The 57671-nt window shown below is 69.0% G+C and carries 46 protein-coding genes and 6 pseudogenes (2 of these 52 only partly in view); 20 read left to right on the forward strand and 32 right to left on the reverse strand.

The genetic code is table 11. From position 1 onward, the window contains the following. The 4 genes from OG927_RS32755 to OG927_RS32770 all read right to left on the reverse strand — a co-directional run. Positions 1-259 carry the 5' portion of a DUF3291 domain-containing protein gene (locus OG927_RS32755; RefSeq protein ID WP_056789046.1) on the reverse strand. 212 nt of this gene lie to the left of the window's left edge, so only the first 259 of its 471 coding nucleotides appear in the window; its start codon is at positions 257-259; its stop codon lies off the left edge, out of view. A 48-nt stretch (positions 260-307) separates the two neighbouring features. Continuing rightward, complete coding sequence (locus OG927_RS32760) at positions 308-988, reverse strand: helix-turn-helix transcriptional regulator (RefSeq protein ID WP_330321265.1); 681 nt, start codon at positions 986-988, stop codon at positions 308-310. A gap of 482 nt (positions 989-1470) precedes the next feature. Beyond that, the gene (locus OG927_RS32765; RefSeq protein WP_056792895.1) at positions 1471-1908 is read right to left on the reverse strand and encodes a VOC family protein; all 438 of its coding nucleotides are present in this window, start codon (positions 1906-1908) and stop codon (positions 1471-1473) included. 302 nt (positions 1909-2210) lie between these two features. After that, entirely contained in the window at positions 2211-2771 is a 561-nt protein-coding gene (locus tag OG927_RS32770; RefSeq protein ID WP_209471577.1) for a TetR/AcrR family transcriptional regulator, read from the reverse strand. A 114-nt stretch (positions 2772-2885) separates the two neighbouring features. On the opposite strand from OG927_RS32770, the gene OG927_RS32775 reads away from it, so the two are divergent. The 4 genes from OG927_RS32775 (at position 2886) to OG927_RS32790 (ending at position 6732) form a co-directional block, all read left to right on the forward strand. After that, entirely contained in the window at positions 2886-3578 is a 693-nt protein-coding gene (locus tag OG927_RS32775; RefSeq protein ID WP_056792866.1) for an SDR family oxidoreductase, read from the forward strand. Between the two features lie 57 nt (positions 3579-3635). Continuing rightward, positions 3636-4691 (forward strand): aldo/keto reductase, encoded by a 1056-nt coding sequence (locus OG927_RS32780; RefSeq protein WP_330321266.1) that lies wholly within the window; start codon positions 3636-3638, stop codon positions 4689-4691. 144 nt (positions 4692-4835) lie between these two features. Next, positions 4836-5861 carry an NADP-dependent oxidoreductase gene (locus OG927_RS32785; protein ID WP_330321267.1) on the forward strand — a complete coding sequence of 342 codons (1026 nt, stop codon included), beginning with the start codon at positions 4836-4838 and terminating at the stop codon, positions 5859-5861. Continuing rightward, positions 5854-6732 (forward strand): alpha/beta fold hydrolase, encoded by an 879-nt coding sequence (locus tag OG927_RS32790; protein ID WP_330321268.1) that lies wholly within the window; start codon positions 5854-5856, stop codon positions 6730-6732. The genes OG927_RS32785 and OG927_RS32790 overlap by 8 nt, the downstream gene beginning before the upstream one ends. A gap of 224 nt (positions 6733-6956) precedes the next feature. Here OG927_RS32790 and OG927_RS32795 read toward each other — a convergent pair whose 3' ends face one another. Next, positions 6957-7622 (reverse strand): TetR/AcrR family transcriptional regulator, encoded by a 666-nt coding sequence (locus OG927_RS32795; RefSeq protein ID WP_056792896.1) that lies wholly within the window; start codon positions 7620-7622, stop codon positions 6957-6959. Positions 7623-7728: 106 nt separating this feature from the next. Between OG927_RS32795 and OG927_RS32800 the strand changes: the two genes are divergently transcribed. Continuing rightward, complete coding sequence (locus OG927_RS32800) at positions 7729-8676, forward strand: SDR family NAD(P)-dependent oxidoreductase (RefSeq protein ID WP_124280125.1); 948 nt, start codon at positions 7729-7731, stop codon at positions 8674-8676. On the opposite strand, the gene OG927_RS32805 is transcribed toward OG927_RS32800, so the two are convergent. The 5 genes from OG927_RS32805 to OG927_RS32825 form a co-directional block, all read right to left on the reverse strand. Next, a complete protein-coding gene (locus tag OG927_RS32805; protein ID WP_392928173.1) occupies positions 8628-8840 on the reverse strand; it encodes a VOC family protein in 213 nt (70 codons plus the stop codon). The genes OG927_RS32800 and OG927_RS32805 overlap by 49 nt on opposite strands. A gap of 96 nt (positions 8841-8936) precedes the next feature. Further along, the gene (locus OG927_RS32810; RefSeq protein WP_124280124.1) at positions 8937-9224 is read right to left on the reverse strand and encodes a hypothetical protein; all 288 of its coding nucleotides are present in this window, start codon (positions 9222-9224) and stop codon (positions 8937-8939) included. Positions 9225-9256: 32 nt separating this feature from the next. Then, positions 9257-9391 (reverse strand): hypothetical protein, encoded by a 135-nt coding sequence (locus OG927_RS32815; RefSeq protein WP_277426285.1) that lies wholly within the window; start codon positions 9389-9391, stop codon positions 9257-9259. Positions 9392-9444: 53 nt separating this feature from the next. Further along, positions 9445-9903, reverse strand: coding sequence for a hypothetical protein (locus OG927_RS32820; protein ID WP_124280123.1), 459 nt, complete (start codon positions 9901-9903; stop codon positions 9445-9447). 4 nt (positions 9904-9907) lie between these two features. Then, positions 9908-10471, reverse strand: a complete 564-nt coding sequence (locus tag OG927_RS32825; protein ID WP_056792873.1) for a hypothetical protein — start codon at positions 10469-10471, stop codon at positions 9908-9910. 397 nt (positions 10472-10868) lie between these two features. On the opposite strand from OG927_RS32825, the gene OG927_RS32830 reads away from it, so the two are divergent. Next, on the forward strand, positions 10869-11420 hold the full coding sequence (locus OG927_RS32830; RefSeq protein ID WP_056792874.1) for a carboxymuconolactone decarboxylase family protein: 552 nt from the start codon (positions 10869-10871) through the stop codon (positions 11418-11420). A 2-nt stretch (positions 11421-11422) separates the two neighbouring features. Here the strand turns inward: OG927_RS32830 and OG927_RS32835 are convergent, their stop codons facing one another. Further along, on the reverse strand, positions 11423-11713 hold the full coding sequence (locus OG927_RS32835) for a hypothetical protein (protein ID WP_164494070.1): 291 nt from the start codon (positions 11711-11713) through the stop codon (positions 11423-11425). Positions 11714-12044: 331 nt separating this feature from the next. On the opposite strand from OG927_RS32835, the gene OG927_RS36070 reads away from it, so the two are divergent. After that, positions 12045-12365 carry a maleylpyruvate isomerase N-terminal domain-containing protein gene (locus OG927_RS36070; protein ID WP_124280122.1) on the forward strand — a complete coding sequence of 107 codons (321 nt, stop codon included), beginning with the start codon at positions 12045-12047 and terminating at the stop codon, positions 12363-12365. Here OG927_RS36070 and OG927_RS32840 read toward each other — a convergent pair. Together OG927_RS32840 and OG927_RS32845 are read right to left on the reverse strand one after the other, a co-directional pair. Further along, positions 12360-13118: a helix-turn-helix transcriptional regulator gene (locus tag OG927_RS32840; protein WP_164494069.1), complete on the reverse strand. Its 759-nt coding sequence runs from the start codon at positions 13116-13118 to the stop codon at positions 12360-12362. The genes OG927_RS36070 and OG927_RS32840 overlap by 6 nt on opposite strands. 647 nt (positions 13119-13765) lie before the next feature. Further along, a pseudogene (locus OG927_RS32845) lies at positions 13766-13911 on the reverse strand (IS5/IS1182 family transposase); the annotation flags it as partial. A 512-nt stretch (positions 13912-14423) separates the two neighbouring features. On the opposite strand from OG927_RS32845, the gene OG927_RS32850 reads away from it, so the two are divergent. The 5 genes and pseudogenes from OG927_RS32850 to OG927_RS32870 all read left to right on the forward strand — a co-directional run. After that, the gene (locus OG927_RS32850; RefSeq protein WP_056792877.1) at positions 14424-14843 is read left to right on the forward strand and encodes a DUF732 domain-containing protein; all 420 of its coding nucleotides are present in this window, start codon (positions 14424-14426) and stop codon (positions 14841-14843) included. A gap of 1172 nt (positions 14844-16015) precedes the next feature. Then, positions 16016-16075 (forward strand): annotated as a pseudogene (locus OG927_RS36075) (hypothetical protein); the annotation flags it as partial. Between the two features lie 90 nt (positions 16076-16165). Next, positions 16166-16891 carry a GNAT family N-acetyltransferase gene (locus tag OG927_RS32860; RefSeq protein ID WP_209471822.1) on the forward strand — a complete coding sequence of 242 codons (726 nt, stop codon included), beginning with the start codon at positions 16166-16168 and terminating at the stop codon, positions 16889-16891. A gap of 602 nt (positions 16892-17493) precedes the next feature. After that, the gene (locus tag OG927_RS32865) at positions 17494-19878 is read left to right on the forward strand and encodes a glycoside hydrolase family 9 protein (RefSeq protein ID WP_274923049.1); all 2385 of its coding nucleotides are present in this window, start codon (positions 17494-17496) and stop codon (positions 19876-19878) included. A 565-nt stretch (positions 19879-20443) separates the two neighbouring features. Next, positions 20444-20768, forward strand: a pseudogene (locus OG927_RS32870) (IS5-like element IS4811 family transposase); the annotation flags it as partial. A gap of 163 nt (positions 20769-20931) precedes the next feature. Here the strand turns inward: OG927_RS32870 and OG927_RS32875 are convergent. The 3 genes from OG927_RS32875 to OG927_RS32885 all read right to left on the reverse strand — a co-directional run bounded on the left by OG927_RS32875 (position 20932) and on the right by OG927_RS32885 (position 24122). After that, positions 20932-21534: a GNAT family N-acetyltransferase gene (locus tag OG927_RS32875; RefSeq protein WP_241191635.1), complete on the reverse strand. Its 603-nt coding sequence runs from the start codon at positions 21532-21534 to the stop codon at positions 20932-20934. A gap of 115 nt (positions 21535-21649) precedes the next feature. Beyond that, positions 21650-22270: a TetR/AcrR family transcriptional regulator gene (locus OG927_RS32880; RefSeq protein ID WP_056792880.1), complete on the reverse strand. Its 621-nt coding sequence runs from the start codon at positions 22268-22270 to the stop codon at positions 21650-21652. 34 nt (positions 22271-22304) lie between these two features. After that, positions 22305-24122, reverse strand: a complete 1818-nt coding sequence (locus OG927_RS32885; RefSeq protein WP_124280119.1) for an AMP-dependent synthetase/ligase — start codon at positions 24120-24122, stop codon at positions 22305-22307. Between the two features lie 888 nt (positions 24123-25010). On the opposite strand from OG927_RS32885, the gene OG927_RS32890 reads away from it, so the two are divergent. The 4 genes from OG927_RS32890 to OG927_RS32905 all read left to right on the forward strand — a co-directional run bounded on the left by OG927_RS32890 (position 25011) and on the right by OG927_RS32905 (position 30640). Beyond that, positions 25011-26246 (forward strand): oxygenase MpaB family protein, encoded by a 1236-nt coding sequence (locus OG927_RS32890; RefSeq protein WP_124280118.1) that lies wholly within the window; start codon positions 25011-25013, stop codon positions 26244-26246. A gap of 150 nt (positions 26247-26396) precedes the next feature. After that, positions 26397-27620, forward strand: coding sequence for an oxygenase MpaB family protein (locus OG927_RS32895; protein ID WP_330321269.1), 1224 nt, complete (start codon positions 26397-26399; stop codon positions 27618-27620). A gap of 218 nt (positions 27621-27838) precedes the next feature. Beyond that, a complete protein-coding gene (locus OG927_RS32900; protein WP_330321270.1) occupies positions 27839-30148 on the forward strand; it encodes a molybdopterin cofactor-binding domain-containing protein in 2310 nt (769 codons plus the stop codon). A gap of 15 nt (positions 30149-30163) precedes the next feature. Then, a complete protein-coding gene (locus tag OG927_RS32905) occupies positions 30164-30640 on the forward strand; it encodes a (2Fe-2S)-binding protein (RefSeq protein WP_056792884.1) in 477 nt (158 codons plus the stop codon). Positions 30641-30884: 244 nt separating this feature from the next. Here the strand turns inward: OG927_RS32905 and OG927_RS32910 are convergent. The 3 genes and pseudogenes from OG927_RS32910 to OG927_RS32920 all read right to left on the reverse strand — a co-directional run bounded on the left by OG927_RS32910 (position 30885) and on the right by OG927_RS32920 (position 33751). Continuing rightward, positions 30885-31650 (reverse strand): annotated as a pseudogene (locus OG927_RS32910) (EamA family transporter). Positions 31651-32215: 565 nt separating this feature from the next. Then, positions 32216-33154, reverse strand: coding sequence for a hypothetical protein (locus OG927_RS32915; protein WP_330321271.1), 939 nt, complete (start codon positions 33152-33154; stop codon positions 32216-32218). A 102-nt stretch (positions 33155-33256) separates the two neighbouring features. Then, positions 33257-33751 (reverse strand): hypothetical protein, encoded by a 495-nt coding sequence (locus OG927_RS32920; protein WP_330321272.1) that lies wholly within the window; start codon positions 33749-33751, stop codon positions 33257-33259. Positions 33752-34209: 458 nt separating this feature from the next. On the opposite strand from OG927_RS32920, the gene OG927_RS32925 reads away from it, so the two are divergent. Together OG927_RS32925 and OG927_RS32930 are read left to right on the forward strand one after the other, a co-directional pair. Then, positions 34210-36768 carry a hypothetical protein gene (locus OG927_RS32925; RefSeq protein WP_330321273.1) on the forward strand — a complete coding sequence of 853 codons (2559 nt, stop codon included), beginning with the start codon at positions 34210-34212 and terminating at the stop codon, positions 36766-36768. Then, positions 36765-39323, forward strand: a complete 2559-nt coding sequence (locus OG927_RS32930; RefSeq protein WP_330321274.1) for a WD40 repeat domain-containing protein — start codon at positions 36765-36767, stop codon at positions 39321-39323. The genes OG927_RS32925 and OG927_RS32930 overlap by 4 nt, the downstream gene beginning before the upstream one ends. A gap of 301 nt (positions 39324-39624) precedes the next feature. Here OG927_RS32930 and OG927_RS32940 read toward each other — a convergent pair whose 3' ends face one another. The 3 genes from OG927_RS32940 to OG927_RS32950 form a co-directional block, all read right to left on the reverse strand. Beyond that, positions 39625-40869, reverse strand: coding sequence for a serine hydrolase domain-containing protein (locus OG927_RS32940; RefSeq protein WP_330321275.1), 1245 nt, complete (start codon positions 40867-40869; stop codon positions 39625-39627). A 490-nt stretch (positions 40870-41359) separates the two neighbouring features. Next, positions 41360-41947 (reverse strand): SMI1/KNR4 family protein, encoded by a 588-nt coding sequence (locus OG927_RS32945; RefSeq protein ID WP_330321276.1) that lies wholly within the window; start codon positions 41945-41947, stop codon positions 41360-41362. Positions 41948-41989: 42 nt separating this feature from the next. Next, positions 41990-42637 carry a transposase gene (locus tag OG927_RS32950; protein WP_056792890.1) on the reverse strand — a complete coding sequence of 216 codons (648 nt, stop codon included), beginning with the start codon at positions 42635-42637 and terminating at the stop codon, positions 41990-41992. A 222-nt stretch (positions 42638-42859) separates the two neighbouring features. Between OG927_RS32950 and OG927_RS32955 the strand changes: the two genes are divergently transcribed. Continuing rightward, a complete protein-coding gene (locus tag OG927_RS32955; protein WP_330321277.1) occupies positions 42860-44815 on the forward strand; it encodes a DUF6461 domain-containing protein in 1956 nt (651 codons plus the stop codon). Positions 44816-45063: 248 nt separating this feature from the next. Here OG927_RS32955 and OG927_RS32960 read toward each other — a convergent pair whose 3' ends face one another. Next, on the reverse strand, positions 45064-45627 hold the full coding sequence (locus OG927_RS32960; protein ID WP_330321278.1) for a dihydrofolate reductase family protein: 564 nt from the start codon (positions 45625-45627) through the stop codon (positions 45064-45066). A 408-nt stretch (positions 45628-46035) separates the two neighbouring features. Between OG927_RS32960 and OG927_RS36080 the strand changes: the two are divergent. Then, positions 46036-46527, forward strand: a pseudogene (locus tag OG927_RS36080) (transposase); the annotation flags it as partial. A gap of 19 nt (positions 46528-46546) precedes the next feature. Here OG927_RS36080 and OG927_RS32965 read toward each other — a convergent pair. From OG927_RS32965 to rfbB, 9 genes and pseudogenes are all read right to left on the reverse strand, one after another. Continuing rightward, on the reverse strand, positions 46547-47344 hold the full coding sequence (locus OG927_RS32965) for a DUF3048 domain-containing protein (RefSeq protein ID WP_330321279.1): 798 nt from the start codon (positions 47342-47344) through the stop codon (positions 46547-46549). Between the two features lie 413 nt (positions 47345-47757). Further along, positions 47758-47997, reverse strand: coding sequence for a DUF6924 domain-containing protein (locus tag OG927_RS32970; protein WP_330321280.1), 240 nt, complete (start codon positions 47995-47997; stop codon positions 47758-47760). Between the two features lie 196 nt (positions 47998-48193). Then, on the reverse strand, positions 48194-49306 hold the full coding sequence (locus tag OG927_RS32975) for a DegT/DnrJ/EryC1/StrS family aminotransferase (protein ID WP_330321281.1): 1113 nt from the start codon (positions 49304-49306) through the stop codon (positions 48194-48196). A gap of 276 nt (positions 49307-49582) precedes the next feature. Beyond that, entirely contained in the window at positions 49583-50035 is a 453-nt protein-coding gene (locus tag OG927_RS32980) for a nuclear transport factor 2 family protein (RefSeq protein WP_056790133.1), read from the reverse strand. A gap of 233 nt (positions 50036-50268) precedes the next feature. Next, positions 50269-51441 carry a macrolide family glycosyltransferase gene (locus OG927_RS32985; RefSeq protein WP_056790137.1) on the reverse strand — a complete coding sequence of 391 codons (1173 nt, stop codon included), beginning with the start codon at positions 51439-51441 and terminating at the stop codon, positions 50269-50271. Positions 51442-51500: 59 nt separating this feature from the next. Further along, complete coding sequence (locus OG927_RS32990; protein WP_330319483.1) at positions 51501-52118, reverse strand: dTDP-4-dehydrorhamnose 3,5-epimerase family protein; 618 nt, start codon at positions 52116-52118, stop codon at positions 51501-51503. 400 nt (positions 52119-52518) lie between these two features. Continuing rightward, a pseudogene (rfbA, locus tag OG927_RS36200) lies at positions 52519-53925 on the reverse strand (glucose-1-phosphate thymidylyltransferase RfbA); the annotation flags it as partial. A 968-nt stretch (positions 53926-54893) separates the two neighbouring features. Further along, entirely contained in the window at positions 54894-56330 is a 1437-nt protein-coding gene (locus tag OG927_RS33000; RefSeq protein WP_209471559.1) for an MFS transporter, read from the reverse strand. 474 nt (positions 56331-56804) lie between these two features. Next, positions 56805-57671, reverse strand: the 3' portion of a protein-coding gene (gene rfbB, locus OG927_RS33005; protein WP_056790150.1) for a dTDP-glucose 4,6-dehydratase. It continues 96 nt past the right edge of the window; the window shows 867 of its 963 coding nt (coding positions 97-963); its start codon lies beyond the right edge, outside the window; its stop codon occupies positions 56805-56807.

Genomic DNA, 57671 nt, shown 5'->3' on the forward strand with positions numbered 1-57671 from the left:
TGCGGTAGGTGTAGTCCCTCAGTGCCTCGACCGATTCCCAGACCGAGCAGTTGATCAGGAACAGGTCGTCTTCGTTCTTGGGGCGCAGACCCGTCGAGTCGGCACCGTCATCGTCAACCATGCGCCAGACGAAACCGGGTGCCCGATCGGCGAGCGCGTTGATCTCCGGGAGATGTGCGACGAAGTCGGCCAGTTGAGGGCTGCCGAGCGGGGCGAGGATGCGCCCGACGTTGACCTGGGCGAGGTGGAAGTCGTTCACGGGGCAAGCATGCCTGGGTGAACCTTCTAAAGTCAACGTTTGCTGTTTTTAGAGTTCCTCCGCTGCGGCATCGGTTGCATCGGCCACTTCGAGGGAGACGCAGCACCCTTGCGGAAGTGGGTCCATCGAGGCCTTCCAGTCCTGACCGCACGTCAACCCCGCCAGGAGACCCTCGATTCCGGCCAGATTCATTCCGCAGACCAGGGCGGGGAACTGCTCTGCCAGCGCATGGAACGGGCAGTTGTTCAGCCGCAGTGTCCTGCCGTCCCAGAACGGCTCATGGCCGCGTGCGCGCAGGACCTCGAACGGTTCGGCCTCACCGTCCACGGTGCCACCCTCGGCCTCCCCGGCCGCCCTTGCCGCCGCCTGCAGTTCCCCGTCGAGCCCGGCCCGCTCCACCACCTCTGCCAGCAGGTGGCCCGCTGCGTCGTAGGCGCGAGGTGGCACGGAGACCGCAACCTCGTTCCGGGCCCGCCGGTACATCTTCGCCGGCCGCCCGGCCCCCGGACCGCTGCGCCCCGAAAGCCGCCGGAAGTCCACTTCGAGCAGCCCGGCCTCGACCAGCTTGTCCAAGTGGAACGCGGCCAGTGAACGGGAGATTCCTACGGCCTCGGCCGCCGCGTCCCGCCCCACATCGCCCGGAGTTCCGGCCACGTACCGATACAGTCCACGCCGCACTGGTTCACCCAGCACGACCAACGCCTCGAGGGCGGCATCCTCGCTACTCACGGAGCGATTCTATAACCAACGGTGATTGACATCTTGGCCGTCAGCGCGTCGGCGCAGCTTTCACGTGTTCAGCGGGGTTGGCGACGCGGGGGAGTGCAGGGCGGCCGGCAACCGATCATGAGGCCACGCCGATGTCATCCGTATCTCCGTACCAGCCGACGACCTCGGACCGCGGGTTCCGATGCCCACTCCGTGGAGTGGGCGCCCCATTCGATCGTGTGCGAGGGTCCGTTGAGGTAGTCGGCGTACCCTTGCACCTTTTCAGGGCGGGCGGTGGGCGCGTCGGTGTTTCGGCTGCCGCGTCGGGTGGGCGCAGTACGCACTCTCCTCCGGAGAGCTTCACCGGCGGTGGTGGCGGGGGAGCGGCGACCTCAGCAAGCCTCATTCCGGCTGGGAAGCGGGGAATAGGCGTTTTCTGATCTGTTCACCACGAGTCGGAAAGCCGCCTCGGGAACCGCGAGGCTCATTGCCCCGATCAGCCGTCAGTTCTTCTTCAGCTCCTCGGCGAGCATCACAAGGATGCCGCTGGGGCCGCGCACGTACGTGAGCTTGTAGACGTCCTCATAGGTCGCCACACCGCGAAGCGGACGGCATCCGTGCTTTGCGGCCGTCTCGAGGGCTTTGTCGATGTCGTCGACTGAGAAAGCGATGCGATGCATGCCGATCTCGTTGGGACGAGTGGGCTTCGTCTCGATCGCCTCGGGGTGGATGTATTCGAAGAGCTCGAGGCGACCGTGGCCGTCCGGAGTCTGGAGCATCGCGATGTTGGCGTGATTTCCGTCGAGGCCGACGGCGGTGTCGGTCCACTCGCCACTGACCGTGTCACGGCCGACGACAGTGAGTCCGAGGTCGGTGAAGAACGAGATCGCCGCTTCGAGGTCACGAACGGCGATGCCGACGTTCTCAAGTTTGATGGCCATGCGTCGCATGTTACCGAGCCCGGCCGAGCGGGTGCTTCCGCAAGGAACCAGCTGAGTACCCGGGCGCCGTCGATGGCTGCCGTGCCCCGTCCACCGGGCGTCCTGAGCTCCTCCAGGTTCTGTGGTGCCCCTTCGGTCACGAGATGGCACACCCGAAGATCGCGCACTTTGAGCGGTCTTCCGCCGCCGTCACCCGCGTTACCGACATCCTCGACGCGCCACCCGGTTCCTCACCCTCCGCTGGTCACAGACGCTCCCTCGCTTACAAGTGCGTCCGATGTGCATCGATGCCGTGCTCCTCGTCAGTCGGCCTCCGTCAAGGCGGCGTGCGCGGCGGCGAGGATCTCCCCGGAGAGCGGAGAGCCCTTGGTGGCCCGGGACAGGACCAGTGCGCCGAACAGGGTGCAGAGGCGGACGATGCCGTCCTGGTCGTCGGTGGTGAGGAAGTGGGTGAAGTCGGCCACGCCTTCGGTGTAGACGCGACGGGCCTCGCGCCCCTCGCCGTCGCGCGCGATGTCTGTGGCGAGTGCGGCGACCGGGCAGCCGTCCGCCGGGTCGTCGCGGTGCTCGACGGAGAGGTATGTATCGATCAGCGCCTGCTGGGCGGCCTCGCGCTGCCCGTCGTGCCGTTCGAGCCCGACGCTGTGGTGTCGGGCGAGCTCGGTGAAGGCGTGGGCGGTGGCCTCGTCGACGAGTGCTTCCTTGGAGGCGAACTGCTTGTAGAAGGCGCCGTGGGTCATGCCGGCCGCCTTCATCAGGTCGGCGACGCTGACCTGTGTGCCCTGCTCCCGGAACAGCCGGGATGCGGTGTCCACCACCCGCCTGCGATTTTCCTCCGCCTGTGCCTGCGATACGCGGCCCATGACCACCTCCCATTTGGATGTCGACTGGCATCTATCATAGACCCGTGTTTAGATTGGTTGCGTAATCTAATTCGTCGCGGGTCGCCGATGGTGCCCGCCGGGTCAGGAGAAGTCATGGAATTGCAGAACACGGTCGCGGTCGTCACCGGCGCCAACCGGGGCTTCGGGCGGCACTTGGCCGCCCAGCTCGTCGAGCGCGGCGCGAAGGTGTATGGCGCCGCCCGCCGCCCCGAGACGGTCGACGTGCCGGGCGTCATCCCGCTGCGGCTGGACGTCACGGACGAGGCGTCGGTACGGGAGGCCGCCCGCATCGCGTCCGACGTGACCCTGCTGATCAACAACGCGGGCATCTCCACAGGCGCGACCCTGATCGGAGGCGACACGGACGAGGTGCGCCGGGAGATGGAGACCAACTTCTTCGGCCCGCTCGCCGCGACCCGCGCATTCGCCCCTGTCATCGAGGGCAACGGTGGCGGCACCGTACTCAACGTCCTGTCCGCCCTGTCCTGGTTCCATCCGGCCGCCCTCGGCTCCTATGCCGCGTCCAAGGCCGCCGCATGGGCGTTGACCGGGGCCACGCGCGAGGAACTGGCGCCGCGAGGCATCGCCGTCTCGGCGCTGCATGTCGGCTACATGGACACCGACATGGCCGCCGGCGTCCCCGCCGACCAGAAGGTCGCCGCCGCCGACGTAGCGGCCCAGGCGCTCGACGGCATCGAGACCGGCCTGCCCGAGATCCTCGCCGACGAGACCAGCCGGTACGTCAAGCAGAGCCTGTCCGCCACGCCCCAGCCGACCGCGGGCTGACGCTCACCCCTCCACCCCGGCGCGACCGCCTTCCCGCCCCTCATGCAAGGACATCTCATGCGCTATACGACCTTCGGACATCGGACCGGACTTCGCGTGTCCGAGTACGCGCTGGGCACCGCGAACTTCGGCACCGGTTGGGGCGCCGGCGCCGAGCCGGACGAGGCGCGCCGGATCTTCGACCGGTTCGCCGAGGCGGGCGGCACCTTCGTCGACACTGCGGACGGCTACCAGTTCGGCGAGTCGGAGGAATTGACCGGAAAGCTGCTCTCCGCCGATCGCGACCACTTCGTCCTGGCCACGAAGTTCGCCCTCGGTGCCGCCCCGCAGCCGGACATATCCAAGACCGGCAACAGCCGCAAGAACATGGTCGCCTCGCTGGAGGCCAGCTTGAAGCGCCTGGGCACCGACTACATCGACCTGCTGTGGGTGCACTTCCCCGACGAGCTCACTCCGATGGAGGAGCTCCTGCGCGGACTCGACGATCTGGTGAGCGCCGGCAAGATCCACCATGCCGCGCTGTCCAACTTCCCCGCCTGGCGCACCTCGCGCGCGGTGACCCTCGCAGACCTGAAGGGCTGGGCCCCGATCGTGGGCATCCAGCACGAGTACAGCCTCGTCGAACGTACCGCCGACCGCGAACTCCTGCCCATGGCCGAGAGCCTCGGCCTGGGCGCCGCCCTGTGGTCCCCGCTCGGCGGCGGACTTCTCACCGGCAAATACCGCAGTTCCGCCGAAGGGCGCCTGAGCGACCTTGGCATGGTCATCCACACCGAGAGCACCGGCCAGAAGACCGCCGTCGTCGACACCGTCCTGGCCGTCGCCGAGGAGACCGGCGTGACGCCCGCCCAGGTGGCGGTGGCCTGGGTACGCGAGCGTGCGGCCCGCTCCGTGGCCACGCTCGTCCCGATCATCGGCCCGCGCAACCTCTCCCAGCTCGACAGCTACCTCGGCGCCCTCGAGGTCCAGCTGACCGACGCGCAGTACACCCGCCTGACCGAGGTCAGCGCGGTGCCGCTCGGCGCGCCCCACGAGGGGATCGCCGCCTCCCTGGACCACCTCAAGGGAGGTGCCGCCGACCGGATCACCACCCCGGTCGTGCCGGTCGCCTGATGAGTGAACGCTGCCGAGGACGTACTGCGCCCGCGCCGCAGCAGGAAAAGCAACACAAACTGGTTCGAGAAGTACGGCGGCCATCCGGGATGCGCGCCGCCGAGATACCCGCCCCCCCCAGAAACGCTCTGCTAGGAGTACTCCGTGAAGGCCTTCGTCCTCGAGAGGTACGGCTCCCCCCTGCGGGAGGTCGAGATGCCCGTACCGGTCCCCGCCCCCCATGAGGTGCTCATACGCATGGTCGCGTCGGGCGTCAACCACGCCGACGAGCGGGTCCGCTCCGGCGAGTTCAAGGCGATCTTCCCGTTCCGGCTACCCAAAGTCATGGGTGGTGAGCTCTCCGGCGAGGTCGTCGAGGCCGGCTCCGCTGTACGCGACGTCGCCGTGGGCGACCACGTGTACGGCTATGTCGACTTGGCAGCCACAGGCACCTTCTCCGAATTCGTCGCGGTCGACGCCGCCACGATGGCACCCGTGCCCCGGTCGGTGAGCCTGGTCGAGGCCGCAGGGCTACCAGTCGTCGCGCTCACGGCCTGGCAGGCCCTCGTCGAGATGGGCAAGGTGAAGAAGGGCCAGACCGTCCTCATCCACGGCGGGACCGGTGGCGTGGGATCGGCCGCGATCCAGCTCGCCAGGCACCTGGGCTGCACCGTCGCCACCACCGTCTCGACGGCGAACATCGCTGCCGCCCAAGAGCTCGGTGCCGACATCGTCATCGACTACCGCCGCGACGACCTCGCGCAGAGCCTCGCCGGCACGCCCGTCGACCTCGTCCTCGACATCCAGGGCGGAGCCACGCTGAAGGCTTCCCTCGGTGTGCTGCGCCCCGGCGGCACCGTCATCGGCATCACAGGCCCGCCCGACCCAGCCTTCGCGCGGCGCGTCGGCGTCAACCCGGTCGTCCGGCTCGCGATCCGGGCCCTGAGTGCCCGTACCCGCCGCCGGGCACGTGCGCTCAAGGTCACCTACCGGTTCTTGTTCATCACACCCGACAGCGCCGCGCTGCGGCAGGTCGCCGGGTTGGTCGACGACGGGGTGCTGCGCCCGGTCATCGACCGGGTGCTCCCATTCGGCCAGACCCCGCGGGCTCTCGATGAGGCGCTCGCCGGCGGCACACGCGGCAAGGTCCTGGTCACCACCGACCCGACGGCGGTGACCAACCGTGGCTGAGTCCGACGTCCGCCCCCGCCCGACCACGTGGGCCACGGCGCCCAACCGCCGCATCGTCGTAGGTTCGCACACGCTCGTCTACCGCGACCTCGGCCCCGCGAGCGGTGTCCCGCTGGTCCTGCTCACTCACCTGGGCGCCACGCTCGACGAGTGGGATCCCCGATTCGTCGACGCGCTCGCCCGCGACCGTCGTGTCGTCGCGTTCGACCTCCCCGGGGTCGGCGGGTCCACCGGCCGTGTCCCCGGCACCGTCGCCGCGATGGCGCGTTCGGCAGAGGGTTTCGTGGCCGCCCTCGGCCTGACCCGGATGGACCTGCTCGGATTCTCGCTCGGCGGCTTCATCGCCCAGCAGGTGGCCCTCGATGCGCCGGGACTCGTGCGTCGTCTCGTCCTGGCCGGAACCGGCCCCGCCGGGGGAGCCGGCATCGACCGTCCGACCGGTGGAGCCTACGTCTACTGGGACATGGCCCGTGCCGCGATGGCCCGCACCGATGCCAAGGAGTTCCTGTTCTTTCCCCGCACCCCCACGGGCAAGGCGGCAGCCAAGGCTTACCTCGCGCGCTTGCGCGAGCGCGTGATGGACCGTGACGCCCCCATCAGGCTCAGGCTGTCGTCCTTTCACCGCCAGATCACCACCATTCAGGGCTGGGGCCGGGCCGAGCCCCATGACCTTGCCCGCATCGTCGCCCCGACGCTCATCGCCAACGGCGACCACGACCGCATGGTCCCCACCGACCTGTCCCACGACATGCACGCCCGCATCCCCGGCAGCACGCTGATCATCTACCCAGGGGCCGGGCACGGCGGCGTCTTCCAACACGTCGACGAGTTCGTCGACGCCGTACGAGCCCACCTCGACACCGACAGCTGACATCGGCTGCCCAGCGGCTCCTCCGCCCGCACCCTCGGCCTGGCTGACCTGGCCCTCAGCTGGGCATCGTCTTTCGGATCATCCCGCCCTCGGCATCCTCGGCTGTCCGGATGCGGGACAACAGCATCTGCCGCGTTCCGGTCGGCCCGGTCGGCGGCGAGGGTGTAGAGGCCAATCCCGGGGCGTGACGCTCATACGCATTGGCCTGTCATGTGCGACGCGGGTCAGCGGCGGGGTAGCACGCCCAGGAGGGTTGCGGTCAGGGCCAGCTCCAGGTAGTCCTTCAGCTCCAGGTGGAAGCGGGCCAGGTCGGGTTCGGCCTGATAGGCCGCCTGCAGGCTGGGTGGGGGTGTGCTGTACGCAGACAGTGCGCCGGCCATGACCATGGTTTGCAGGCTGAACAGTGTTGCGTTCTCGCCCAGCTCCGGCAGGTACTTCTGGATCAGGGCGGTCATGGTTGTCAAGCGTTCCAGGGAGGCGCGCTTGTAGCGGGCTACGACCTCGACGGAGACGTTGTGTTCCAGGACGCTGCCCTGCGCACCGAAGAGGTCGCACAGCACCACTCGGCCGGAAAGCGAGCGGCTGAGGATTTGGGCCACCGCTGTTGCCCGCTCGGCCATGGGTAGATCTTCGTCGGTGCCGGCGGCCAACTCGCCTGCTAGTTCCGTCAGCCACTCCTGCAGGAAGCGGTCCAGCAGATCTAGCAGCACCGCTTCGCGTGACTCGAAATAGCGCAGCACGTTCGGCTTCGCCAGTCCTACCCGGCGGCTGAGCTCATTCAGGGTGACCGCGGCCACGGGCATCTCGTCGAGCATCGCCGACGCCGTGTCGAGGATCGCCCGTCGGCGGATCTCCCGCTGCTCTTCGGTTCGCGCCCGCTGGAAAGTCACGAGCACCATCCTAACTTAGGTACCACCGGTACGTTGACAACGTACCGACAGTACTTTAACGTCACGGCACAAGATACCTTCGGTACGTAAATGGTTGGAGTGCGACATGAGTGAGAAGTGGACGACGGCGAACATTCCGGACCAGCGCGGGCGGGTAGCCGTGGTGACCGGGGCCAACACCGGACTGGGGTACGAGACCGCCAAGGCGCTCGCCGAGCGCGGCGCGTCCGTAGTGCTCGCCGTGCGCAACGTCGAGAAGGGCGAGCAGGCCGCGGCCCGCATGACCGGCGACGTGACCGTGCAGGCGCTGGACCTGACCTCGCTCGACTCCGTCCGGACCGCGGCGGCGGCGCTGCGGTCCCGGCTCGCCCGGATCGACCTGCTGATCAACAACGCCGGCGTGATGTACACCCCGAAGCAGACCACCCGGGACGGCTTCGAGATGCAGTTCGGCACCAACCACCTCGGCCACTTCGCGCTCACCGGGCTGCTACTGGACCTGATGCTGCCAGTGCCGGGCTCGCGCGTGGTGACGGTCAGCAGCACAGGCCACCGCATCCGAGCCGCGATCCACTTCGACGACCTGCAGTGGGAGCGGTCATACGGCCGGGCCGCCGCCTATGGTCAGTCCAAGCTGGCCAACCTGATGTTCACGTACGAGCTGCAGCGTCGACTCGCCGCGCACGGCACCACCGTCGCGGTGGCCGCGCACCCCGGCATGTCCAGTACCGAACTCGCCCGCAACACCCCTGCGGCCCTCCGGCTTCCGCTCACCTGGCTTGCACCGCTGATCACTCAAACGCCGGCGATGGGCGCGCTGCCGACCCTGCGCGCGGCCACCGACCCGGCCGCGCTCGGCGGCCAGTACTACGGCCCCGGCGGACGCAACGAGGTCAAGGGCCACCCCCGGCTGGTCACCTCCAGCCCTCAGTCGTACGAGGTAGCCGTCCAGCAGCGGCTATGGGGCGTCTCCGAAGACCTCACCGGGGTGGAGTTCCCCATCGTTCAGTCCAAGCAGTACGCGGTTCCCTCCGGATCGGCCACCACGATGTAGCCCGCACGGGTAAGAGGTGCCGGCTCGTCGCGGCGCAAGCGGGCGGCGCCGAGTCCGACGAGGCGCCCGCACTCCGCCTCGAGGCGGCCATTCGCTCGTCGCCGTGCGGGCCGGGTGACGTCGGTGCGGTCGCGATGGGCCTTGGCGCCACCGTCACCGGCCACGGCACCCCGTACACCAAGTCTTGGGAGGTGAACTCGGCCCCGGGCCGACGCCTCTACGAGCGCCCCCTCCGCTGAGCAGGCCGGCCCGCACTGCCCTTACCGTCCGTAGAGAAGGTGGGCCGCCGCCTGATTGCGGTCGGCGACACCGAGTGCGTTGTGGCACACCGGATCTTGTTCGAAGCAGGCGGCGTGGTTGATCATTCGGCCTGTGGTGCAGGTGTGGTCGCGGGCCAGGAACTGGCCGGCCACGGCGAGCCCCGGGCGTATCCGGAGGCCGTCGAAACAGTGATCGTCGCTCTCGCTGCCCGGACACTGTCGCAGCCGATGGCTGGACGGGGCGCTGTGGGCCATCAGCAGGTGCAGCAGTTCATGACCTCGCCCCATCCCCGCTACGAGGCCGACGACTCGGTACCTGTTCAGGCGCCGAACCGGGACGCCGGGCCGCCGAGGACCCGGTCAAGCCCGTAGGCGAAGTCGTCGTCGCGGGTCTGCTGCGGGCAGGCCTGCTTACGGCCGAGTTGGTACGTGCCTGGAAGGCTCCTGCAACGCATTCACGAAGGGGGCGGCTCCGTCGAAGGGTTGGGGGCGGACCGGTCGCAGATGTTCATGGGGTCGACATGTGTTTGCGGGGGAGCGGAGGAGGCATCAGGTGTCGGTGGGCCACGGCCGCGAGCAGGACGTAGGCGAGCACCACCAGCACAACCGTGATGATCCACGCATGCGATCCGGTCGGGTCGTAGACCCGCCCCGCGTTACCCACGTCCACGGCCGGCGCCGTCTCTCCGGCCTTGAACGTGTCCCGGCCGCTGCCGTACAGCTTGACGCCCCCGAGCTGCACGGTGCCGTCGTTGGACCGGAAGGTTCCCGACCACTCGCAGGTGGTGTGCCCGGCGTGACCCGCGCACACGAGACGGGTCGCGGTGAAGATACCCTGCGGCCCGTCCGCTGTGGCGGCCCTGGCGGCGGTGCCGAGATTCGGCACCGTCATCCAGAACAGCAGTACTCCGGCCAGCAGGAGCAGCAGGGACACGAACCCGGAGGGCCTACTCCCGCCCGTGGCCATGTGTTCAGTCCTTTGGTGCGCAGGCGCATGGTGCGGCGGCGTTGTCCGGCCGGTTCGCGCGGGTGTGCAGGTACATCGCCACCACCATGGGGACTGTCACCAGGGTGTTGTAGAAGAGGTGCAGTTCCACTCGGGGCATGAGTAGCTGAATCAGACTCGTCGGAGCGGCCTTGCCCAGCAGGTGCGCGCCCACGAGCACCTGGACCAGGAGCAGGAGGTGCTCCAAGTGGTGCCACACCTGGATGCCGAGCGACACTTTCCACCAGGTGCCCGAGCGGCCGGTGAAGCCCGGGCGCAGGAGGAACAGGCCGACCATCATCACGAGGGCGTAGCCGTAGTGCATCCATTCCGAAGTGACGAGCCATGGGAACGGAAGCCCGAGCACGCCGCGCGCCTCGGGGATTGGCCATCCCATGACATAGATCTGGTACGCCTGGACCAGGTGCTCCGCCCAGTGCGCGACGACGATGAACAGGAATAAGCGCAGGCCGAGTTGATGATGACGGCTGTTGAGGGAATCGAGCCCACCCCGCACGGTCAGCGGTGATGTTCCCGTGCTGATGGCCATGTCTGAACCTCCACGGTCGGAGAACGGTGGCTCATTACATCAGGCTCGTGCGCGGGATGGCTTCTTCCGCCGTGCCCTTCTTGAGGGCCGGTTCGCGGACGCCCGTGCTCTGCAGAACGGCTCGGCGGCACACCCGCAGTGTGTGCGGCGCCGGCCACCGCCGGCGCTTGCCGGACAGCTGCCGCTGCTCAGCGGCTTGATCGCGGGAGGACCGATCGTCCTGGCCTCGCGGTCGGTTGGCGGTCCGGCATCGGCATCGCGAGTTTTCGTGGTCCCGTGTGCGGTTGCCACCGACAGGTCGGTTCATTAGCTTCCTTGCATCACGAGGCCCTGTCGTCCCGCGGTCACTTCGCCGTCGCCCGCTGTCTGTCTCCCCCTTTCTTCTGGAGGAAGAGCTATGCCCCATATCGCACTGAGCAACGACCTCCCCGGAATTACCGGCCTGATGGCCCACCGTCCCGACACCGCCGGACCGCTGGGCGACCTCGCGGATGCCTTGTTGAGGGCGCCGTCCTCGCTCGACCCGGGAGAGCGTGAGCTGATCGCGGCGTACGTCTCGCGACTCAACGACACCGAGTTCTGCTCCTCCTCGCACGGGGCCTTCGCCGCCGCGCAGCTGGCGGGAGGTCAGGAGTTGGTCGGGGCGGTGCTGGCCGACCCCGGCACCGCTCCTGTGAGCGGCCGGCTGCGTGCGCTGCTGAGCGTGGCGGCCGAGGTCCAGAACGCCGCGCGTCCGGTCTCCGACGAGGCGATCGCGTTGGCGCGCGCCGAGGGTGCGAACGACACGGACCTGCACGACACCGTTCTGATCGCCGCGGCGTTCTGCATGTACAACCGCTACGTCAGTGGCCTCGCCACTGAGCTGCCGAAGGACGACGAGTACTACAACCACGCCGCCCAGCGCATCGTGGCCGACGGCTACCGGGGCGGGATCCTGCAGGAGGACTGACGTCACCCACCCAGGAGGGGGCGAGCCATGGGCACCCGGCGCAGGTGGAGACGGACGACGTTCCGGACCGGCACCACTGCGGTGGTCGCGGCGCGAGTCCCGGCATTGGACTGCACACGGTGGAGGAACTCCCTCAGTCGGGCGCCCACGTGTTGCTGCCCGTACACGATCCGCTCGTCCCCGGTGGGGATCAGCGCCGCAGCGGTCAGGACCGCACACAGTTCGGAGGTGTGCTCCACCCCGCTGCTCGCCGACTGGGCCGTGGGCATCAGCAAGGCGGGCTGAGTGTTCATCCTCGCCGTGTCGGTGACCGCTGTGGCGGTGTCTCCGCCGGAGGCACCGCACTGATGGCTCCTGTGCCCTTGGTGTCGGCGTTCGTCTTCCCGCGCCCGTTGGCGCGCGGGCGGCAGCTGGACGAGGTCGTGCCGGAACCACATGTCGTCCGGGAGTCGCGCCGGGCGTGGAGGGCTGTCGAACGAGCACGTGCCCAACTGCCCCTGGCACGCTTCCGTCCACGGCGGGCGCGGGCCGGGACGGCCGATCAGCGAACGCCGGCCCCTCGGGGGAGTCTGCCGTAAGACCGCAGACCGCAGACCGCAGACCGCAGAACCGTAACCGGACGCTGTGCACCACCTCACCTACCGCGCCTGTCGGGAGAACATCACCCGACTTGTCACCTCGGGCCCTTCGGTCGCGGACCTTCTCGTGCCGGCGTGTCCCGGCTGGAGCGTGCGCGATCTTGTCGGACACCTTGTCCAGGTCTGTCGGATGGCCGTCGATGAGGAGCCGGGCGACATCAGCGAGCTGCCGTCCCCGCCTCCAGGCGTTCCTGTCGATGAACTCCTCCTTAGCTGGGTCGAGTTGGAGGAGACAGTTCCGGGAGCACGGCCTTGCGGCCGAGGGGCCGCCCCGGTGAAGCGGAGGCCGGGGCGGATCGTGTCATGAACCGGCCGGGGCCGGGAGCAGTCCTCGGTGGGTCGCTGAGCCTGAACGAAGGGTGGCCGGGTTCGCCCGGTACAGGCGGATCACGACCGGTTCCAGTGCGCGGTCCACTGACGCGGTGATCGGCCCGAAGCCGCCGACCGCCGGTAAATGACCGGCCTGATGCCCTTCGCCGGTCCTCTGCGTCACGGAGTGTGCCAGTACGTGCCAACTCCCCGGAGGCACATTGTCGAGTACGAAGGCCCCTGGGCGGGGCAGCACCGTGCAACGCACCGGGTGCCCCTGCGGGAAGGGGGCGGGGAAGAGTCCCACGAAGACGACCCCGGACTGATCCACAGCGGGCGCCTGCACATGCCCGTGAAGCGGCATCGGCGCCGTGGGGGCGCCAACGCCCTCGCGCGGGCCCGTTGCGGCGAGGTGGTCCGCCGAGCGGAGCTGCCGGTACGCGGACGGGGTGATGCCCGTGCAGGACTTGAAACACGAGCTGAAGGTTCCGACGCTGCTGTACCCGACGGTGTAGCTGATCTCCGCTATGTTGAGCTGCGAATCAGAGAGGAGCCGCTTCGCCTCCTCGAAGCGGATGGCTCTGAGGAAACGTCTGGGAGAGACCCCCATCAGGTGCGTGAACTCCCGGGTGAAGTGGAATCTGCTGAAGCCGACCGCCTGGGCTATGTCATCTATGGTCAGGTCTTCCCTGAAGTTGTGATGCATATCCGTGACCACGTGGACCACGGCTCGCGTAATGGCAGTCTCCATAACCTCTCCCTCATCAGAAAACACAGTCAACGAAGATCTCATCGCGCCGAAAAAGGAGGGGTTTCCGCAAGCGGGCGCGCGACCGGGTACCACCGGTCGCGAAGATAGGGCTCCGAGTCACGGCCAGTTAAGCGGCCCATCTACGGGCGAGGCGGTTGAAGGGTGAATACCCGCTCCTCCGCTCGAAAGAGATGGACAAGTTCCAGCCGATTCCGGTCTCCGTAGCCGGCTTAGTCGATGTGATCACTCGAAGCCCTGACATCGTGACCGGATCGGATCGGTGGCGACAGGCTGCCCCTGGTCGTCGGCTGGTTTTGACAGGTTCTGTGTCCGCCTCGCCCTGATATGGGGCCTAAATGGGCTCGAAACTGCCTCAATATGGAGCCTGCGAGAACTTTCTGCTCATGTGTCAGGAGTGGTGAGTGGGGCAGTTGGGGCGACAGGTGGAGCAGACCCCCGGACGCTCCAGATCGAGGAACCGGCGGTTGCGATCCTTGGAGACCCGCTCGGCCGACACGTTCAAGTCAACGGCGGTGTAGTTGAGTCCTGAACATCGTCTGCCGTTTTGACGGCTCCCTGTTCAAGAGGGCTCCCTCCTGGGCGGGCCGTATCACGTGTTTCTGTTTGCTCCTCAAAACTGAGATTTCTCAGCGTTGCCGCTCCAATGCGAGGATGGCCTCGGTGATGCACGTAATGAGGTTGGAGCTGCATCGGGACCTGCGGGGGATTCGCCAGGACTTCAGCCCCGCGACGCCGCGTTCGAGGGTACGCGTGCTGCGGCCAGTGCTTGATCCGGTTGCACGCCTGGGTCGGGTGCAGCCATCAACTTAGGAGTCCGTCGTGCGAACCGGGTGGGTGACCGCACAGGCCTTGTGGGAGCGGGGGCTTGGACCGGTGGTATTCGACCCACGGCCAAGGGGGGATAGCGGGGCTGCGGGTGCCGGGAACGTACCTGTGAGGAATTCCTCGGCACCCGGGACGGCCCGGAAGGCTGCTCCACGGTGCTCACGTGTCGGCGTACGCAGGATCTGCTCTGGTACGTGCCGGTCGTGCGGGCGGGTGGCATTGCGTTCCAGGCAGACCGACAGCGGTGTGGTCACGAGGAGCGCAACGGTCGGCATTTTGTAGCTGCTGGCAGACATCGAGGATCCGGGGACCAATCGGGTCGATGCCGTATCCTCTTCGCGAGTTCCGTATACCTGAGCTTATGGGACTGCCACTCTGCGGGCCTTCGCGTTTCCTCCACGCGGTGGCCATGATTCCGTAATGCTGATTCCCTCATCGCGCCCGTCCTTGGGGGACCTCATGTGTACCCGCACCACCTCGGCCGTCATCGCCGCCGGCCTGCTCCTCGCCACCCTTACTGCATGCGGGGGCAACAGCACCGAATCGAAGCCCAGCAGCCCTCCCTCGCTCACCGCCGAACAGCGCGCCAGCGTCAATGCCGCGACCGGCCTGCCCGACACCACGCCGGAGCAGGAAGCCGCATTCGTCGCAGCGCTCGACTCCATCGACAAGGACATTGCCCACGGCAAGGCGGACAAGGCTGCCGGCCGAGGACGAAGCCAGTGCCAGACGATCCACAACTGGCCCGATGACATGGAGAAGCAGGTAGACCTGGCAGCTCAGCGGTTCACCAGCCCGACGCACCCGGAGGGCCGCACACCGGAGACCGCAGCGAAGATCAACGCAGCGGCACACGCGCACCTCTGCCCAGCGTTCTGACGCACTGATGAGGGAACCCGCAGAAGAACCCATCACCGACGAGCTGTTGCGTCGCACCCTTGTTGCTTGTGGCCCCCGCGTAGGTGGCCGCTACGCCGTATCCGACGACAGTCGGTAGTTTGCCCCGATTCCAGGTCCGGCCGTACGCTCCGGCGGCCGGGCCTCGGCATGTTCCGGAGCGCGACCGCATCCGTGTGCTGCGCTGACTGATCATTTCGGAATGAGGTTCGGAGTCGTCTCAAGCAGATGATGCTGCGGGCGAATCGGAGTAGTTCGAGGCGGAGGTCTGCTCGTATCTCGTAGCGGATGCGCAGTCGTTGAACTGGTGGAGGCAGGCGAAGGTCCGCTCGACGACCTACCGTGTCTTGCCCAGTCCCGAGCCTTGCGGGGTGCCGCGGCGGGCGATGACGCAGTTCCGCCAGGAGAACCTCATGTAGGCGGGGCCACACTCCGGCCTTCGTCCAGCCCCGCAGACGACGACCAGGCCATCACCCCGCTACAGCCCACCAGCTCCGCGGGACCGTCCCGCGGAGCTCGGTGGTGTGGTGGGGAACGCGACTCGCAGAGCGATCATCGGCGACCGGTGGATCACGGGTCTCTCGGCCCCTGTGATTGCTGAACTCGTTTTCCATATCGGTCCGTTGCGGTATGAGCGCCAGGCGGCGATCACACTCCAGGCCCCCACCGCCTGCCGTGGCTGCTGCCACCGGCCCTGTCCGCACTGCTGGAGGTCGTCATCACTCGCCGCGACGCACCGTCCAATCCGGCTGCCGAGGGCCTGCATCTCGCCCTGAACCGGCGCCACGTCCACCCCGAGCGTGCGGTGTTCGTCGGCGACAGCCCCGCCTCGAAGACGCCCTGGGCGCCCGTCACCGACACCGTCACCCCCGCGGGCGGCTTCGGCCACCAGTTTGCCGCCGCGCTCCGCCTGGCCAGCGGCCGACGGGTCTTTGTCAAAGCGGCCCCCGCCGACGACCCGCTGACCGCCGCCAACCTCCATGAAGCCGACGTCTGCAGCTCGCTGTCGCCCGGCGCCCCGGCCCCGGAGCTGCTGGGCACCCACCGCGCCCCACGTCCGCGCCCTCCAGCCGGAGCTCCCTTAATGGGAAGCGGCCTGGACGGGCCTCGCCCACGGAGACCGCATCGTTCACGGCGACCTGCGGGCCGACAACATGGTCCGCGACCGCCACCTTGGTGTGACCTTCGTGGACTGGGCCCACGCCACCACCGGCCTGGCCTGCATCGACGCAGCCTCCCTCGCGCACCCGCAGGGCCGACGGCCTACGCTACGCCCAGCCGTACCACCGCAGGAGGACTCGTCCATGAAGGCCGTTCACAACCATCCAGTGCTCGCCGATCCGGCACTCGACGACCCCGTGGGGCAGTCGCTGTGTGGCCGTCACGCGCCCCTGGCCCGCAGGATCGGAAAGGCGGCCACCTACCTGCCGGACGTCACCACCTTCGCCACCGTCTCCCCGGGCTCGGGCCCGGAAGCGTGGGAAGACCTGGCCGCCCTGCTCGGTCCCGGCGAACTCGCCGACATGTTCAGTTCGCCGGCGGACCCGCCGGACGGCTGGGCGCCGGTCTTCTCACTCGACGGGTACCAGATGGTCCACCTCGGAGCCCGCGAGGGATCCCCCGTCTCCGAGGCAGCGACTGAGCCGGAGGCCGTGGTGCTGGGTGAGGCCGACGTCCGGGACATGCTCGCCCTCATCGCCCGGACGAGCCCGGGGCCCTTCTGGCCGCGCACCCATGAACTCGGCACCTACCTGGGAATCCGCGTCGACGGCACGCTCGTCGCCATGGCGGGTGAGCGGCTGCGTCCGCCCGGCTGGACCGAGATCAGCGCGGTCTGCACCGCCCCGGAGGCCCGCGGGCGAGGTTACGCGGGCCGGCTGGTGAACGCCCTGGTCACCCGCATCGAGTCCCGGGGGGAGCGCCCCTTCCTGCACGTCGCCCGGGCCAACACCGCGGCGCTGGCACTCTACGAACGGCTCGGATTCGAGGTACGGACGCCGGTAACGTTCCGCGGCTTCCGGACACCCTGACCGCGGGGACCTCCGGCGAGGCCGGAGGTCCCCCACAGCGTATGACGGTGCCACAGACTTGAAGTCGTACCGGGGCCCGTCCCAGCCGCTCCCCAGCCCGCTCGGCGGTCTCGGCGGCAACCCGGCTGGGTCCGGCCGTCCCCCGGACGCCGGCCTGTCCCCGCGGGCCTGGCAGCACCGTTCCGCACGCGACCCGTTGACAGGGCGGGTCCGCACTGGCTTCATGGGCACGTCCATGGAAGCGCTCCCACGGCAGGCGTCACCGACGCCTCTTCTGGCTGCCTCGCCCTGGCCGGCACCGCCTGACCTGCTCGTCCCCGGACGGCTGGTGCGGCGCGCCACCGCACCACCGCAGGCATCGGCGGAGCACGCGCCCACGCCGATCCGCCAGGCACCCCCGCACCACCGCAACGCCCGGCACCTCTCGGACCCGCGCCACCGCAACGCCCGGCACCTCTCGGACCCGCGCCACCGCAACGCCCGGCACTCCTCGCTCCCATACACGTCGTACCCACGAGCCGCGCATCCCCGCCCCGTCTCGCCGTGACGCCGCCCCACGGGCCGGCTCCGGCGTGCCGCCCGCCCCACGGAAGGACGATCCGTTGCGCCTGTACGCCCTCTCCCGCCCACCCCTGCACCGCCCCGCGCCACCCGGGGGTCCACGCCGCTCCCGCTGGGCCGCCTCCCTCGTCGCCGTGGCCGCGATGCTGGGTGCCGCCCTCACACCCCTGACCGCCGCCCGGGCCGAGGCCGCCCCGGCGTTCGCGTACGGCGAGGCCCTGCAGAAGTCGCTGTACTTCTACGACGCCCAGCGCTCCGGCCGCCTGTCTGCGGACAACCGCGTCCCCTGGCGCGGCGATTCGGGCACGGAAGACGGCAAGGACGTCGGCCTGGACCTGACCGGAGGCTGGTACGACGCCGGTGACCACGTGAAGTTCGGCCTGCCCATGGCCTACAGCGCCGCGGTCCTGGCCTGGGGCGGCATCGAGCAGAAGGCGGCGTACAGCGCCACCGGGCAGTTGGAGCACCTCAAGGACAGCCTGCGCTTCGTCAACGACTACTTCGTCAAGGCGCACCCCTCCCCGACCGTGCTCTACGGGCAGGTGGGCAACGGTGCCGACGACCACAAGTGGTGGGGTCCGGCCGAGGTCATGCCGATGGCCCGGCCCGCGTACAGGATCGACGCCTCCTGCCCCGGTTCGGACCTGGCCGGGCAGACCGCCGCCGCGATGGCCGCCTCCTCGATGCTGTTCACCGACGACGACCCGGCGTACGCGGCGAAGCTGGTCACCCACGCGAAGCAGCTGTACTCGTTCGCCGACACCTACCGTGGCAAGTACAGCGACTGCATCACCGACGCGAAGTCGTACTACAACTCCTGGAGCGGCTACCAGGACGAGCTCGTGTGGGGGGCGATCTGGCTACACAAGGCCACCGGGGACGCCTCCTACCTCGCCAAGGCCGAGACGTACTACGACGGTCTCTCCACCGAACCGCAGTCCACCACCCGCTCCTACCGGTGGACCCTCTCGTGGGACGACACCTCGTACGGCTCCTACGTTCTGCTCGCCAAGCTCACCGGGAAGAAGCGGTACATCGACGACACCAACCGGTGGTTGGACTGGTGGACTTCCGGGGTGAGCGGCGCGAAGGTGCGCTACTCCCCGGGGGGTCAGGCCGTTCTGGACTCGTGGGGTTCCCTCCGGTACGCCGCCAACACGGCCTTCGCCGCGCTCTCCTACAGCGACTGGCTGACCGGGGACGCGACGCGTAAGACGCGCTACCACGACTTCGCGGTGCGACAGATCGACTACGCCCTCGGCGACAACCCGCGCAAGTCGAGTTACGTCGTCGGCTTCGGCGCCAACCCGCCCACCAAACCGCACCACCGCACCTCGCACGGCTCGTGGACCGACCAGATCACCAACCCCGCCGAGAGCCGTCACGTCCTTTACGGCGCCCTCGTCGGCGGACCGAGCGCCCCGGACGACACCTACACCGACGACCGGCAGAACTACACGAACAACGAGGTCGCCACCGACTACAACGCTGCGTTCACAGGTGCACTGGCCCGCCTGTACGCCGAGTACGGCGGTGCCCCGCTCGCCGCGTTCCCGCCGGCCGAGACGCCGGACGGGCCTCAGGTGCTGGCGCAGGCTTCGGTGAACGCCACCGGGCCGAATTTCACCGAGATCAAGGCGTACCTGGTGAACAAGTCCTCCTGGCCCGCGCGTCCGCTGGCGAAGGCGTCGCTGCGGTACTACTTCACACTGGAACCAGGAGTCTCGCCGGGGGATATCAAGGTCACCACCAACTACAACCAGTGCGGCACGGCCGGCGGGCCCGAGCAGCACGCGGGTGACGTGTACTACGTCGAGGTGGACTGCTCCAACACCGTGATCGCCCCGGCAGGTCAGTCGGCCTACCGCAAGGAGGTCCAGTTCCGCATCGCTTCCGCGGGAGCGTGGGACCCGTCGGACGACTGGTCACTGCGGGGTCTGCCCACCACGCCGGGCGCCACCCCGACCGACGCGCCGAACCTGGTGCTGCTGGACGGGGGCGAACGCCAGTGGGGGGCCCTGCCCGACGGATCCGGGCCCACTCCGACCCCGACCCCCACGCCGACTCCGACCCCGACACCCACTCCGACCTCCACTCCCACCCCCGCTCCGGGCAGTGCCTGCGCCGTGGCCTACAGGGTCGGCTCGTCCTGGGGCAGCGGCTTCACCGCCGAGGTGACGGTCCGCAACACCGGTACCACGGCGGTTGACGACTGGCGTCTCGTCTGGAGCTTCGCCGGCGCGGAGAAGGTGACCAACGCCTGGAACGCGTCCGTCACACAGTCGGGCTCGGCGGTGACCGCCGCCGGAGCCGCGCACAACAAGGCGATCTCCCCGGGCGGTTCGGCGTCGTTCGGCTTCCAGGCATCCGGTGCTCCCGGCGCCTCTCCCTCGGATCTCGCCCTGAACGGTGTCCGCTGCGGCTGAGCGGACCGCTCCACCGCGTGGCCGTCCCAGGAGTGCCCAGGGGTGGCCACGCGGGTGGTCGCCGGATCAGGCGGCGGCGCCCGGGAGGTCATCCGCCGGCCGGTTCGGAGGTGGACGCGCCGCCGCCCTCCGGACCGCCGATGACCACGGCGCCCCGGTAGTGCTCGCCGAGACGGCCGCGAGGGGATGCCTCAGCTCGGACAGCCGCGAACCCACCAGATCCAACGCCCCTCAGACGACCTGCCGCCGCCCGGCCGGGGCCCGCGAGAGGGCCTGCGCACCGTCTTCCGGCGTCAGTGCCTTCGTCGGCGTTCCCTTCGTACGGGGACCGGCGACCCGCCCGCACGATGCGAACCGTGCGTGCTGCCCCCGGTGCCGCCCGATCGGTGCCCGTCGCTGCCGCCGGGCCGAGCACGGCACCCCCACCGAACGCAGCGGCCTCGGCGCGTTGCACAAGCTCTGCCGCCGGTCATTGCCTTCACGTTCAGGTCGCCGGTCGCGGTAACGAGGTTCTCGGACGTCCCGGCGCCGCAGCAGTCGGGCCAGGCGAGCCGTCCCGTAGGCGCACCCCGAGATCATCATCGTCTGGGCCGACTCCGCCCATGCCGGACAGCTCGTGACCTGTGTGAAGACCTACCTGAACTCGACGATCAAGACCGTCAGCCCGCCCACATAACGTCCCCGGGTTCGTCGCTCTGCCCCGGCGCCGGGGCGTCGAACGCTCACACGTCTGGGTCATGCGCGCCCGTCGGCACGCACGGGACTGCGAACGGTTCGTCCAGCACGCGGAATCACTCATCACCTGGGTTGCAATCACCCTTATGACCAGGTGGATCACCCGCCGAAGCTCCCGCAGCGGGCAGTCGCCCTCCCGCGAAGCCCAACGCGACTGATCCTCTTGGCACTGACGGTCATCAGTCCCACCAAGAGATCACTGGGCCTCAAACCAACCTGATTGTCGCACCACTACGACGGCTCCACAGGGCAATTCGCACCAGGGGACTCGGCGTCAGCCGTCGACGCAGAGCGTCCGCAGGGTCAATACGGGGTGTGTCAGAGCCGTCTCGTGGTGAACAGGTTGGTTCCGTACACCGCGTCCACTTCCTTCCGCTCGGTTTCAGTGAATCCGACCTTGGCCAGCACACGTCGAGAAGCGGTGTTCCAGTCCCAGACCGTGGCCCACAGACGTTCGTACCCAGATGATCTCGCCCATTCCAGAACCGCCAACGATGCCTCGGTCGCGTATCCCTGACGCCAAACTCGGCGTAGCAGCTCGAATGCCAGTTCAGGTTCTCCTGCCGACCCTCGCTCGCTGTCGACCAGCCCGCAGTAGCCGATGACGTCACGAGATGCCTTCCGCTCGACCGCCAGCAACCCGGTCGACCACAGCTGGTTGGTGCGGATCGAACCCTCGAGCTCCGCGACCGTGGGGTGTCCGTCCGCGTCGATTCGGCGGTGCGGCGGCACTCGTGGATCACGTTCGGTCCACAGCTCATGCTGGACGACCGCCTCGGCTACCCGCCAAGGTCTGAGCAGCAGGCGACTTGTCTCGAGTACGACCTCACTGCCGGGAACCGCGCCAACTGTCATGGCAGCAACCATGGCACGGGTGAACGCGCTGTCGTGCCACGGGGCGCGCTTGGTTGTCCCGATCATGGGCGCTCGATAGGTGGGACAACCGAGAGCCCCCGTCGCTCTGACCAGGTCGCCGTCTTCGTCCGACAGGACTCGGGGCGCGACGGTTCCCCCTCGAGGATTCCGGCCAGGGTGTTCAGTCGTCCCGGAGGGCGGGGTGAACGGTGTGGAGCAGGTGAAGGACGGTGCGTGTCAGTATCACGTGCAGGTCGCTGCGGCTGAGCGTCCCTCGTACCAGCCACTCCCTGGACGCGGCCTTGAGCATGCTGCTGTGCGCACGGATCATCGCCCTGAGCTTGGTCCGGCCCTCTGTGACGTCGGTCATCATGGCGGCCTCGAGGATCCGGTCGGTGGCGACCTCGTCCGCTTCGAGCATGATCTGGTCGATCTCCGGATCGTTGCCGAGGGACTCCAGGCCGATGGCCGAGAGCCACATGTCCCGGTTGCGCTCGACGACTTCGAGCCAGCGGTCGACGCAGATGGACAGGCGTTCCTCGGGGGTGGTCGGAGGCAGTCGTTCCGAGACGGACGCGGGGACGACCATCATCTGTCGTACCACCTCCAGATAAAGCTGCCGCTTGCCACCGAAGTAGTGGTTGACAAGGGCGCGGGCCACGCCTGCCTCGGCCGCGATGTCCGAGATGGACACCGTGGTGTAGCCCCCTGCTCCGAACAGCCTGCGGGCGACACCGAGGATCTCGGCGCGTCGGGCATCCGGCTCCATCCGGCGTCGCCTGTCCTGGCGCTGTACGTCCATGAGGTCGTTCCTTCCGTGGTCGCGATGAACCGACCTATGTGTACATGGACTCGATCGTGGCAGCGTGCAGTTGGTCGACGGCACGGCGGCGCAGGCTCAGCTTCGGGGTGAGCTCGCCGGTTTCCGTGGTCCACGGGCCGGGCAGGACGCGGTGCTGCTTCACCTGCTCCGCGTGGGAGAGCACCCCGTTCACCTCGGAGACCAGTTCATCCAGGGCCGACACCACTTCCGGGTGGCGGGACAGCTCGATCGGGTCGGCAGCCGCGATGCCGTTCGCCCGGGCCCAGAGCGGGGCTGCCTCCTCGTCGAGGACCAGCAGCGCGGTGACGTAGCGCCTCCCGTCGCCGATGGCGACGGCCTGGGCGACCAGCGGATGTGCGCGCAGGAGGGACTCGTTCCGTGTCGGGGCGATGTTCTTGCCGCCGGCGGTGATGATGATCTCCCTCTTGCGGTCGGTGAGGGTGACGATGCCCCGTGAGTAGACCGTTCCGACGTCGCCGGTGGGCAGCCACCCCTCTGCGTCGGTCGCGGTCTCGACGCGGCCGTCGGCCTGCAGGTAGCCGGAGAAGACGACCGGGCCCCGGACGAACAGTTCGCCGTCGTCGGCTTCCCTGACCTCGATGCCCGGCCCCGGCCTCCCGACCGAGCCGAGCGCGAAGCTTTCCGGTGTGCTGACCGTCACCGCGCCCGTGGTCTCGCCGAGGCCCCACACCTCGTACACCGGAAGCCCGATGCTCGCCAGGAACTCCAGGACGGCGGGGGGTATCGGCGCTGCCCCGCTGAAGGCCCGGTGGCACCGGTCGAATCCGATGGCGGCCAGGATGGGCCGCAGCACCTGTGTGTCCTGCTGCTCGAGCGTCCTGGCGAGCTCCGCCGGGATCGCTTCGCCTTCGGAGCGTAGGCGGTACGCCTCGAGTGCGGTCTTCCGGGCGTGGGCCACGGCCGTGGCCTGTTCCCCGGGGAGTGTCGCGAGCTGTGCCCGCAGGCCGGCCGCGAGCTTCTCCCACACACGGGGGACCCCGAAGAAGCCGTGCGGGCGTACCGCGAGCAGCGCGGGCATCAGCTGAGTGGGCTCCGGGCAGATCGTGACGTGACCGGCGTTGCAGATCGGCACGTAGATCCCGAGCACCCGCTCGGCTATGTGTGCCATCGGCAGGTAGGCGAGTGTCCGCGGGTGCTCCGGAACGGGGACGAGCTCGTCCTGCATCAATGACTCGTGAACCACGTTGCGGTGGGAGAGCACCACACCTTTGGGGTCGCCTGTGGTGCCTGAGGTGTACACCAGTGCCAGCGGCTGGTCAGGGTCTGCGGCGTCGGTGAGGGCCTCGAACGAGGAGTCGTCGGGCGGCAGTGCGCCTCGCACGGCCGTGTAGCCGACGAAGCGCGGATCGTCGGCCGGGGCCGCGTCCCAGTCGAGGATGACGACAGCGCGCAGATGCGGCAGATCTTTCAGGACCGGCCGCCAGCGCCGCATCTGCTCCTCGCCCTCCAGGACGAGGACGGTGGCCGCGCTGTGCCGGGCAAGAGCGCCGATCTGCGCCGTGCTCAGCGTGTCGTACGTGCTGCACGGCAGGGCTCCGATGTGAACCGCGGCCAGGTCCGCGATCCAGTGCTCCGCGCGCCTGGACATCGCGATGAGGACGCGGTCGCCCCGGTCCAGGCCGAGCGTGACGAGGCCGCGGGTGAGAGCGGCGACCTCGGCCCGCAGCTGAGTCCAGGTCAGGGTCCCCGAATGTGGTCCGAATCCGGTGCTCAGCGCGGGCCGCTGGGCGAATTCCTGTGCGTTGCGGCGCAGCAGGCGGGGAATCGTCAGCGCCTCGGAGGGCTGGGGCAGCGGCTTTGCTGTGGTCACGGAGAGCTCCTTCCACCGCGATCCGTGAACGGACTTGTCGAGCGGTGCCCACAGTGAACCGACTCTTGGCAGAGTGTCAACAGATGGAGCAAACGCCATCCTCGTTCCCGCCAGTCACCCTCGGCGAAGCTGCAAGTTGCCTTCCGAGGCGTTCAGTTGCCTCATGTGCGTACTGTTGACACTTCGCCAATTAAGCTCTTTCCTGGCCTCCCCGAATGCGCCACGCAGTGGACGGGAGGAGGGCGAGGCCGGTGAGCGGGGCCCTAGGCATTCACCTACGAGGCGATCCGCACCCCACCAGGACAGAGGGGGAACGGATCGCTGTACCAGATCAAGCCCGTGCCGGTGGTGATCGGGCTGATCGACGAGCCCGGCCGCGCCACCAGGGCCAGGATCCCGCGCGCCCGGACGGCATCGCGTTCGGGGCCCGCCCCGCCGGAGGGTGGTCAGGTCATGGGCATCGCCGCAGACGCATACGCGGTGCGTTCGCAGCAGCGGGCCGCCCGGGCGCGGGCCGGTGGCTACTTGGAGAGGCCCGCGGTTCCGTTCAAGGGCCGCAACCGAGGCGCTGTGCTCGCCGAGGGTGGACACCTGCGCTCCCGGACCACGGTGCAGACGCTCGGTGAGCTACGACCGTGCTTCACAGTCGCACCGCCCCCTCATCGGCGTGGGCGCCCTCGACGGCGTCACCCATCGCGAACTCCGGCATGGAGCGGGTGCCGGAACGTCACGCGAGGTCCGGTTCCGCAGGCGCCTCCTGATTTCGGCAGGGCTCTGGCGTTCCTGGCTCGCCTGTGCTCATCTGGTGACACAGAGATGCCCAATATGTTTCATTGTACCAAGCTGGAGAACCTCAGGGCTGAAGGACTCAAGGAGGAGTTCGGGGCTATGGATGGACTCAGTAGGCGCAAGATGTTGATGGCGGGCGGGGCCCTGGGGGCCGTCGGGGCATGGGGTGCGGCGTCGACGGCCGACGCGCGGTCGCTGTGGACATGGGCCCCGGCTGCGTCGATCGCCGGCACGGGAGAGGGCCTGGACCCGGAATGGGTATGGGACGACGAGGTGGACCGGCTGATGGCCTCGGTGATCGACCGCGGTGACGTGCCCAGGGTCAACGGGCTGCTGCGCGCCTGGACCCGCAACGACCAGGAGCTACCGGCAGGACTCCCGCAGGACGTGCACGACTTCATGCAGAAGTCCCGGCAACTGCCCTACTGGGCCGACCGGGACAAGCTGGAGACCGCGGCCGAGTTCAACAAGTCCCGGGGTTTCTACCTCAATCTGCTCAACGGAGTGGGAGGCGGGATGCTGAGCACCGCCATCCCCAGGGAGGCGCGGTCCGTTTACTACTCCAAGGGCGGCGCCGACATGGAGGACCGCGTCGCCAAGACGAGCCTGCTGGGCTTCGCCATCGGAGACCTCAACGCCTACCGTCCGGACGGCGATGTCATCGTGCACGCCGTCAAGACCCGGATGGTGCACGCCGCGGTCCGTCACCTGCTGCCGCAGTCCCCGGGATGGACCCGGACCGGCGACGGCCAGAAGATCCCGATCAGCCAGGCCGACATCATGGTCACCTGGCACAGCCTGGCCACCTACGCGATGCAGAAGCTGGTCGAATGGAAGATCCCGATCAGCCAGGCCGACTCATCGGCCTATCTGCACGTGTGGCAGGTGACCGCGCACATGCTGGGCGTCCGCGACGAGTACATCCCCGCCACGTGGGACGCGGCCAACGCCCAGTCCAAGCAGGTCCTCGACCCGATCCTCGCCTCCACCAAAGAGGGCGTCGAGCTGACCGACATCCTGCTGGGCCAGCTCGCCGAGCAGACGAGCCCCGGCGGCATCGACCGCCCACTCGTCGACGCACTCGCCCGCTTCCTCGTCGGTGACCGGATCGCCGACATGAACGGCATCCCCGAGGAGGCGTTCTGGGGAAAGGTGATCGCTACCGTCTGGCCGAAGCTGATCGCCTTCCGGGAGAAGCTGATCCCTCTGCCGTTCGTGCCGCCCCTCGCCTGGACGATCGACGAGGCCGCTCGTCAGTACATCCTCTTCTACCTCACCAAGGGCCGGGGCACCCGGATCGAGATCCCCGACACCAACCGGCCCGGATCCAGCTGAAGCCACGCCCGTCAGGTGTGGTGCGCCAGCCGGCAGCGGGCCGGGGCGCGGTTCTCGGCACCGGTACGGACTCCGGACGGCTCGGGCGCGTTTCGGTTCCCCCCTCTCCTGGTGCTCACCGATTCAGAACTCAAGAAGGAGCTCAGAGCAATGGACGGACTCAGCAGGCGCAAGATGTTGGTGACGGGCGGGACGCTGGGGGCCATCGGTGCGCTGGCGGCGGCATCTCCCGCCCGCGCCCGGTCTGTGTGGACCTGGTCGCCCAGCGCGTCGGTGGCGGGCACGGGGGCGGGCGTCGACCCGGAGTGGGTGTGGGACGAGGAAGCGGACCCGGTGCTCGCCTCCGTGATCGACCGCGGCGACGTACCCCGGGTCAACACACTGTTGAAGCGGTGGACCCGTAACGACCAGCCCCTGCCCGACGGACTCCCGGCGGACCTCAAGGAGTTCATGGAGCACGCCCGTCAGATGCCGCCCTGGGCGGACAAGGGCAAACTCTATCGCGCTGCCCAGTTCAGCAAGACCAAGGGCATCTACGTCGGGGCTCTGTACGGCCTCGGCAGCGGCCTGATGAGCACCGCCATTCCCAGGGAGGCGCGCGCCGTCTACTACTCCAAGGGCGGCGCGGACATGAAGGACCGCATCGCGAAGACCGCGCGGCTCGGTTACGACATCGGGGACCTGGACGCGTACCTGCCGCAGGGCTCGATGATCGTGACCGCCGTGAAGACGCGCATGGTGCACGCCGCGGTACGCCATCTGCTGCCGCAGTCCCCGGGGTGGTCCCAGACCAGCGGGGGTCAGAAGATCCCGATCAGCCAGGCCGACATCATGGTCACCTGGCACAGCCTGGCCACGTTTGTCATGCGCAGGATGAAGGAGTGGGGTGTCCGGGTCAACGCCGCCGACTCGGAGGCGTACCTGCACGTGTGGCAGGTGAGTGCGCACATGCTCGGCGTCAGCGACGAATACATCCCAGCCTCGTGGGACGCGGCCAACGCCCAGTCCAAGCAGGTCCTCGATCCGATTCTCGCCCACAGTCCGGAGGGTGAGGCACTGACCAACGTCCTTCTCGGGATCGTGGCCGAACTCGACGCCGGCCTGACACGCCCTCTGATCAGCGCCTTCACCCGGTACACGCTCGGCGGTGAGGTCGGCGACATGATCGGCCTGTCCAGGCAGCCGATCCTGGAGAAGCTCATATCGACCGCGTGGCCGCTGCTGGTGGCCTTCCGTGAGGGCTTGATCCCCCTGCCCGCCGTCCCCGCGGTCCTCTGGACGCTGGAGGAAGCGCTCCGTAAGTTCATCCTGCTCTTCCTCGCCGAAGGGCGGCCCATCGCCATCGACATCCCGGACGTCAACCGTCCGTCCTGAGCGGCTCCGCAGCACCCACCGCCCATGCGTACAGCCACCTGACGCTGCCAGGGGTGGCACCATCCACCGCCCCTGGCAGCACCACCCATCACCCCAACCGGAGCCGAACCGCACCATGCAACCACCGACCAGTTCGCGCCGAAACGGGACGCCGGGACGAGTCCTCCGCCAGACTCCCGGACAGATGACGCCGCAAGGGCGCACGGGAGAGGAGACCGATGGCGAACGGTGACGACCGGGGGGCCCAGCGGCCGCCCGGGAGCCAGGCCTTCGACAGGCGCAGGTTCCTGGGATTCGTACTGGCGGCACCGACCCTGGTGACCGCCGCCGAACTCGTACCTGCCGAGCAGGCCAGAGCCGACGTGCCTTCGGCCGACATCACAGAGCTGGTCGACCTCAACGATGTCATGACCTTGGCTGCTCTGCCGACCTCCGGCTTGATCACCGTCCAGGTCCACACGGACGGCACGGTGTCCTTCGCGCTGCCGCGGGCCGAGGTGGGGCAGGGCATCACCACGTCGACGGCCATGCTGATCGCCGAGGAAATGGATGTGCCCCTCGCCAAGGTGCGCGTCACCTTGGCGGACGCGCGGCCGGAACTCGTGTTCAACCAGCTCACCGGGGGGTCCAACACGACCATCGCGACCTACACCCCCGTCCGGGTCGCCGCGGCCATCGCGCGCGGGAGGCTGCTGGAGGCCGCGGCGACGGCATTCGGTGCGGCCCTGACCGAGGTCACCATCAGGGCGGGCGTGGTCATCGGCCCCGCAGGACGGACCATCGGCATCGGTGCGCTGGCCGAGAAGGCCGCGGCCGTACGAACCCAGCAGGTCGCCGCCGAACTCAAGCCGGCCGAGCAGTTCACCGTCATCGGCACTCCGCAGCGTCGCATCGACGCTCTCGACGCGGTCACCGGACGCAAGAAGTTCGCGATGGACCTCACCATTCCCGACGCCTTCCCGACCATGGTGTGCCGTCCGCCCACGATCAACGGAAAGGTCGGATCCGTCGCCAACGTCGACGAGGTCCGGGCCATGCCGGGTGTCACGGACGTTGTCGTCATCAAGAGCGGCGTGGCCGTACGCGCCCGGACCTTCGGCCAGTGCATCGACGGCGTACGCGCCCTGAAGGTGTCGTGGGTGCCGGGCAGCGCGAAAGGCAAGAGCGACGAGTCCGTGCTCAGGGAACTCAAGGCCGCGGAAATCACGATGGGGCTCCCGCCGCTGACCCCGAGCGTCGAAGGCAGGTTCACTTTTCACTTCCGCAGCAACAGTGCGCTGGAGCCCAACTGCGCCATCGCCGACGTGCGGTCCGACCGTGCCGAGATCTGGTCCAGCCTCAAGGCGCCGATCGTCGCGAAGGAGGCGATCGCGGCCAAGCTGGGGCTGCCGCTGAGCGCGGTGACGGTGCATGTCACGGAAGGCGGCGGGTCCTTCGGGCGCAAGCTCTTCTTCGATGCGGCGCTGGAAGCCGTCGAGATCTCCGAGAGGATCGGCAAACCGGTCAAACTCATGTGGCACCGGGCCGACGACTCCCGCCAGGGACGTACGCATCCCATGGCCACGTCCCGCGTGCGCATCTCCTACGTGGGGGACACCGTCCTCAGCTACAAGCAACGCCACACCAGCGTCGCCACCGACCTCAGTCATGGCTTCGGAGAGATCTTCACCGCCCTGGCGGCGAAACTTCCGGTGGCAGACCTCGGATTCTCCGAGACCTTCTTCCAGCTCTCCCAGTCGATGCCGTACAACTTCGGCGTCAACAGCCGACTGCTGAACGAGACCGACAAGAGCTTCAACACCGGCAGTATGCGCAACGTCTACTCTCCCGACGTCACGTGCGCGCGGGAACTCGTCATCGACCAACTGGCAGCGAAGATGGGAAAGGATCCGTACCGGTTCCGCCGCGACTTCCTCAGGGACCACCGATCCCTCGCGGTGCTGGAAAAAGTCGCCGAAGCCGGGCGCTGGGGCCGGCCGATGCCCGAGGGAACGGCGCAGGGCATCGCGCTCCACTCCGAATACCACTCGGCCAGCGCGGTCCTGGTGGAAATCGACTGCCGGCCCGAGACCGTGAACCGGCCGATCCGCGACGGCGTCGCCGGACCACGTGTCACCAGGATCGTCCTCGCCGTGGACGCCGGCCTCACCATCAACCCCCGAGGGCTGGAGGCCCAGATGATGGGCTGCGCCATGGATGGCATCGCGCTCGCCCTCACCTCCAGCCTGCACCTGCGTGACGGGTACTTCCTGGAAGCCAGCTGGGACAACTACTTCTACACCCGGCAGTGGAACACTCCACCCGAGCTGGACATCATCATCATGCCGGACACCACGGGGAAGCCCGGTGGCGCGGGCGAGCTGGGCGTCGCAGCGACGATGGCCGCGGTCGCCTGCGCGTACGGACGTGCGACCGGAACAATGCCCACCACCTTTCCCGTCAACCACGGCACACTCTCCTTCGAGCCGAAGCCGACGGTCCCACCCGTTCCGCAGTCCCCGACCGATGGCCGCGACCACGCCTACTGATGCAAGGAGTCTTCCGTGCCCAAGCACACATTCCGCCTCAACGGCGAGCAGGTCACCGTCGACATCGCCGACGATGTGCGGCTGTTGTGGGTGCTACGCGACATCCTGGGTGTCACCGGCCCCAAGTACGGCTGCGGCATCAACGTCTGCAAAGCGTGTACCAGCCATCTCAACGGCAGGGCAGTCAACCCGTGCGCGATTCCCGTCGGGGATCTGAACCCCACCGACGAAGTCACGACGATCGAAGGCCTTCCGGGCACGGTGGGAGCAGACCTGCACCCCATGCAGCAGGCGTGGCTCGACCAGGACGTGGCCCAGTGCGGCTACTGCCAGCCCGGCCAGATCATGGCAGCCGTCGCCCTCGTGCGCCGGGCTGCGGAAGAAGGACGCGAAATCACCGAAGCCGATCTCGACGGCATCCGCAACATCTGCCGCTGCGGCACCTACCTCCGCATTCGTGAAGCCATCAAGGCCGGTGCCAGGAGCATGTGATGACGAGGGCTGCCATGAACTTCCCTCCTGAACGGATGTGTTGTCCTGTCACGTCGCCGTGTCCCGGCGCGGCTCTGCGGCTCTGCGGCGGAGTTGGGTGGGGCGGGGGAGCGGCTGCAGGGGTGGCCATGGATACCACTCAGGTCACACCGGGTGCCTGAACGCCGCCGAGGCCCGGCCCTCGACCACAGCGGACGGCTCGTCGCCTACGGGCCACCAGGGCAGGCGTTGCCACGCGGGGGCTTCAGGTGAGTGCGGGCCGGATCTGCGGCGCGCGGCGATCAGGCGTTACCGGCCGGCGCGCCATGCTCAAGGCGTTGGCGTTGGCGTTGGCGGTGACGATGGCCGCCCACGCGGTCCAGCCCAGGTTCTGACCTAGGACGATCCAGCTGACCACGGCGGGGTTGACGCTCAGGAGGAGCCCAAACCTCTGGGCGGGAACCCGGGGCAGGGTGACGAGGTCCGCCAGGTAGGGACGGCCGAGGAGAGGGCGCCGGCGGCGAGCGCACAGGCGACGGCTCACGCGGTGTGCGGTCGTTGTACGACGAGGACGACGCCGACCGGCAGGAACATCAGGGCGGAGAGTCCGGCGGCCTGCAGGCCCAGGCCCATCCCCAGGTGGTCGGCGGAAGGCTGCGGCCGCATGAGGGTGACGACCCCGCCGCTGCGAACAGTGCACAGCACGCGTCCACCCGGCGGCGCGAGGTGGCCAGGGCGAGGTCGAGGGGGCCGAGGAACTCCAGGGTCGCCGCGAGACCGAGGCCGATGCGGTCGATTGCGCAGTACAGCAACAGGTTCATCGTTCCGAAGATGAGTGCCAACAGCATCACGGGCCACCACTGTCTCCTGGTGAAGGTGCGCAGGCGGGGCCGTCCGAAGGCTGTCAGGACGATCACGGCGACGTACTGGCGAACGGCGACGACACCCACCGGTCCCAGGACCGGGAAGGCCAGGGGATGGATCGCGGCGCCGGTCTGGTGGGAGAGACCGCTGCCGAGCATGGTGATCACGCCGGCCGGCCGCTCCGAGCCGGGCTTCGGGGCGAGGTCGGGGGAGTGGTGACTGCTGGCATGCCCCGGTGCTGCGGCGGTGACTCCCTTGCACAAGATGCAGCTGCTGCCCTGTCAATACGCTTGAGCCGTGGATGTGGAACTGCGGCAGCCGCGATGTCTCGTCGCGATCGTGGACGAGGGCACTGTGAGTGGGCGTGCTGGTGCCAGCAGGTGGGTGGCAGCGGCGTAGAACGCTGGTTTCCTGGGGCAGGGCGTGCATCCAGGGCGGGCGGCTGTCACGAGATGATCAAGTGGCTGCTGTCGTCCGATCTGCATCGGTTGACCGGCTGCCCAGGAGACGACTGCTCACCCCGTGCATGCCACCCCCTGACTTCCCATCACTCCTGATGGCGATGTGTCGGCTTCGTGTCGAACGCCAGAAATCGCCTACCCGCAGATCGAACGCCGAGGAAACGCTCCGCGACGACTCCTCAAGGCCTGTGCCAGAAACGAGACTTGGAAACGCCTGTCTGGCGTGTTGGCGTCGGCTGACGGCGGGCAGAGGTTGCCCTGCCTGTGATGGCTACGCGGGCGTCGCCTCTCGGCGTCCCGCCGCGGTTGGTGGGGTGGCGGCTCCGTTGAGGCAGCGGTCGAGGAGTGCGTGCATGCGGGGTACGGGGAGGGACGGATTGGCCGCGGCGCCTTCCGCGGTGCGGGGGGCGGTGAGGAGGGTCTCCAGGGCTTCCGGGGTCAGGCTCGGGTTGGCGGCGGCGGCCCGACGCACCGCCTCGTCGGGATCGTCCACCGGGGGTCTGGGCAGGGTGGGATCGGCTGCGGCCAGGGCGCGTACCTCGGGATCCGGGTGGCCGATGAGGTGGGTCAGGCCGGTGCGCGGGAAGCCCGGCAGCCTCAGCAGGTCCGAACGGTGGTCCGGGTGGGTGACGAAGACGCTCAGGAGGAGGTGTGACGGAGCACATGGGTGGTTGCAGGCCAGCCGGATCCGGACCTCCTCGTCATCGTCCTGCGCGAGTGTCCCGACGAGTTCTGCGGGCAGGCCGGACCAGCTCGCCGCAACCCGGCGGAGCACCGGTTCCCCGGACACCGCGCAGGCGGCGAACCAGCCGGGCGACGGCAGGGTGGCCGGGTCAGGGTCCGGCTCGGTGATCGGGCAGACGCATTCAGGACCGTGCCCGATGACCCGGTCGATCACGTCGTACTCGATCCAGGTGCGGGAGAAGGGGTGGAGGCGAGCGCGCATCCGCACGTCCTCGTCCGGGTCCTCCCTCAGGTCCGCCACCAGGTCCGGTCCCAGGTCTGGCCGGGCGGCGACCATCGCGCGGACCTTCGCCTCGGAATGCCGGGCGAGCCGGGCGACGGCGTCGGCCGGAGTGTGGGGGTTCCGGGCCAGGGCGTGCACCGTGTCGTCCGCGAAGCACTGCTCGACGAGCGCGGGCGACAGAGCGCACCTGCCGAGCACGAACGGCCTGCTGCTCGGACGGATGGACGGCAGCTCGGCCTCCACCCGTTCCGGGTCCAGCTCCCAGTTCCTGCCCTGCGCCGCTTCACGGACCGCGGGGTCCGGATCGTCGAGCAGCCCCGCCCGCTGTGCCGGGGTGAGCGACTCTCACCGCCAAGTGGCCCGTATCCGGAGTGCAGGGTCCTCGTGGCCGGCCATGGAGCGGAAGAAGGACAGCGGGATCTGCCGGGACGAGTCGAGCTCCCAGATGATCTCGTTCGCGGTGACCTTGCCGTCCTCGCCCCCGTCCTGGGCAGTCAGGAGGGTGACGAGGACGTCGTCCGGCAGCGGCCGGACCCAGCGGGGCCAGGGGCGGAGGTGGGGGTTGGCGAGCCGCGCGCGGACAAGTCCTGACGGGTCCGTTGCCAAGGGGGCGAGTCGCGGAGGATCTACGTGCTGGTTGCGGGCGAGCGCGCCGCGGATCCGCCACTCGGGGTGGCGCAGGGCTGCGTCGATGACGGCGTCGGGCAGGTCGCGGTCCTTGCACATCAGCTGGCCGAGATCGCCGGCTGCTTGATCCATCAGCCGTATCAGTACGTCGGAGGGCGCCGCCGGATTGAAGGCGACGCCGCGCAGCCAGAGTTCACACAGAAGGTCGGACACCGTGTCATCCTGCCACTCCGTCGCGCGCCCGGACCGGGCCACGTGGCGACCACGCCGCTCGCTGGCAGCTCCATCCGAAGGCATCGGTCCAGGCGGCGAGGGCTTTGCCCGTCGTGCCTACGGTGACTGTCTGCGGCACGCAGCCAGGGGACGCACAACATCAGTGCCATTCCAAGCAACCGGGTTGCTGAAGCTCGGCTACATCGTCTGTCTTGTCCAGGGGTGCTCTTGCCATGGTGTGACAAACCCTCTGGCTCCTGGCCAACAAAGCCGGGGCGGGGTACTGCCGCACACCGCAGCACCCCGCCTCCAGACCGCACGTTCGGCACAAGTGCCCGGGCCCTACAGCAGTCACCGGGCCCGGTGAAGGGCCGGGCGCCCGGGGCGCCGGGGAGTGCCCGGCCCCTGGGGCAGTCCCCGGCACACCGAGGAAGCGACGAGGTCACCGGCACGACGTCATGGGCGGCGTCCACGGCCTGCCGGAAGGATCCGGGCCGCCGGCGTCCCGCCTGGTGCTGGTCGATGACCTGGACCTGTTGATCCGTGGCTTCGGCGGCCACGGCACGGTGCTCTTCGCCGCACGTTCGTCGGACGCGCTCGACCGACTGGGCTGCCGCATGGTCGTCGCGTCCGTACAGGACACGCATCTGTTCGTCCCTGCGCGTACGTTGACGGTGGAGGTCCGGGAACGGCACCGGCGGGTCTCCCGGCTGGATCGGATCACTGGATGGGCCACCGACCGGTCGGCGCATGCCGTGATGCTGGTGACCGGCGCGTCCGGCACCGGCAAGTCCTTCCTGCTGGACGACGCCGCCGAAGCGATCGCGGTGCTGCCGGCTGTCCGGATCGCCCACTGTTCCGTCCGCGACTGGACCCGTAGGGACCCACCGACCTGGACGGCCCCCGTCAGGCTGATCCAGGACATGGCCGACGCGTTCGACGCGGAGGGCATGAGCCTGACCGGCATGATCGGAAGCCTGTTGACCGGTCGTCCGCAGCCGGTCCGGGACATCGACATCTCGGTCGTGAACAATCACGGCTCGGTCGTCGGCGAACAGGTGACCGCGCAGGAGGTCGCCGGGGCGGCGGCGGAGACCCTGTACGCGGCGCTCGCCGCCCGAGCCGCACAAGGGCTGGCCGGGACCACACTCGTGATGATCGTCGACGCCCTCGACGAGTGGGAGGCCTTCGGGGCCCCGGCGCTGCGCACGCTGCGCGGTCTGCTCGGACAGTATCCGCGGTTCGCCGAGTGGAACCTGAAGGTGCTGGTGGCGAGCCAGTACCGGCCCGATTGGCTGGAGGCCGCGGAGGAGGTCCACCTGGGCGACGGCGACGCGGTCGCCGAGATCGTCGACTTCGCCTCCACCGGCCTTCTGGAGGTCCTGCCTGACGACGAATCGGACCGCCGACGGAAGGCCGAGCGTGTGGCCGAGCTCAGCGGCGGGCTCTTCCTCGTGGCGGCCGGATATCTGCACGAGCTCCGCAAGGGCATCCTCTCCCCGGACGACCTCGCCGGTGAGCCCGTGGCGGAGAACGCAGTCCAATACCACCGCGCGGCACTGAGCCGCCTGCGTCGGCACTACGAAGTGCGCCAGGAACTCACCGAGTGGCGTTCGATGGAGCGGTTCCTCGCGATGCTCTCGGTCCTGCCGCACGGACGCTCCCTCGACGACCTCCTCGACGCGTGGGAGGTGGCGGACCTGCCGGTCAACCCCGACGGGCTGAACGCCCTGGACCGCATCGCCGCAGGGCCCCTCCGGCCCCATTACACGGTCTCCGGCGAGGAACGGACCTACCGCCTGGGGCACTCCTCGCTCCGTGAGGCCGTGCTGGGCATGGAACCCTCGGACCACCGGACCGGTCCGAACGCCGAACGCCGCCGCTGGATCCTGACGCGCACCCCGCTGGGCCCGTCGGGCGCGGCATGGGATCCGGTCGCCGGCCGGGCCGCGCTGGCGGACGTGGGAACGGTGATCGCCGACGCGCTGCGCGACCGGCGGAAGCCCCAGGAGGCCCGCGTCTGGGCCAGGACCCTCCTGGAACGCTGGGACTGGGCGGAGACCTGCGTCGCCCATCCCGGCCCGGACGGGACGCTCCCCCTGGGGCCGTCCAGAGTCGTGCATCAGATCGAAGCGATGGTGGAGGCGGATCCGTCCCTTGCGGAGCAGGAGCTGTGGACGGCCCCGGACATGCCCGACAGCGCGCCGGCGCCGGCCGCCGTGCGCGCGAGCGTGCCGTCCCCGCCCTCCGGGCTCGCGGCACAGGCGTCCCCGTCGACGGTGAAGAAGCCCTCACGGTCCGGGACGTCCAAGCCCTTCTACGCCAGGGCCGGGCACAAGCTGATCGAGGAGATCCTCATCGGCGCCGCCACCTTTGCCACCCGCGCGGAGGCGGTGGACCGCCTGGACAGGATCCGCGCCACCTACACCACGGCGAAGGAGGACGAGGAGAGCCGGAGCAGCGACCACGTGACGCTCTACATCCTGGACCACGGGCTGACGGAGGAGGACCGGAAGGGCCGCGTACGGGGCAAGTACAGCCGTCTGTCCGTGCGCCGCGACACGGTTCGGTGGTCCCTCCTGGCCGAGCCGGACACCACGCCGCGGGGGGACCCCTACCCTCCCAGGCCGGACAGCCCCAACCCGAACTGGGGCGCGGACCCGCTCATATCGCGGCTCGAAGGCAACCCCCGGCGCCAGAAGTCCCTGCGCACCTTCGCCACCCACGCCGACGCCCACGAGGCGCTGCAGCAGTTGCGCGGGCGCTACCCCAAGGCCGTCGTCGAGCAGACCGGGAAGTTCAGTACGCACGTCTACGATCCGCTGGGCCCGTTGAGTCCGGACACCGGACGCTGCCTGAGCATCACGGAGACCGCCCTGCTGATCGTCCCCGTCCCGGACGGCTTCCAGATCCAGGCGCGGATCATCGGCTACAAGACCGGTCGGAAGGGGCAGCCCGGTTACGAGTTCCACACCGCGTCCGAAGCGGCGCTCTACCCACGTCGGAGGCCTCGTTGACCGTCACCGTCGCGGAGCTGCTCGGGGCGCTCCGGGCCCAGGCCGCGGAACTCGCCTCTCCCGGAGGCTCCCTGGGCCAGCAGGTCCTCGCCCAGCAGCTTCTCCACCAGGCGCGGACGCGAACCGGCGACGAGGCCCTGGCACGTCCCGCGGCCAACCGGCTGCACCGGCTCGCGCGCATCGCGGGCGACCCGGCCCTGAACACGCTGTGGACGTCCAGCCGGGCCCGGCGGCGGCTGGCCTCGGGATTCGGAGAGATCACCGCACTGGCTCTGTCGCCCGACGGCGCGCAGGTCGCGTTCGCCGCGGCCGACCACTTCGTCCGGCTCGTGCCGACCGCCGGGACGCAGGTGCGGCCGACCCCCCTGGGCGTGCTGCGCCATTGGGTCAGCGCGCTCGCCTGGGGGGCTGACGGCACCTGGTTCGTGACCGGTGACCACGCGGGGGACGTCGTCGAGTGGAGAAGGCGCGGGAGCGCGACCGCAGGGGGATACGAAAGCCGTCTTCTGGGGCGGCACCACGACTACGTACGCTCGGTCGTGGTCGACCGGAACGACGGCTCGGTCTTCTCGGTCGGCGACGACGGCTTCCTGATGCGCTGGGACCGAGGTGGCGGCGAAGGCGGTCGCAGGATCGGCGAGCCGGGCCGAGGGTGCCTGGCGCTCGCCGTGGATCCCGCTACGGGCCTGCTCTGCACGGGAGGGCGCGGTGGCGAAGTCCGGCGCTGGGACCCGGAGCAGGGCGACGGAGCGTCCACGCTGATGGGCCTCCACGGACCGGTACAGATCACCGCGCTCGTCACAGGGCCCGGTTCCAAGGTGGTGAGCGTCGGCCGTGACGGAACGCTGCTGGCCTGGGACGCCTCCGCCCCCGGCGCTGAACCTCGGCCGATGGGCCGGGCGGGCCCCCTCACGGGCGGAGCGGCCTACCAGTTGGCGGGACCGCTCGCCGGTGTGATCTGCGGTACCACGCAGGGCCGTGTGATGCACTGGACGACGGATACGGGGGAGGAGCGGCCAAGGGCGCTCGGCACCCATGACCGGGGCGTCACCGCCGTGTCCGCCGAGGCGGGAGTGACTGTGACCGGGGGGCGGGACGGCTTCCTCATGGTGTGGGACCGATCCGACCCGGAGCCCGCCGGCCCCTGGGACATCGAGGTGTGGACGGTCGCGGTCGATCCGATGGGCTCCTCGGTCGTCACCGGTGGTACGGACGGGATCCACCGCTGGGCTCCGGCGGGCGGCGGCCCCGGCGGCACGCGGGCTCCCAAGCCGGAGTTGATCTGGGACTCCCCGGTGAGCCATCTGGCGTTCCTCGCCGACGGCAGGCTCGCCTGCGGCGGGGAGGACGGGAGTCTGCTGGTGCGCGACCCGGCTGCTCCCGCTGATCCGCCGGTGGTGGTGCGTCCGCCGGACGGTCGCAGACGAACGGTCCGGCACCTCGCGGCGGTCCTCGGGGGGACCACTCTGCTGACCGTCATGGCCGACGGCGACCTGCTGCTGTGGCCGTCGGGCGATCCACCCGCGGTCGGCGTCGAAGCGGTCTGGATCGGACGTGGCAGCGGGGGCATGCCGGCCGTCGCGCCGGACGGCCGTTGGGTGATCACCGTGGGCGAGACGGGCGAGCTCACACGCTGGGAGCTGGAACGCCCGGGGGCGATGCGCACTCTGGGCCGGGTATGGAGCAGGACAAGAGCACTGGCGGTGACCGCGGACGGGGCGAGGGTCGTCACCGGGGACGACCGGGGGAGGCTGGTGAGCTGGGACGCCACCGGTCTGGAGCCCGGAGGGCGGCTGCTCAGTCGGCGGACCGGCGGTGCCGCGCCGACGGCGGAGCCCACCGCGAAGGACGCCGTCGGCGCAGTCCGGGACGGCAGGGGCCCCTCCCGGATCCGCTCGATCGCCGTCGCGCCGGACGGATCCTGGGTCGCCTCGGTCAACGACGCCGGTCTGGTGGAGTGCTGGGACACGCGTACGGGGCGGCACACGGGGCTGCTGCCCAAAGCGCTTCCGCGCGTGGTCACTTCGTGGGATGGGCGGCTGCTGGTGGCCGACCGGCACGGCGGCCTGACTCTGCTGGAGGTGATGGCCGTGGCGGCGGCGACGCCGACGGTCACACCGCTGCTCTTCACGGACCCCGAGGTCACCCTCGTCGTCGACCAGCAGTGGTGCAACCGGGCGAGCCAGGGGCGGCTTCTCGACTTCGGCGCGCTCCGGGCGGACCTCTCCGGCGGTCGGCCGCATCGCGCCGTCGTACCCTGCCCCGAAGTGTCCGAGCTCGACAGGTTCAGGGGCTATCTGAGGGCGACAGGCTGGAGCGCCCCGCTGGTGAAGCCGGGCCGGTCGTCGTTGCGTGCGGCGATCCTCGAGGAAGTCGCCGAGGCGGTCGCCGCGGCCCGGGTCGTCGTGGTGACGGGGGATCCGGAGCTCCGGCGCGCGTTGGGCGCGGTGGGCTGTGCGGAACGGCTCACCTTCGTGGACTCGGTGGAGCGCTGGCTCGCTCCCGGGGCCGGCGGTCCGGTGGTTCCCGGGGAGGCGGAGGGCGGGATCGCCTGACGCCTCCACGGGAACCGTGCCCGACGTGCGGGCCGCGGCCCGCACGTGGAGCGGACGCTGCGGTCCGACGCCCGACCACGACCCGCTGAGGACGTGTCCGGCCGATCATGTGACTACTACGTGTCCTAGTCGTTCCTGTGGGCATGGGGCGGGGCGATCCGAGTGATGCCGACAGGGAACGGCTGCGGCCGTTCCTGCCAGCCAGTAACGGGCGTTGGGGCAGGTGGCGGGATCACCGGCAGGTGATCGACGGGATTCACCCGCCAGCCCCGGCACGCCACGGACCCGTCGGCCACCCGCGTCATTCGGCACCGGCGCACTGGGTGCGGTCGACAAGCCCGCGGACGGCCCGCTCGGCGGCGAGCAGCTGCTCGCCGCCGGTGCCGTTGGCTACGACGACGACTGAGCGGCGCCCGTCTGCGGTGAAGCCGGTGCGCATAGTGAATCCCTCCAGGTCCCCTCCGTGGCCCCATGTATCGCCGCCGCAGGTCAGCGGCTGCCGCATCAGTCCCAGGCCGTACCGCAGGCCGGGGAATCCCACTTGGAAGTCCTCGCCGACGGACACGGTCCTGCGCATCTCCGCGAGCTGGGCGGGAGGCAGCAGGCGCCCGCCGAGCAGGGCGGTGAAGAAGCGGTCCACGTCGCGTTCGGTGCCGACGAGGGCAGCGGCCGCGTCCGCTTGGGAGATGTTCCTGGCCGTGGTGTCGGTCCAGGTGACCGAGCCGGGGAAGAGGTGGTAGGTGTGGGCATGCGGCGGCTTCAGGTACGGGTCGTCGCCGGGGGCGTAGGTGCCGGTCAGGCCGAGCGGCCGGATGATGCGGTCGCGTACCTCCTCGGCCCAGGGCCGCCCGGTGGCCTTCTCGATAATCATCCCGGCGAGGACATAGCCGGTGTTGGAGTAGTTCCAGTCGGACTTGGGGGCATCGGCCGGTGCAGGTGGGAAGTCCGGCCGGTGGCGCACTCCGCCGGCGACCAACTGCTCGGGGTCCCAGTGGTCAAATCTTGTCCGCTCGAAATCGGCTTCAGTGTTCCCGGTATCCTCTTCGGGGCCGTAGTTGTGGATGCCGCTGGTGTGCTGCAGTAGGTTCCTGACGGTGATGAGGCTGCCGGCGTTGCCGTTGCCGCTCACCACCCCCGGCAGCCAGCGCTCGACGGTGTCGTCCAGGGACAGGCGGCCCTCGGCGACGAGTTGCAGCACCACGGTGGCCACGAACGTCTTGGTGACGCTGCCGATCCTGAACTCCGCCCCGCGCGGCACAGGGCGGTCGGCGTGCAGCTCGGCCTCGCCCGCTCGGGCGTGTACCGTGCGGGCGCCGTCACGCACCCGCACAGTGATGCCGACGAACCCACCCTCTGCAAGGACGTGGGCCGTTTCGCGTTGGAGCTGCCGGGAGGTGAGCCGGCCGTCCGCGGAGGCCGCGGTGTCAGCAGACGCCGGGTGGGGAGCGGCCGCAGCACCAGGCGCGAGTGCTGTGGACGCAACGGCGGCGGCGAGGAGAGCGGCGGTGGCAAGGCGGGCCCGCGAGGTCTTCTGTGTTGCCTTCATGCCCTCACACCCTGCCCGGGACGGTCGGCTGCGCCCATGGTGGCAGCCTCCGGAACGGTGTGGGGATACCTCCAGGGTTCAGGTCGGGCCGGCCGGTAAGGGACATCCGGGACGGGCCGGGGGAAGGACACATACTTCGCGCGGGCGGAAGGCCACGAAGGGGTCGCCCGCGACGCATGCGACTACTGGCGGCCACTCACTGCCGCCGCGTTGGAGGTGCGTCGCCCGACGGTCGTGCCCTGGGAGAGTGGCAAGGCCGAGCCGCCACCCGTGCAGACCTACCTTCCCGAGGACTCCGTACTTCCGCTCGTAGGCGGCCATCGCCGCGAGATCGGCGTGGTCCCGGGCTTTGGGAACCTCCGCCAGACAGGGCGGAGTCACGGGTCGACGCTGAGGTCCTTGCAGGTCGATCTGCCGTAGCACCCATTCTTCGTCGTCAATGGGTTCGTTCGAGGCTCTGGCTCACATTCCGTGTGGTCGTTACGGAGAGTCAGATCTTCGGAGCCATGCGATGGCAGTTTGGATGGGCGCGAAGCCGCGGTGAGGTGAGTTCCAGGGCCCGGTTGTCACGGCCGGTGCTCATATGGTTGAGCCAGCGTTCGTACCAGTCGAGGAAGTCGGTGGCGGAGGAGACGTTGGGGCCCCAAAAGCCGTCGCTGTTACCAATGAGGACGCGGCCGGTGAGGGGTCCGGTCACCGCGATGACGCAGACGTCCGTGCAGCCCATCTCGATGATGTGGAGGAAGAGGTCGCGTCCGTCGGCCCTGGTGTGTGTGCCGTCGAAGCCGCGGGGTGTACCCGGCTCTCCGCGAGGATTCATGACCAGCAGGGAACAACGCTCCAGCGTCATGAGGCCGTAGAACGGCGCCGCACCTGATCCTCCGACATGCGTGAGGAACTGCCGGTAGGCGTCGGGCAGGACAATGTCGTGCTCGGCCTCGAACGCAGCGACGCGTGCTTCCGCCATCTTCGGACCGAGGCAGAACTTGTGCTGCTCTTCCCCGAAGGAGTAGCTGCGGAGTGGCTGGAAAGGGATCGTGGCCAGCTTGCGATGCAGGCGGGGTATGCGGGGATCCATCGTGCTCTTCTCTCGTCCCCGACACCCTATGGGTGGCTGTGGTCAGCTGGCCAGAAGAACCCTCTTCCGCAGCAGGGCGAAGCCGGCCCGTCCGAACATCTGGCGCTTGAGCATCTTGATCCGGTTGACATGTTCTGCGGCGACACCGGAACTCCAGGGCAGGGTCAGGCCGGCGATGACGGCATCACGGTCACGCTCGATGCCTGCGGCGAGGGTACGGAGGCTGGGGAGGTCGTCTTGTCGGACGGTGTCGAGCCACTGCGGCAGCCGTTCGCCTTGGCGTTCGGTGAGCGTCTGGGCGAAGGACCGGACGTGACCGGTGAGGGCATTGAGTTCGGGGCAGTGGACCAGGATGGCCTTGAGCCGAAGGTGGTCGATCTCAGCGAGGGTCTCGGGGCGCCGGAGGACCCAGCCGGCCACGACGCGGGGTGACGGTGGCCGAGCTGTGACAGGGTTGGGAGAGGTTCTCTTCTCCCGGAAGTAGGCTCGAACGCGCTGCTGACTGCCCTGATAGCCGAGTGGCACGCTCTCCTCCCATACCGTCCAGGCGTTGGTGCAGCGCTGGTTCCAGCGGTCATCCAGGTAGGGCTTGAATGCGTCGAGCTTGGACGGTCGACCTTGCCATTGCCCGCGGAAGAGATCCTCTGGGGTGGCTGCGTCGGCGAAGAGCTTGACGGTGCGAGAGGTCATGCGGAGTCGGCGGCCGATTTGCCCTCCGGCTGAGGCCGGTGGCCAGCAGTTCGCGGACGGTCGCGTGCTTGGCGCGGACGCGGTCGGCGAATCGATGTCCGTAGGCCACGGGCGCTGCTGATACGGCAGTTGTGTACAAGAGCCGGCAGGTTGTCAGTGGCACCCGGCACGATGCGATCAAGCACGCCGTACCCGCGGCGCTCGGCACAGGAAGAAGTCACCATGCGCGAAGTTCTCCAGTTCAATCGCCTCTACGCAGGCGAACAACTGCGCTCACCCTCCGGACGGTTCGTCCTGCACCACGACTCGGCTGGCATCGCCGTGATCACGGACACCGAGCAGGACGAAGTCACCTGGCGGGCGGGGGCCGCCGGACGACTGCTGCTCGGCGACGGGGACGAGGTCCAGGTCGAGGCCGGGGACAGTCACGAGACGGTCTGGCGCTCGGGTTTCGCAGCGCCCGGGGCGCGCTACCTGATCCTCACCGACGGGGGCGACCTGGAACTGCTCAGCGGCGAGCATGCGCGCCTGGGCAACTTGCGCACTGGTCCGGTCGAAGCGCTGGCCCTGCGGGACACCGCCCCTGCAGCTGACATCACCGCCTGCAGTTTCCTGCTCAGCGAAGGCAAGAAGCGCCGGACCGTCGTACGAGAACAGGACGGACAGCTCCGGGTCGGCGAGCACTGGCCCAACGGCGGCGGCGGGAGCTATGCGCTGTCCGGGCCGCTGGTCGACTGGCTGGAGCAGGAGGGGACCGTGCTCGGCTGGCGCATGCTGCCGGTCAACGGTACCGGGGTGAAGGCCCGGACGCTGTGCCTGACGGACGCTGCCGGCACCGTCCTGTGGCACGAAGGCACACAGAGGCCGGCCACGCCGGTGTCCGCGGGAGCCCCCTATGCCTACGGCGGACCGGAGCTCGGGGTCGGCGGGCGCCTGCGCCAGCAGTCGCTGACCTCCCCCTCCGGCTCTCACACCCTGGCCCACCGGGGAAACGGCGACCTGGTGCTGCACTGCAACGCCGCGCACCACGACGTGTGGTCGACCGGCACACACTGGGCCCACGCCGGATGGACCGAGCTGACGGTCGACGGCGACCTGATGGTGCACAACCCGCACGGTGCGCCCGTCTGGCGTTCCGGCACGGCCGGTTCAGGTGCCCAGCGGCTCGCCGTCCGGGACGACGGCCGGGTGGAACTGCTCGACACGGAGGGCCGGCCCGTGTGGTCGTTGGACGCCCACGCGTCCTGCGACGCTCCTTCCGTGCACGCCCCGCACGGTGCGGTCCTGCGCCGGGGACAGACGCTGCGGCAGCATGCCCTCACCTCCGCCGACGGCATCACGGTGCTCGGCCATCACGACGACCGGCGTCTGGTGCTGTTCGGGGCAGACGGCACCTGGCTCTGGTACGCACACCTGGGAGAAGCACAGCAGCCAGGACTGATCCTGGACGAGGACGGCATGCTGCGGATCCTCGACGATGACACCGAGCGGCCGGCGTTGGCCGGTCCGGCCGACGAACTGCGCGTGGAGAGCGGGGAAGTGCTGCTGTGCCGCGCGGACGGCACGGTCGTGTGGCGCAACGGCGAAGAGGCGGCACAAGGGGACGCTGCCCCGCAAGAGCCGACCGAGGAATTCGAGGCGTGGCTGGAGGAGCTCAACGGCCTGCAGTACTACTGCGTCGCCGTCGTGCACGACACGACACCCGACGAGGCCCTGCTACGCCTGGGCGCAGACCCGGCGCAGGTCCGAACGGGCACCTGGGACGACCTGCTGACACAGAGCGAGATCGAGGACTCCGGCATGGACGACGTGCTCGTGGCCGCGTTCGCCCTCGGCCCGCACACCCTGCTCGTCGAGGACAACGGCCACTCGGAAACCGACAGTTCGGCGCTCTCCAGCGGCACCTTCGCCGTTTCCTGCTCGAAGAGCATCAACGCGGACACCACTTTCATGGTGTACCGCGACGGCGAGATAGTGGCCGACCACTCCGAAGAGGGATCCGAGGAACCGACCACCCCGGAGGTCCGGGCGGCGATGGCGGCGATGGGCGTGGACGATCCCCTGGAGGCCGCGTTCCACGACACCCTCGAACTCCTCTGCCGCACCGCCGGAATCCGTCCGACGGTAACGGAGGTGACCGGCTCCGCGAGGTGGGTGATCATGTCGGACCTCGGATGAACCGGCTGCCCGGCCCCGTACCGCGAATCCCACATCCACGACGTCTGCGCTGCGGTGAGCGACGTCCGCGCCAAGCGGCGGACCTGGCCTCTGGTAGGCGAGGCGGCAGCCTGCGTTGAACTGATGGCAGCAGCCAGGTGCCAGGTCGCCGCCATCTGACCGGGTGCCGTCCGATCCCTGGTGACGGATCGGGTTGGCTGCAGGTGGCGGGGCTTCGACGAAGGCCACGCTGATCCGACGTCGAGCACTCAGCGCTTGGTCTCGTACCTGGTCAGCACCACGCCGTCAGGAAACGTCCGGGTCTCCACGAGGCTCAGGTTCACCCAGTTGTCCAGGGCCATGAAGATCGGCGTGCCGCCGCCCACCAGGACCGGATGGGTGACGATCGCGTACTCGTCGATCAGCTCGGCCCGCATGGCTGCTGCGGCGAGTGTGGCGCCGCCGACGTCCATGGGGCCACCGTTCTGGGTTTTGAGCCGAGTGATCTCGGTGACCGCGTCGTCGGTGACCAGGCGGGTGTTCCAGTTGACTGTGCTGGTCGTTGAGGAGAACACCACCTTCGGCATGGCCCGCCAGCGGCGGGCGTACTCGATCGCCGCCGGTGTGGCACCCGGCTGCTGGTCGGCGGTCGGCCAGTGGGAGCTCATCGTCTCCCACAGCTTGCGCCCGTACAGTGCCAGACCCGTCGCCCCCACCCGGTCGGACCACCACTGGAACAGCTCGTCGCTCGGCACGCTCCAGCCGAGGTCGTTGCCCGGCGCGGCGATGTAGCCGTCCAGGCTCGTGTTCATGGCAAAGGTCAGTTTTCGCATGGTGTCAGCCTCCCGTGAGTCGGTATTCGGCGTACAGACCAGCACGGCGCGGAAAATCATAGGTCAGGCCACCCATCACGCCAGGCAGATGCTCCGTACGGAGAGGATCTCCGACCGAACGATGCTGGCGAAACAGGCAGAATGAACTGGCACGGCTGCTGTCGAGGGAGCTGCCGTTGTACCAGTGGCGTCCCCGTCGACGAGCCTCACAGCTTGTACGGTACTCACTGATAATCCGAGTGCGCGCCCGAAGTGAAACGACCGCGGCCGAGTGTTCAACGAGGTGCCGGAGCTTTACGACGGGCCTTGACCCCGGATGTTGGACACACGAGACACTGGATCCTGAGGATCTGAGAACGGACATCTCGTGGTCAGGAAGAACTACCCGCCGGGGTTCAAGCGGACGCGGTCGCGCTGTACGAGTCGCGGCCGGAGGCGACGATCAGGTCGGTCGCCGCCGATCTGGGAATAGATCCGGAGACCCTGCGGAACTGGGTGAGGGATGCAGGAGCAAGCCGTTACCGGGACGCCGGACGTAGAAACCGGCCCAGCCCTCCGCCCCGTTGGAGGCGGAGAACGCGGCCCTGCGGAGAAAGGCCGCGAGCTGGAGAACGAATGCGAGATCCTGCAGAAGGCCGCCAAGTATTTCGCCGGCGAGACCTGCTGGTGTACTTCCAGTGTGTTGCCGACCTCCAGCGCCGTCACGGCGTCAAACGGCGCTGCAGCATCCCTGGCGTCAGCCGCCCGAGCTTCTGCTGCTGGCGCCGGACAGTCGCGGGGGCGGCCCGGCAGGCGGCCGACGCCCGCCCGGCTGCCTGGATACGGGCGGTGACACCTGGAGTCGGAGGGCACCTACCGAGCCCCGAGGATCACACCGGGGCCGTCGGAGTCCGCGTGTGATGACTCCTGCAGCTCCGCGTCACTTGGGTACGAGCACGATCCAGAGTTGACCGGTCGCGAGCGTCATTGGCTCGCCGTTCTTGGTGGTGAACTTGGTTTCCGACTCGGCGGTATTCCGCTCCCACGTCACGTCGTACGACTTGCCATCACGCAGGATGGTCGCCGAGCCGGACCCCACGGTCGCGCTGAAGGGTGAGGTGTTTCCGCCTCGGTCCTGGAAGCGTGAAGGCTGCACGTCCACATCCTGCAGGATCACTGAGGCGGCCCCGAGCCGTTCCCCGGATACGGTACGGGCCGGGGTTCTGTCCATGCTCACCATCCAAAGGCCCCGGTCCGCCGCCCAGGTGAAGGTGAACAACGCCGACGGGTACGACACGGTGCGCCCGACGACCGGGGTGCCGCCCGGGGGCGGCGCGGCGAAGCGGAGCCCGATGTCCTCAGCCGCGTTCACCCCGGTGGAGGCGTGGGGAATCCTCCCCGGGCGCAGGTACAGATTGTGCGGAGCGGCGTGGTCACCGCCGCGGAAATAGGCGTCCGGTGCTTTCGACGGTGGCAGTGCGTCGAGGGGAGCCGCGTCGATCGACGGACTGAGGGCGGATTGGGCGCCCGAGTACGCAAGCGTGGGCTCGTCGAACTGCCGGAGCAGCTCGAGATCCGTCTCGCGAGCGCTGCGTACGGGGCCGACGACGGACGGCACCTCGGAGGAGTAAGCGGCGAGTATGCGACTCAGTCCCGCCTCCACCTGCTCCACATAGACGATGTCGGCCTTCTCGAGCCCGGTCGGCGGCCGGGCCGCGGCCACATTGTCGATCTTCACAGCGAGGACGTCGGCGCGTGGTGCGACTGCCGTCGTGGGAGTTGCTTCCCCTCCGCCCGGGCTGCCGCAGGCCGCGGAGATGACGAGCGTGAGGGCGGCGAGGGCGCCGGCGGTCAATCTATTCGTTCCAGAGGGGGGCATGGCTGTCGGCCCTTTCGAGCCGGCCCTGGGTACCGGCTCCTGTCTGCTGCGGCGATGACCTTCCGGGTAAATCATCACGCACAAGAACGGCCGGAGCGCCTCAGGCGCGGCGCGGAGAGTCCTCCAGCGCTGCCCTGCTCGCCGACGACCGGTCCGTTCGGGCTGCATCGGCCATAGTGGTCCCCGCCTATCGTTCTCCCGGTAGAGGAACACGGGTGGCCTATGAGCCCGTACCACCACGCGGATCAGCGACAACACGCTCGGAGAACGGCCTACGCGTCGTCCCCTCGCCAGTCTTCGATGCCCATGCTGCTCAGCGCCAGGTCCACCATCACGATCCCCACGGCATCGAGGGCCACCCGGAAGGCGAAGCCGATCTCGTCCTTCATGAGGATCACGCGGACGCGTTGACCGGTCTCGCGCAACGTGGTGGCGTCGGCGATCAGCACCACGTCGGAGGTTATCCCGTTCAGGTCGGCGCCGGGCGGGTGCATGCCGGCCAGCTCGCCCATGCGCTGAAGGACGTTGTCTCAGACGCCGTTGTCGCTGTCGATACGCATCAGCGGGAGCCCGGGCACACGGAGCGTGTCGCCGCTGGGCGGGGGAGGAAGTGATGTGGTCCGGTGCTTATGGCGGCGGTCCTTTCCTTTCCAGCGTTGGTTTCGGTGGGTGGTTGCAAGGTGTGACTGTTGGTCGATGGTGTTCGTGTTACCAGCCCTTTTTGATGGTGCGGGAGATGTGTGTGAGGTCTGTGGGGGTGAGCCACCAACCAACGGGGATGGATATGTGCTGGTGGGTGAGGGTGTCGAGGTTGGGAAGGTGGGTGCTGTAGGGGTGGGTGGTGGTGTAGTGGTCGTTGCGTTTGTGGACCTCGCTGGTGGCGATGCCGTTGCTTTTGAGGTGTTGGGTGAATGCGGTTCGGTTCTTTACTTTGACGGTGTAGTACATGAATGAGGGGTTGCGGTCGGGGGCTCGTTCGGTGAGTTCGAGGTCTGGGGTGTTGGCGAGTTCGCTGTCGTAGTAGGCGGCGTTTTCGCGGTGCTTGGCGAGGTTGGTGTCGATGATGTCGAGGTTGGCGAGCCCGATCGCGGCGTTGATGTCGTTCATGTTGGCTTTGAAGCCGTATTCGGTGATGTCGTTTTGGTAGGGGTTTGGTCCGCTGTTGCGGTCGATGCCGTACCAGCGGAGGAGTCGGGCGCGTTCGAGGAGGTGGTCGTTGGGGAGGACGAGGAGTCCGCCGTCTCCGGTGGTGAGGTGTTTGACGGCTTGGAAGCTGTAGACGGCGATGTTGCCGTGGTTTCCGAGGGGGGCGTTCTTGTAGGTCGCGCCGAACGCGTCGGCGCAGTCCTCGATGACTTGGGGGCGGTTGCCGTGGAGGCGTTCGGCCTCGTCGAGGATGTGGGTGAGGCGGTCGAGGTCGACGGGGTAGCCGCCCCAGTGGACGAGGACGATGGCGCGGGTGGTGGGGGTGATTTTTCTGGCGAGGTCGTCGAGGTCGATGTTGAGGGTTTCGGGGTCGGTGTCGACCCAGCGGATCTTCATGCCGTTGGCGAGGATCGGCCAGTTCGTGGCGGTGCAGGTCAGCGGGGTGGCGAGCACTTCGCCGTCGCGTCCGTGTTCGGTCGCGATGAGGTGGAGGGCGAGGTGGAGTCCGGCTGTGGCGCTGCTGACGGTCAGGACGCGGGGGTTGTCGAGACGCTTAGCGAGGGCGTGTTCGAGTTCGTCGACTTTGGTGCCCTGGCCGATGTAGCCGCTGTCCAGGACTTCACCGACGAGCGCGGAGGCCTTCTCGGACATGGCCACTTTGAAGAGGGGGATCATGTGGTTTTGTTCCCTTGGTGGTTGGGGGCGCCTGTGGGTGTGCCGGCGGAGGTAGGTGCGGGAGCCCGGGTCCTGGGTCGGGCCGAGGTGGGTGTGGGTGGTGCGGGTATGGCCGGGCCGGTGTGGGCATCTCGGGGGTTGTGGTGGTGTTGCTTGGCGGCAGCGCCAGCGGCAGCGGTGGTGGTGTGGGTTGTCCCGGTTCCGCTGCCGCTGACAGTGCTGTTGTTGTTGTGGTGGTGTGGGGTGGTGGGTGGTGGTGTTGTTGGTGTGTGGGGGTTATTTGTAGTTGCCGTCGGTGGTGACGTAGCGGTTGTTGACGTGCCAGGTTCCGTTGGTGCGGGTGAGTTTGTCGTTGCAGAGGGTGTGGTGGCGGAAGTGGACGTCTCCGTCGAGGAGGGTTTGGTTGGGGATGACGTAGACCATGACGTAGCTCTGTGCGTGGACGGTGTTGTCGTCGAGTTGTTCGATGGTGAGTTGTCCGAGCCAGTGGCGGAGGATGAGTCCTTCGTGTTTGAGGGTTTGGTGTTCGATTGCTTTGGTGAGGGTTGCGCGGCCGGTGAGGGGGTCGGGCATGTCGGCGGCCTGGAATACGCCGTCGGGGGTGAAGGTGCGGGCCCATTGTTCGCCGTCGCCGCGGTCGAGGATTTTCAGCTGGAGTGCGTAGAACTGCTGGATTTCGAGGTAGATGTTGTGTGGGGCGAGTTTGGTGGTGAGGTCGTGTGTGTTCATCGTTTCCTTCTTCTCCGGTGACTACGGGCCTTGGTGGTGCAGGGGGCTGGGGTGGTGCTGTAGAGCGGGGTTGTGGTGGCAGCCCTGTGGGTGGCGGTGTGTGTGAGTGGCGGTGTGTGGGTGCGGGCCGGGGTGGTGCAGGGGGTTGTGGGTGTGGTGGTGCAGGGGGTTGTGGGTGGTGTGGTTGTGTGGGTGGCGGTGCGGGGGTGGTGGGGTGGTGGGGGTGTGGGGTGTTATGGGGTGGTGGTGAGGTGGTTCAGGATGGTGTCGGCTGCGCGGGGAGCGCCGCCGGCTTCGTGCATGGCGTGACGCATGGTGCGTACGTTGGTCTGGATGGTGGTGTCGGTAGCGACGTCCTGGACGGCTGCGCGTAGCGTGTCGGCGGTGATGTCGTGGGGGGTCAGGACCCGGCCGAGTTTCAGCTCGGCGGTTCGTGCGGCGATCATTTCTTCGTCACCGTTGTGGGGGACCGAGACGAGAGGGACTCCGGCATACAGGGCGTTCATGGTGCTGCCGGCGCCGCCGTGGCAGACGAACGCGCCGGCGTGTTCGAGGACGGCCTGGAGGGTGAGCCAGGAATGGATCTCGGCGTTCGGGGGGAGTTCACCGACGGCTTCGAGGTCGACGCCGGGGCCCGCGGCGATCACGACGTGCCAGGGGAGTCCTTCGAATGCTTTCGCGCACATCGCGAAGAATTCGGGTTGGGTGTTGAAGGTGGTGCCCAGGGAGATCAGGACGACGGGGTTGTTGTTCGTGGGCCGCCAGGTGCCCTGGAGGTCGCTTTCGCGCAGGGGGATCCCGACGAAGGTGTACTGGTCGTCGGGGAAGGAGCCGGCGTCGGTCTGGAACTCGCGGGGCATGAAGGAGATGTTGCGGGGGGCGTCGGACATGAGTTCGTCCAGGGGCGTGTCGTGGAGGCCGTGGGTGTCGGCGAATGTGCGTAGTTCGCGGGTGAGGTCGCCGAAGAGTCCTTCGGCTGTGTCGTGTGCTTGGGAGAAGTACTGGTGGGAGGCCAGGACGGGGTAGAGCTGGATGCCGGGTATGCCGAGTTTGCGGGACATGACGCGGCCCAGGAACTGCATGGAGATGTCGTAGACGAGGCAGTCGGGCAGGTCGTCGCCGAAGTGGGCTTCCAGGACGGGTGCGGTGGCGGCTGCTTCGCGGACCGCGCCGAGCAGGACGCGGGCCAGCCAGTCCTGTGCGCCGGTCGGTGCGATGGTGCGGGGGTCGAGGGCGGAGGTGTAGGGGATGATCTCGGCGCCGGTGGAGGCGATGCGTTCGGCGACGGGGCCGGCGGCGAGGTAGCTGACCTTGTGGCCGCGCTTGACGAGTTCTTCGACTACGCCCAGGGTCGGTGTGACGTGACCGGCGGCGGGGATGTTCAGGAAGGCGATGTGCCTCTTCATGAGTGTTCCTGGTCCTGTTCCTGGTGTCGGTGGGCGGGTTGCTCCTGGGTGACCTTGTGTCACTTGTGGGGGGCGGGCCGTTGTCCTGCCGGGCGGGCGGGGGTGTGTGGGGTGGTGTAGTGGGGGAGGATGCCCAGGGCTTCGGCCTGGGCGAGGGTCGGGGCGGTGCGGTCCTTGTCGGACAGGACGATGTCGTCGAGGTCGGGCCAGGGCAGGGCGAGTTGGGGGTCCAGGGGGTTGATCGAGATGGTCTGGCCGGGGGTGTAGGTGTTGTCGCAGAGGTAGGTGACCACGGCGGTGTCGCTGACCGCGGCGAATCCGTGGCCGAGGCCTTCGGCGATGTACAGGGCGTGGTGCTGTGTGTCGTCCAGGGGGATGGCGAGGGATGCCCCGTAGGTGGGTGAGCCGGTGCGGACGTCGACGACGACGTCGATGATCGAGCCGCTCACGCAGGTCACGTACTTGGCTTCGCCGGGCGGGGTTGCGGTGAGGTGGATCCCGCGGATCGTGCCGTGCCGGGAGACGGAGCAGTTGACCTGGGCCACGTCCATGGGGCGGCCGGTCTGCGCGGACAGTCGGTGGCCGACGAACAGTTCCAGGAACGCGCCGCGCGGGTCGTCGAACACCTGTGGCCGGACGAGGTGGACGCCCTGGATGCCGAGTTCTTCGATCTTCATGAGTTTCCTTCTCACCCGGTGGCGCCGGCGCCGACCGGGACCGGGCGGCGGGTCTGTTCGGCGGGGGTGGGCTGGCGGCTTTCCTTGGCGGGGGTGGGCTGGGGGAGGTGTGCGGCGGGGTGGGCTGCCGGCTGTGTCCGGCGGGGGTGGGGTGGCGGGTCTCTTCGTCCGTGGCCGGGGCGGGCTGCCGCGGGCCCTCCGACGCCAGGGCCGACGACACCGGACCCGACACCGACACCGGCACCGGATCCGACGCCGGGGCCGAGACCGGCACCGGATCCGACGCCGGATCCGACACCGGGGCCGACGATGCCGACGCCGTAGCCGGTGCCGGTGATGCCGTTGCCGGGGTGGGGGTGGGTTGTTGGATGTCTTCGGCGGCGGCGTCCAGGAGGCCGGTCAGGTAGGTTCCGTAGCCGCTGGGCAGGAGGGGCTGGGCGAGTTCACGCAGGTGGTCGTCGCCGATGAGCCCGTTGCGCCAGGCTGCTTCCTCGACACAGCCGATCTTCAGGCCCTGTCGCTCCTCGATGACCCGGACGAATTCCGAGGCCTGCACCATCGAGGCGAACGTCCCGGTGTCCAGCCACGCGGTTCCGCGGTCCAGGACGGTCACGGCGAGTTCACCGCGGCGCAGGTAGGCCTGGTTGACCTCGGTGATCTCCAGCTCGCCCCGTGCACTGGGCAGGAGGGACCCTGCGATCTCCACGACACGGTTGTCGTAGAAGTAGAGGCCGGGGACCACGTACCTGGATTTGGGGTGTGCGGGCTTCTCCTCGATGGACAGGACGTGTCCCTCGCGGTCGAAGTCCAGTACGCCGAACGCGCTCGGGTTCGCGACCGGGTAGGCGAAGATGTGCCCGCCCTGGGGGGAGGAGTGTGCTTTGAGCTGTTCCCCGAGGCCCACGCCGTGGAAGATGTTGTCGCCGAGGATGAGCGCGACCGGTTCGTCCCCGATGAAGTCCGCCCCGATCAGGAACGCCTGCGCGATGCCTCCGGGGCTGGGCTGCGTCGCGTACTGGATCTGCAGGCCCAGTTGCGATCCGTCGCCCAGCAGCCGCTCGAAGGAGTCCCGTTCGGAGGGCATGGTGATGACGAGGATGTCCCGCACGCCTGCCAGTACCAGGGTGGACAGGGGGTAGTAGATCATCGGCTTGTCGAATACAGGCATGAGCTGTTTCGACATGACTTGGGTGACCGGCCACAGCCGGGAGCCGGTCCCGCCGGCCAAGATGATGCCTCGCATGTTCGGGAGGCTAAGGACGCCGCCTATAGCGCCGATCGAGGCCGGGTGGGCGCCGGGCTGCTGCTCTGGGTGTTGCGGGCCGCAGGCGCGGTCCGGGCCCGGGGGCCCTTGTGGTGTTCGTCGGGGGTGTGGGGTGTCCGTGGCGGCCGGCTGCGTGGTGGCCCGGGCCCGGCCGGCCGGGGCTCGGCTCTGGTTGCCGGGTCCGGCCGTTGTGGGACGGAGGGGGGAGGGCGGTGGTGGCGGGCGAGGGTTTTGTTCTTCTCCGATGAGGAGGGGCCGGATGCTTCGGTTGGGGTGGCTCTGCGGAACCCGGCCGGCCGTGTCTCGGGGGAGGGGCAGGGAAACCACTGCCTCGGCTGAGCGGGCTTCGGCGGCACTGGCACGGGCAGGCTTCTGTTCGGCCGAGGCGGCCGGCACCAGTGGGGCCGGGTGCGTGTGCGTGTGTGTCCGAGTCGGTTCGGGGCGCGGCGTTCCGCTCACCGGGGGTGACCGGCCGGGCCTGAGCGTTCGCGGTGACGGACTCCGGTCGGTTGCGGAGACGAACGAGGGCTGCCGCCGGCACATCGAGTACTTCCCGGATCACTCCTGCCTTGCCCCGGGCCACTGGCCGTGGTCGTGCCCAACCCTTGTGAGGGCGTGCCGGCCCGATGAATGGCTGATGTCGGTGGCCGGCCGGGATCCGTGGAAGGTTCCCTCGCGGAGCACGAAGAAGAGGACGCCGGCCCACCCGCTGTGCGAGGCGGAGCAGGGCAGGGACATGGTGCCTGCGTGCCTGCCCTGGGCGTCCCTCTTGTCGTCATGGCCAGGGAGACCACCCACCGCCACACCGCGGGCCCGCCCCGCTTCACGGCCCTGTTCCACAAGGGCCCCGCCCTCCCCGGCAGGGTTCTCCCGGATTTGGTTTCGCTCTCCCGCTTCGCACACGGCTCCCCACAGATCCCCTGCCTGCGGTCCTGCGGCCTTGCGGTCCTGCGGCCTTGCGGTCCTGCGGCCTTGCGGTCCTGCGGCCTTGCGGCCTTGCGGTCCTGCGGCCGTCCGCCTTCGTCTGCGCCCTGCGCTTCTGCCTCAGCCTCTGCCTGCGCCCTGCGCTTCTGCCTCAGCCTGCGCTTCTGCCTCAGCCTGCGCTTCTGCCTCAGCCTCAGCCTGCGCTTCTGCCTCAGCCTCAGCCTCAGCCTCCGCTTCTGCCTCAGCTTCTGCCTCTGCCTTTGCCTCTGCCTGCGCCCCGCGCCTGCACCTGCGGCCGTCCGCCTCCGCCTCTGCCTCTGCCTCCGCCTCCGCTTCCGTCTGCTGCGGCCTGCGACTTGTCCGGTGTCTGTGTGCTGCTCCGGGGGTGTTCGGGGTTCACTCGGGCCCGGGGGCAGTGAGAAGCCCGCCCGGTGGGCCGGGCGGGCTTCTCACTGCTGGTCCGCTGCGGGCGGCGAGGGCTGCCCGCAGCCCGTCCCGGACAGCGGACCGCCAAAAAACGGGGGGGCCGCGGTGGGCCGGGCGGTGACCGTACGGGTGGGGGTGTGCGGCCCTGGGGGCCGCTGGGGCTACCGGGGGCCGCGCGGTACCGCCGCCGCGGCCGCGAGGCTCAGGGTGAGCAGTACCCCGGTCGCGAGGAACGCGACCCCGTACCCGGCCACGAACGCATGCGCGTCCGGGGGACCGTCACCGGCGACCTCCGCCGTACGGGTCTGGGCCAGGGCCACCATGACCGCGAGCCCGGCCGCGCCGCCCAGCGACTGCGAGGTGTTCAGCACCCCCGATGCCAGGCCGTGCTTGTCCTCCGGCACACCCGCCGTCGCCGCGCCCGCCACCGAGGTGACCACGATGCCCAGACCCACACCGAACAGCAGGGTCGGGCCCAGCAGATCGGCGAGGTAGGTGGCGTGCTCGTCGGCCGCCGACTGCCACACCAGCCCGGCGATCATCGGCAGGAGCCCGACCAGCATCATCGGCCGGGGACCGGTGCGCGGTGCCACGCTCGAGGACGCGGCGGCACCGATGAACGCGAACACCGTCAGGGGCAGGAACGCCAGCCCGGTACGGATGGCACTGTAGTGGAGCACCGACTGGTAGAGCAGGGTCAGGAAGTAGAACATCGTGGGCAGTGCCGCACCGAAGGCCAGCATCGTGAGGTTGGCCGCCCACACCGAGCGGTTACGGAACAGGCTCAGCTCCATCAGCGGCTGCTCGGCCAGTTTGGCCTGGTCGAGCACGAACACCGCGAGCAGGACCACACCGATCGTCAGCGACGTGACGATACGCGCCGATCCCCACCCGTAGTGCTGCCCCTCGGCGAGCCCGTAGACGAGGGCGGCGATCCCCAGGGTGACCGACAGGGACCCCAGCACGTCGAGCTTGGCCTTCTTACGCGGGCCGCCCGCGCCGCCCGGGGCGGCGGTGACCGACATGACGGCCATACCCGCGATCAGCAGGCCCAGCGGCAGGTTCACCAGGAACACCCACCGCCACGACGCCCACTCGACGATCGCCCCGCCGCTCAGGACACCGATCGCCCCGCCGCTCCCGGACGCCGCACCCCACAGGGCGAACGCCTTGGCACGCTCGACCGGCTCGGTGAACGTGGAGCTCAGCACGGCCAGGGTCGCGGACGCGATGACCGCACCGCCGAAGCCCTGCCCGGCGCGCCCCAGGACCAGCGTCGCCGCGTTCGGGGCGATCCCCCCGACGAAGCTGAACACCGTGAACACGGCAGTACCGATCAGGAGCAGACGCCGGCCGCCGAACAGGTCGACCATCCGCCCGGAGAACAGCAGGAAACCCGCGAACGGGATCAGGTACCCGTTGTACACCCAGGTCAGGCTGCCCGGTGTGAAGTGCAGCGCGTCCTGGATGGAGGGGATGGCGACGTTCACGATCGAAGCGTCGAGGATCACGATCAGCTGCCCCAGGCAGCACACCGCCAGGACGAGTCCGGCCCGGCGCGCCCTGACCGGGGCCTCCATGGTCATCTGAGCGGTCATCGCAGAGAACTCCTTGTTCGGATGGGGGAGTGGGCCACGCCCGGTTCCCGGTGTGCGGGCCGTGCCCGCCCGGCGCCGGTCATCGCGGGACCCCGACGGCCACGCGGCCCCCGGGGGAGCCCGTGGGCACAGGGCGGCAGCATCACCGGCCCCGGCTGCTGGGCCGTCAGGCCCCGGACGGCGGCGCTCACCTGCGGGCGCCGGCCGTCTGCCGGTACGCTGCCGGGCGGGAAAGCGGGGACACCGGCCTCGACAACCTCGGGGGCGTCCTTGCCGGGCCGGTCCCCGGCACAGTGCACCGGCCGTACTTCCCTGCCGGTCCCCGGTGTCTTCCGGTCGGCCATATCTATCACCCTTGTTCATTTCTGTGTGAGGGAAGCCCGGGCCGCCGCAGGACCGCACCACGAGATCCGGGGGCCACCGCACGCATCACGAAGAAAGCCTCCGGGACCCTGCGCGCAGGGCACCGGACTTCTACCGGTCCCACCAGGAAGTGTTTTCCCTGTACCACTCGACCGTGTCCTTGAGACCGGTGTCGAAGGACTGCTGGGGGACGAACCCCAGCTCATCGCGGATCCTGGTCATGTCCAGGGAGTACCGCTGGTCGTGGCCGAGCCGGTCGGCGACCCGCTCGACCCTGTCCCAGCCCGCCCCGCAGCTCTCCAGCAGACGCCCGGTCAGCTCCCGGTTCGTCAGCTCCGTGCCGCCGCCCACGTGGTAGACACGACCGGGCCGCCCGCCCCGCAGAACCAGCTGAATGGCCAGGCAGTGGTCCGCGACATGAAGCCATTCACGAACGTTTCCGCCCTCCCCGTACAACGGGACCCGCCGGCCCCGCAGAAGGTTCGTCACGAACAGCGGGATGACCTTCTCCGGATTCTGGTAAGGGCCGTAGTTGTTCGAGCACCGGGTGATCACGACGTCCAGCCCGTGGGTCCGGTGCGCGGAAAGGACCAGCAGGTCGGAACCCGCCTTCGACGCCGCGTACGGTGAATTCGGTGCCAGCGGCTGCGACTCGGTCCACGACCCGTCCGCGATGGAACCGTAGACCTCGTCCGTCGACACATGGACGAAGCGCCCTGCCCCGTGCCGCCGGGCCGCGTCCAGCAGGACCTGCGTACCGAGCACATTGGCCGTCACGAACGGGCGCGCGTCATCGATCGACCGGTCGACATGCGACTCGGCGGCGAAGTGCACGATCACGTCGTGCCCGCGCACCACCTCGTCGACCAGTTGCGCATCGCAGATGTCACCGTGGACGAACCGGAAACCGGGATGCTCCGCGACCGGGGCGAGGTTGTCCATGTTGCTGCCGTGGCCGAGCTTGTCGATGACAGTGAC

It is taken from the genome of Streptomyces clavifer, from assembly GCF_036345975.1.
Lineage (GTDB): Bacteria > Actinomycetota > Actinomycetes > Streptomycetales > Streptomycetaceae > Streptomyces > Streptomyces clavifer.

What these genes read in the sequence shown, in the direction of transcription:
- OG927_RS32765 (WP_056792895.1), bottom strand. Translation starts at nt 1,908, where the DNA reads ATGGCCATCAAACTTGAGAACGTCGGCATCGCCGTTCGTGACCTCGAA.
- OG927_RS32770 (WP_209471577.1), bottom strand. Translation starts at nt 2,771, where the DNA reads ATGGGCCGCGTATCGCAGGCACAGGCGGAGGAAAATCGCAGGCGGGTG.
- OG927_RS32775 (WP_056792866.1), top strand. Translation starts at nt 2,886, where the DNA reads ATGGAATTGCAGAACACGGTCGCGGTCGTCACCGGCGCCAACCGGGGC.
- OG927_RS32780 (WP_330321266.1), top strand. Translation starts at nt 3,636, where the DNA reads ATGCGCTATACGACCTTCGGACATCGGACCGGACTTCGCGTGTCCGAG.
- OG927_RS32800 (WP_124280125.1), top strand. Translation starts at nt 7,729, where the DNA reads ATGAGTGAGAAGTGGACGACGGCGAACATTCCGGACCAGCGCGGGCGG.
- OG927_RS32810 (WP_124280124.1), bottom strand. Translation starts at nt 9,224, where the DNA reads ATGGGGCGAGGTCATGAACTGCTGCACCTGCTGATGGCCCACAGCGCC.
- OG927_RS32815 (WP_277426285.1), bottom strand. Translation starts at nt 9,391, where the DNA reads ATGCGTTGCAGGAGCCTTCCAGGCACGTACCAACTCGGCCGTAAGCAG.
- OG927_RS32820 (WP_124280123.1), bottom strand. Translation starts at nt 9,903, where the DNA reads ATGGCCACGGGCGGGAGTAGGCCCTCCGGGTTCGTGTCCCTGCTGCTC.
- OG927_RS32825 (WP_056792873.1), bottom strand. Translation starts at nt 10,471, where the DNA reads ATGGCCATCAGCACGGGAACATCACCGCTGACCGTGCGGGGTGGGCTC.
- OG927_RS32830 (WP_056792874.1), top strand. Translation starts at nt 10,869, where the DNA reads ATGCCCCATATCGCACTGAGCAACGACCTCCCCGGAATTACCGGCCTG.
- OG927_RS32835 (WP_164494070.1), bottom strand. Translation starts at nt 11,713, where the DNA reads ATGAACACTCAGCCCGCCTTGCTGATGCCCACGGCCCAGTCGGCGAGC.
- OG927_RS32840 (WP_164494069.1), bottom strand. Translation starts at nt 13,118, where the DNA reads ATGGAGACTGCCATTACGCGAGCCGTGGTCCACGTGGTCACGGATATG.
- OG927_RS32850 (WP_056792877.1), top strand. Translation starts at nt 14,424, where the DNA reads ATGTGTACCCGCACCACCTCGGCCGTCATCGCCGCCGGCCTGCTCCTC.
- OG927_RS32860 (WP_209471822.1), top strand. Translation starts at nt 16,166, where the DNA reads ATGAAGGCCGTTCACAACCATCCAGTGCTCGCCGATCCGGCACTCGAC.
- OG927_RS32875 (WP_241191635.1), bottom strand. Translation starts at nt 21,534, where the DNA reads ATGATCGGGACAACCAAGCGCGCCCCGTGGCACGACAGCGCGTTCACC.
- OG927_RS32880 (WP_056792880.1), bottom strand. Translation starts at nt 22,270, where the DNA reads ATGGACGTACAGCGCCAGGACAGGCGACGCCGGATGGAGCCGGATGCC.
- OG927_RS32890 (WP_124280118.1), top strand. Translation starts at nt 25,011, where the DNA reads ATGGATGGACTCAGTAGGCGCAAGATGTTGATGGCGGGCGGGGCCCTG.
- OG927_RS32895 (WP_330321269.1), top strand. Translation starts at nt 26,397, where the DNA reads ATGGACGGACTCAGCAGGCGCAAGATGTTGGTGACGGGCGGGACGCTG.
- OG927_RS32900 (WP_330321270.1), top strand. Translation starts at nt 27,839, where the DNA reads ATGGCGAACGGTGACGACCGGGGGGCCCAGCGGCCGCCCGGGAGCCAG.
- OG927_RS32925 (WP_330321273.1), top strand. Translation starts at nt 34,210, where the DNA reads ATGGGCGGCGTCCACGGCCTGCCGGAAGGATCCGGGCCGCCGGCGTCC.
- OG927_RS32940 (WP_330321275.1), bottom strand. Translation starts at nt 40,869, where the DNA reads ATGAAGGCAACACAGAAGACCTCGCGGGCCCGCCTTGCCACCGCCGCT.
- OG927_RS32945 (WP_330321276.1), bottom strand. Translation starts at nt 41,947, where the DNA reads ATGGATCCCCGCATACCCCGCCTGCATCGCAAGCTGGCCACGATCCCT.
- OG927_RS32950 (WP_056792890.1), bottom strand. Translation starts at nt 42,637, where the DNA reads ATGACCTCTCGCACCGTCAAGCTCTTCGCCGACGCAGCCACCCCAGAG.
- OG927_RS32955 (WP_330321277.1), top strand. Translation starts at nt 42,860, where the DNA reads ATGCGCGAAGTTCTCCAGTTCAATCGCCTCTACGCAGGCGAACAACTG.
- OG927_RS32960 (WP_330321278.1), bottom strand. Translation starts at nt 45,627, where the DNA reads ATGCGAAAACTGACCTTTGCCATGAACACGAGCCTGGACGGCTACATC.
- OG927_RS32970 (WP_330321280.1), bottom strand. Translation starts at nt 47,997, where the DNA reads ATGGGCGAGCTGGCCGGCATGCACCCGCCCGGCGCCGACCTGAACGGG.
- OG927_RS32975 (WP_330321281.1), bottom strand. Translation starts at nt 49,306, where the DNA reads ATGATCCCCCTCTTCAAAGTGGCCATGTCCGAGAAGGCCTCCGCGCTC.
- OG927_RS32980 (WP_056790133.1), bottom strand. Translation starts at nt 50,035, where the DNA reads ATGAACACACACGACCTCACCACCAAACTCGCCCCACACAACATCTAC.
- OG927_RS32985 (WP_056790137.1), bottom strand. Translation starts at nt 51,441, where the DNA reads ATGAAGAGGCACATCGCCTTCCTGAACATCCCCGCCGCCGGTCACGTC.
- OG927_RS32990 (WP_330319483.1), bottom strand. Translation starts at nt 52,118, where the DNA reads ATGAAGATCGAAGAACTCGGCATCCAGGGCGTCCACCTCGTCCGGCCA.
- OG927_RS33000 (WP_209471559.1), bottom strand. Translation starts at nt 56,330, where the DNA reads ATGACCGCTCAGATGACCATGGAGGCCCCGGTCAGGGCGCGCCGGGCC.